Annotated in this window: 53 protein-coding genes and 1 pseudogene (1 of these 54 running past the window's edge); 16 read left to right on the forward strand and 38 right to left on the reverse strand. The window is 60.3% G+C overall.

Annotated features, from left to right (window positions below; genetic code table 11):
* The 10 genes from J4E42_RS15500 to J4E42_RS15545 all read right to left on the reverse strand — a co-directional run.
* Window positions 1-363, reverse strand: the 5' portion of a protein-coding gene (locus J4E42_RS15500) for a methionine ABC transporter ATP-binding protein (protein WP_207285575.1). 759 nt of this gene lie to the left of the window's left edge; only the first 363 of its 1,122 coding nucleotides appear in the window; it begins with the start codon at window positions 361-363; its stop codon lies beyond the left edge, outside the window.
* 2 nt (window positions 364-365) lie between these two features.
* On the reverse strand, window positions 366-1,175 hold the full coding sequence (locus J4E42_RS15505) for a MetQ/NlpA family ABC transporter substrate-binding protein (RefSeq protein WP_008032494.1): 810 nt from the start codon (window positions 1,173-1,175) through the stop codon (window positions 366-368).
* 120 nt (window positions 1,176-1,295) lie between these two features.
* Window positions 1,296-2,654, reverse strand: coding sequence for an LLM class flavin-dependent oxidoreductase (locus J4E42_RS15510; RefSeq protein WP_207285576.1), 1,359 nt, complete (start codon window positions 2,652-2,654; stop codon window positions 1,296-1,298).
* Window positions 2,654-3,847 carry an SfnB family sulfur acquisition oxidoreductase gene (locus tag J4E42_RS15515; protein WP_207285577.1) on the reverse strand — a complete coding sequence of 398 codons (1,194 nt, stop codon included), beginning with the start codon at window positions 3,845-3,847 and terminating at the stop codon, window positions 2,654-2,656. Before J4E42_RS15515 ends, J4E42_RS15510 begins: the two co-directional genes overlap by 1 nt.
* A gap of 23 nt (window positions 3,848-3,870) precedes the next feature.
* The gene (locus J4E42_RS15520) at window positions 3,871-5,112 is read right to left on the reverse strand and encodes an SfnB family sulfur acquisition oxidoreductase (RefSeq protein ID WP_207285578.1); all 1,242 of its coding nucleotides are present in this window, start codon (window positions 5,110-5,112) and stop codon (window positions 3,871-3,873) included.
* Between the two features lie 388 nt (window positions 5,113-5,500).
* A complete protein-coding gene (locus J4E42_RS15525) occupies window positions 5,501-6,265 on the reverse strand; it encodes a hypothetical protein (RefSeq protein WP_207285579.1) in 765 nt (254 codons plus the stop codon).
* Between the two features lie 475 nt (window positions 6,266-6,740).
* Window positions 6,741-7,496 (reverse strand): L-cystine ABC transporter ATP-binding protein TcyN, encoded by a 756-nt coding sequence (gene tcyN, locus J4E42_RS15530; protein ID WP_008032484.1) that lies wholly within the window; start codon window positions 7,494-7,496, stop codon window positions 6,741-6,743.
* Window positions 7,497-7,500: 4 nt separating this feature from the next.
* Complete coding sequence (tcyL, locus tag J4E42_RS15535; protein WP_008032482.1) at window positions 7,501-8,166, reverse strand: cystine ABC transporter permease; 666 nt, start codon at window positions 8,164-8,166, stop codon at window positions 7,501-7,503.
* Window positions 8,166-8,966: a cystine ABC transporter substrate-binding protein gene (gene tcyJ, locus J4E42_RS15540; RefSeq protein WP_008032479.1), complete on the reverse strand. Its 801-nt coding sequence runs from the start codon at window positions 8,964-8,966 to the stop codon at window positions 8,166-8,168. The genes tcyL and tcyJ overlap by 1 nt, the downstream gene beginning before the upstream one ends.
* A gap of 307 nt (window positions 8,967-9,273) precedes the next feature.
* Entirely contained in the window at window positions 9,274-10,266 is a 993-nt protein-coding gene (locus tag J4E42_RS15545; RefSeq protein ID WP_008032477.1) for a D-cysteine desulfhydrase, read from the reverse strand.
* 192 nt (window positions 10,267-10,458) lie between these two features.
* On the opposite strand from J4E42_RS15545, the gene epsC reads away from it, so the two are divergent.
* Window positions 10,459-11,385 carry a serine O-acetyltransferase EpsC gene (epsC, locus tag J4E42_RS15550; RefSeq protein ID WP_008032476.1) on the forward strand — a complete coding sequence of 309 codons (927 nt, stop codon included), beginning with the start codon at window positions 10,459-10,461 and terminating at the stop codon, window positions 11,383-11,385.
* 424 nt (window positions 11,386-11,809) lie between these two features.
* On the forward strand, window positions 11,810-13,765 hold the full coding sequence (betT, locus tag J4E42_RS15555) for a choline transporter BetT (RefSeq protein ID WP_177318889.1): 1,956 nt from the start codon (window positions 11,810-11,812) through the stop codon (window positions 13,763-13,765).
* A 2-nt stretch (window positions 13,766-13,767) separates the two neighbouring features.
* On the opposite strand, the gene J4E42_RS15560 is transcribed toward betT, so the two are convergent.
* Both J4E42_RS15560 and J4E42_RS15565 read right to left on the reverse strand, forming a co-directional pair.
* On the reverse strand, window positions 13,768-14,028 hold the full coding sequence (locus J4E42_RS15560; protein WP_008032471.1) for a hypothetical protein: 261 nt from the start codon (window positions 14,026-14,028) through the stop codon (window positions 13,768-13,770).
* A 149-nt stretch (window positions 14,029-14,177) separates the two neighbouring features.
* Window positions 14,178-14,918, reverse strand: coding sequence for an SDR family oxidoreductase (locus J4E42_RS15565; protein WP_207285580.1), 741 nt, complete (start codon window positions 14,916-14,918; stop codon window positions 14,178-14,180).
* A 127-nt stretch (window positions 14,919-15,045) separates the two neighbouring features.
* Here J4E42_RS15565 and J4E42_RS15570 point away from each other — a divergent pair, with 127 nt between their 5' ends.
* Together J4E42_RS15570 and mgrA are read left to right on the forward strand one after the other, a co-directional pair.
* Window positions 15,046-15,936 carry a LysR family transcriptional regulator gene (locus J4E42_RS15570; protein WP_207285581.1) on the forward strand — a complete coding sequence of 297 codons (891 nt, stop codon included), beginning with the start codon at window positions 15,046-15,048 and terminating at the stop codon, window positions 15,934-15,936.
* A 134-nt stretch (window positions 15,937-16,070) separates the two neighbouring features.
* The gene (gene mgrA / locus J4E42_RS15575; RefSeq protein WP_008032269.1) at window positions 16,071-17,108 is read left to right on the forward strand and encodes an L-glyceraldehyde 3-phosphate reductase; all 1,038 of its coding nucleotides are present in this window, start codon (window positions 16,071-16,073) and stop codon (window positions 17,106-17,108) included.
* A gap of 164 nt (window positions 17,109-17,272) precedes the next feature.
* Here the strand turns inward: mgrA and tauD are convergent, their stop codons facing one another.
* The 7 genes from tauD to J4E42_RS15610 all read right to left on the reverse strand — a co-directional run bounded on the left by tauD (window position 17,273) and on the right by J4E42_RS15610 (window position 25,607).
* Window positions 17,273-18,115: a taurine dioxygenase gene (gene tauD, locus J4E42_RS15580; protein WP_207285582.1), complete on the reverse strand. Its 843-nt coding sequence runs from the start codon at window positions 18,113-18,115 to the stop codon at window positions 17,273-17,275.
* 55 nt (window positions 18,116-18,170) lie between these two features.
* Complete coding sequence (gene tauC, locus J4E42_RS15585; RefSeq protein WP_008040160.1) at window positions 18,171-19,004, reverse strand: taurine ABC transporter permease TauC; 834 nt, start codon at window positions 19,002-19,004, stop codon at window positions 18,171-18,173.
* Window positions 19,001-19,795 (reverse strand): taurine ABC transporter ATP-binding subunit, encoded by a 795-nt coding sequence (gene tauB / locus J4E42_RS15590; protein ID WP_008040159.1) that lies wholly within the window; start codon window positions 19,793-19,795, stop codon window positions 19,001-19,003. The genes tauC and tauB overlap by 4 nt, the downstream gene beginning before the upstream one ends.
* A gap of 16 nt (window positions 19,796-19,811) precedes the next feature.
* Window positions 19,812-20,789, reverse strand: a complete 978-nt coding sequence (tauA, locus tag J4E42_RS15595) for a taurine ABC transporter substrate-binding protein (protein ID WP_008032265.1) — start codon at window positions 20,787-20,789, stop codon at window positions 19,812-19,814.
* 245 nt (window positions 20,790-21,034) lie between these two features.
* Window positions 21,035-22,618 (reverse strand): glutamate--cysteine ligase, encoded by a 1,584-nt coding sequence (gene gshA, locus J4E42_RS15600; protein WP_008040158.1) that lies wholly within the window; start codon window positions 22,616-22,618, stop codon window positions 21,035-21,037.
* Window positions 22,619-22,899: 281 nt separating this feature from the next.
* On the reverse strand, window positions 22,900-23,283 hold the full coding sequence (locus J4E42_RS15605) for a PaaI family thioesterase (protein WP_008019061.1): 384 nt from the start codon (window positions 23,281-23,283) through the stop codon (window positions 22,900-22,902).
* Entirely contained in the window at window positions 23,283-25,607 is a 2,325-nt protein-coding gene (locus J4E42_RS15610) for a Tex family protein (protein WP_207285583.1), read from the reverse strand. Before J4E42_RS15610 ends, J4E42_RS15605 begins: the two co-directional genes overlap by 1 nt.
* 360 nt (window positions 25,608-25,967) lie before the next feature.
* On the opposite strand from J4E42_RS15610, the gene ompR reads away from it, so the two are divergent.
* Both ompR and J4E42_RS15620 read left to right on the forward strand, forming a co-directional pair.
* Window positions 25,968-26,708 (forward strand): two-component system response regulator OmpR, encoded by a 741-nt coding sequence (ompR, locus tag J4E42_RS15615; protein ID WP_008032260.1) that lies wholly within the window; start codon window positions 25,968-25,970, stop codon window positions 26,706-26,708.
* A gap of 103 nt (window positions 26,709-26,811) precedes the next feature.
* Complete coding sequence (locus J4E42_RS15620) at window positions 26,812-28,125, forward strand: ATP-binding protein (protein ID WP_192226739.1); 1,314 nt, start codon at window positions 26,812-26,814, stop codon at window positions 28,123-28,125.
* 142 nt (window positions 28,126-28,267) lie between these two features.
* On the opposite strand, the gene rimK is transcribed toward J4E42_RS15620, so the two are convergent.
* Window positions 28,268-29,173, reverse strand: a complete 906-nt coding sequence (gene rimK / locus J4E42_RS15625) for a 30S ribosomal protein S6--L-glutamate ligase (RefSeq protein ID WP_007949201.1) — start codon at window positions 29,171-29,173, stop codon at window positions 28,268-28,270.
* Window positions 29,170-29,616, reverse strand: coding sequence for an ATP-dependent zinc protease (locus J4E42_RS15630; protein WP_177318178.1), 447 nt, complete (start codon window positions 29,614-29,616; stop codon window positions 29,170-29,172). The genes rimK and J4E42_RS15630 overlap by 4 nt, the downstream gene beginning before the upstream one ends.
* Before the next feature lie 247 nt (window positions 29,617-29,863).
* Between J4E42_RS15630 and J4E42_RS15635 the strand changes: the two genes are divergently transcribed.
* Window positions 29,864-30,271: an RNA-binding S4 domain-containing protein gene (locus tag J4E42_RS15635; protein ID WP_008025063.1), complete on the forward strand. Its 408-nt coding sequence runs from the start codon at window positions 29,864-29,866 to the stop codon at window positions 30,269-30,271.
* Window positions 30,272-30,397: 126 nt separating this feature from the next.
* Here the strand turns inward: J4E42_RS15635 and J4E42_RS29485 are convergent.
* Window positions 30,398-30,626 (reverse strand): annotated as a pseudogene (locus tag J4E42_RS29485) (phosphoesterase); the annotation flags it as partial.
* Between the two features lie 103 nt (window positions 30,627-30,729).
* On the opposite strand from J4E42_RS29485, the gene hslO reads away from it, so the two are divergent.
* A complete protein-coding gene (gene hslO / locus J4E42_RS15640) occupies window positions 30,730-31,632 on the forward strand; it encodes an Hsp33 family molecular chaperone HslO (protein ID WP_207285584.1) in 903 nt (300 codons plus the stop codon).
* Window positions 31,633-31,811: 179 nt separating this feature from the next.
* Window positions 31,812-33,353 carry a phosphoenolpyruvate carboxykinase gene (locus J4E42_RS15645; protein ID WP_008025058.1) on the forward strand — a complete coding sequence of 514 codons (1,542 nt, stop codon included), beginning with the start codon at window positions 31,812-31,814 and terminating at the stop codon, window positions 33,351-33,353.
* 204 nt (window positions 33,354-33,557) lie between these two features.
* On the opposite strand, the gene J4E42_RS15650 is transcribed toward J4E42_RS15645, so the two are convergent.
* The 4 genes from J4E42_RS15650 to J4E42_RS15665 form a co-directional block, all read right to left on the reverse strand.
* Window positions 33,558-34,412: an EamA family transporter gene (locus J4E42_RS15650; RefSeq protein WP_008040147.1), complete on the reverse strand. Its 855-nt coding sequence runs from the start codon at window positions 34,410-34,412 to the stop codon at window positions 33,558-33,560.
* 43 nt (window positions 34,413-34,455) lie between these two features.
* Complete coding sequence (locus tag J4E42_RS15655; protein ID WP_008025055.1) at window positions 34,456-34,809, reverse strand: DUF1493 family protein; 354 nt, start codon at window positions 34,807-34,809, stop codon at window positions 34,456-34,458.
* 221 nt (window positions 34,810-35,030) lie between these two features.
* Entirely contained in the window at window positions 35,031-35,327 is a 297-nt protein-coding gene (locus J4E42_RS15660) for a hypothetical protein (RefSeq protein ID WP_008025053.1), read from the reverse strand.
* 421 nt (window positions 35,328-35,748) lie between these two features.
* Window positions 35,749-36,024, reverse strand: a complete 276-nt coding sequence (locus J4E42_RS15665) for a hypothetical protein (protein ID WP_207285585.1) — start codon at window positions 36,022-36,024, stop codon at window positions 35,749-35,751.
* A 298-nt stretch (window positions 36,025-36,322) separates the two neighbouring features.
* Between J4E42_RS15665 and J4E42_RS15670 the strand changes: the two genes are divergently transcribed.
* The 4 genes from J4E42_RS15670 to J4E42_RS15685 all read left to right on the forward strand — a co-directional run bounded on the left by J4E42_RS15670 (window position 36,323) and on the right by J4E42_RS15685 (window position 41,068).
* A complete protein-coding gene (locus tag J4E42_RS15670) occupies window positions 36,323-36,826 on the forward strand; it encodes a hypothetical protein (protein ID WP_008040133.1) in 504 nt (167 codons plus the stop codon).
* Window positions 36,827-37,113: 287 nt separating this feature from the next.
* A complete protein-coding gene (locus J4E42_RS15675) occupies window positions 37,114-39,048 on the forward strand; it encodes an ATP-dependent DNA helicase RecQ (RefSeq protein WP_207285586.1) in 1,935 nt (644 codons plus the stop codon).
* Between the two features lie 238 nt (window positions 39,049-39,286).
* Window positions 39,287-40,513, forward strand: coding sequence for a 3-hydroxyacyl-CoA dehydrogenase (locus J4E42_RS15680; RefSeq protein WP_207285587.1), 1,227 nt, complete (start codon window positions 39,287-39,289; stop codon window positions 40,511-40,513).
* Window positions 40,514-40,648: 135 nt separating this feature from the next.
* The gene (locus J4E42_RS15685; protein ID WP_207285588.1) at window positions 40,649-41,068 is read left to right on the forward strand and encodes a thioesterase family protein; all 420 of its coding nucleotides are present in this window, start codon (window positions 40,649-40,651) and stop codon (window positions 41,066-41,068) included.
* Window positions 41,069-41,138: 70 nt separating this feature from the next.
* On the opposite strand, the gene J4E42_RS15690 is transcribed toward J4E42_RS15685, so the two are convergent.
* The 4 genes from J4E42_RS15690 to J4E42_RS15705 all read right to left on the reverse strand — a co-directional run bounded on the left by J4E42_RS15690 (window position 41,139) and on the right by J4E42_RS15705 (window position 46,141).
* Window positions 41,139-41,624 (reverse strand): glycine zipper domain-containing protein, encoded by a 486-nt coding sequence (locus tag J4E42_RS15690; protein WP_008025043.1) that lies wholly within the window; start codon window positions 41,622-41,624, stop codon window positions 41,139-41,141.
* Window positions 41,625-41,973: 349 nt separating this feature from the next.
* A complete protein-coding gene (locus tag J4E42_RS15695) occupies window positions 41,974-44,322 on the reverse strand; it encodes an FdhF/YdeP family oxidoreductase (RefSeq protein WP_207285589.1) in 2,349 nt (782 codons plus the stop codon).
* Window positions 44,319-45,158: a formate dehydrogenase accessory sulfurtransferase FdhD gene (fdhD, locus tag J4E42_RS15700; protein ID WP_207285590.1), complete on the reverse strand. Its 840-nt coding sequence runs from the start codon at window positions 45,156-45,158 to the stop codon at window positions 44,319-44,321. Before fdhD ends, J4E42_RS15695 begins: the two co-directional genes overlap by 4 nt.
* A 95-nt stretch (window positions 45,159-45,253) precedes the next feature.
* Window positions 45,254-46,141 (reverse strand): LysR family transcriptional regulator, encoded by an 888-nt coding sequence (locus tag J4E42_RS15705; RefSeq protein ID WP_207285591.1) that lies wholly within the window; start codon window positions 46,139-46,141, stop codon window positions 45,254-45,256.
* Window positions 46,142-46,276: 135 nt separating this feature from the next.
* On the opposite strand from J4E42_RS15705, the gene lysM reads away from it, so the two are divergent.
* Window positions 46,277-46,717, forward strand: coding sequence for a peptidoglycan-binding protein LysM (gene lysM / locus J4E42_RS15710; RefSeq protein WP_207285592.1), 441 nt, complete (start codon window positions 46,277-46,279; stop codon window positions 46,715-46,717).
* Window positions 46,718-46,841: 124 nt separating this feature from the next.
* On the opposite strand, the gene yrfG is transcribed toward lysM, so the two are convergent.
* Window positions 46,842-47,504: a GMP/IMP nucleotidase gene (yrfG, locus tag J4E42_RS15715; protein ID WP_207285593.1), complete on the reverse strand. Its 663-nt coding sequence runs from the start codon at window positions 47,502-47,504 to the stop codon at window positions 46,842-46,844.
* A gap of 90 nt (window positions 47,505-47,594) precedes the next feature.
* Here yrfG and nudE point away from each other — a divergent pair, with 90 nt between their 5' ends.
* Both nudE and cysQ read left to right on the forward strand, forming a co-directional pair.
* Window positions 47,595-48,161: an ADP compounds hydrolase NudE gene (gene nudE, locus J4E42_RS15720; protein WP_008040117.1), complete on the forward strand. Its 567-nt coding sequence runs from the start codon at window positions 47,595-47,597 to the stop codon at window positions 48,159-48,161.
* Window positions 48,158-48,985, forward strand: a complete 828-nt coding sequence (gene cysQ, locus J4E42_RS15725; protein WP_008040116.1) for a 3'(2'),5'-bisphosphate nucleotidase CysQ — start codon at window positions 48,158-48,160, stop codon at window positions 48,983-48,985. The genes nudE and cysQ overlap by 4 nt, the downstream gene beginning before the upstream one ends.
* A gap of 129 nt (window positions 48,986-49,114) precedes the next feature.
* Here the strand turns inward: cysQ and J4E42_RS15730 are convergent, their stop codons facing one another.
* From J4E42_RS15730 to rfbB, 7 genes are read right to left on the reverse strand one after another with little or no spacing between them, the layout of a single operon-like run.
* Window positions 49,115-49,570, reverse strand: coding sequence for a thioesterase domain-containing protein (locus J4E42_RS15730; RefSeq protein WP_207285594.1), 456 nt, complete (start codon window positions 49,568-49,570; stop codon window positions 49,115-49,117).
* A 40-nt stretch (window positions 49,571-49,610) separates the two neighbouring features.
* The gene (locus J4E42_RS15735; RefSeq protein WP_207285595.1) at window positions 49,611-50,996 is read right to left on the reverse strand and encodes a sigma-54 dependent transcriptional regulator; all 1,386 of its coding nucleotides are present in this window, start codon (window positions 50,994-50,996) and stop codon (window positions 49,611-49,613) included.
* Complete coding sequence (locus tag J4E42_RS15740) at window positions 50,993-52,801, reverse strand: ATP-binding protein (protein WP_032832528.1); 1,809 nt, start codon at window positions 52,799-52,801, stop codon at window positions 50,993-50,995. Before J4E42_RS15740 ends, J4E42_RS15735 begins: the two co-directional genes overlap by 4 nt.
* Before the next feature lie 36 nt (window positions 52,802-52,837).
* Complete coding sequence (gene rfbD / locus J4E42_RS15745; protein ID WP_032832527.1) at window positions 52,838-53,707, reverse strand: dTDP-4-dehydrorhamnose reductase; 870 nt, start codon at window positions 53,705-53,707, stop codon at window positions 52,838-52,840.
* An 8-nt stretch (window positions 53,708-53,715) separates the two neighbouring features.
* On the reverse strand, window positions 53,716-54,261 hold the full coding sequence (gene rfbC / locus J4E42_RS15750) for a dTDP-4-dehydrorhamnose 3,5-epimerase (protein WP_008040112.1): 546 nt from the start codon (window positions 54,259-54,261) through the stop codon (window positions 53,716-53,718).
* Complete coding sequence (gene rfbA, locus J4E42_RS15755) at window positions 54,261-55,133, reverse strand: glucose-1-phosphate thymidylyltransferase RfbA (protein WP_008040111.1); 873 nt, start codon at window positions 55,131-55,133, stop codon at window positions 54,261-54,263. The genes rfbC and rfbA overlap by 1 nt, the downstream gene beginning before the upstream one ends.
* The gene (gene rfbB / locus J4E42_RS15760; RefSeq protein ID WP_008040110.1) at window positions 55,130-56,212 is read right to left on the reverse strand and encodes a dTDP-glucose 4,6-dehydratase; all 1,083 of its coding nucleotides are present in this window, start codon (window positions 56,210-56,212) and stop codon (window positions 55,130-55,132) included. The genes rfbA and rfbB overlap by 4 nt, the downstream gene beginning before the upstream one ends.
* Window positions 56,213-56,257: the final 45 nt, after the last annotated feature.

Raw genomic sequence — 56,257 nt, forward strand, 5'->3', positions numbered from 1 at the left:
GTTGAAGTGCTGGAAGATCATGCCGATGCGCCGACGCAGCGCCACCAGGCGGTCCTCGTCGAACTCGCCGATGTCCACCTGATCGATCAGCACACGTCCCGTGCTCGGTTGTTCGAGGCGGTTGATGGTGCGGATCAGCGACGACTTGCCGGCGCCGCTGCGGCCGATGATGCCGAACACTTCACCGCGCTGGATGGCCAGGTCGATGCCGTGCAGCGCCGCCACCGGACCTTGCTGGCCGTTGTAGGTTTTGCCCAGACCGATGAAGCGTACGTGAGCACGATTCAGGTCCGGGTGCAGTTCGGTCTGTTTAGCTTGCTGAGGCTCTGGAATATCCAGTCGCCGTTGGATCGCGGCCGTCATTCTCAGCTTTCCCAACCGGCTTGATAGAGTTTGCCGTGGGCCTTATCCAACGCTGCGCGAACGGCTGGCGAATGCTGGTAGATGTCGACGAATTTGATCAGGCGCGGGTCGGCTTTGTTTTTCGGCTGGATCACGAACTGGATCACGTATTCCTTGTGATCGAGGCCGTCGAACAACAGCGCGGAACCGGCATCGAAGGTCTTCGCCAGGCGGATGTAGGCTGGGTAGCCCTGCACCAGGTCGGCGTCGTCATAGGCGCGCACCAGTTGCACCGCTTCGACTTGCAGGATTTTGATTTTTTTCGGGTTGGCGATGATGTCTTCTTCGGTGGCCTTGTAGCCGACGCCCGGCTTGAGCGTGATCAGGCCGGCCTTGGCCAGCAGTTGCAGGCCGCGACCGCTGTTGATCGGGTCGTTGGCGATGGCGACGCTGGCGCCTTCCGGCAGTTCGTCGAAGCTTTTGTATTTTTTCGAGTAGAGGCCGACGTTGTTGATGATCCCCGGTGCGAACGGCACCAGGTCAAAACCGGCGGCAGCCTTGGCGTTTTCCAGGAACGGCACGTGCTGGAAGTAGTTCACGTCGATGTCGCCGGCGGCGAGGCTGACGTTGGGCGCGATCCAGTCGGTGAACTCGACGAGTTCGACTTTCAGGCCTTGTTTGTTGGCTTCTGCGACGGCGGCTTCCAGCGGGATGGCGAAGGCGGCGGTGGTGCCGACTTTCAGCGGCGCGTCGGCGGCGAAGGTGATGGAGCTGAAGAGGCCGAGGGCCAGGGCCAGTGCTTTGACTGGGTGAGAGAGGTAGTTCTTGGTCATGATGTTTTTTCCAGTCAGTGCATAAATTTGGGGTGTTTGGTCGGGCCTCTTCGCGGGCAAGCCTCGCTCCTACAAAGGCACTGCGATCCCCTGTAGGAGCGAAGCTTGCTCGCGAAGCTTTTAACGGCGAAACGCGGAGCCGGTGTGTTGCTCAGGCAAATGCGCCTCGGCGTGAAACAGCTTCTCCCGCAGGCTGCCGTCGTCATAAGCGGTCTTGTACGACCCACGACGCTGCAACTCGGGAATCACCAGTTCGATGAAATCCACATAGCTTTCCGGCGTGACAATTCGTGTCAGGTTGAAGCCATCCAGCCCGGTCTCGGCGATCCACGATTCCAGCTCATCGGCCACTTGCTCCGGCGAACCCACCACGGTGATGTAGCGGCCACCGAGGGCGTGTTGTTCGAGTAATTTGCGCCGGGTCCAGTCGTTGTTTTGCAGGTTTTTGGTTGCCGATTGAATCGCGTTGCTCTTCACGTACTGGATCGGTTCGTCGATGGCGTACTCGGAAAAATCGATCCCGGTCGATGCCGAGAAATGCGCCACGCCGGCCTCGGCACTGGCGTAGCTCAGGTATTCGGCGTGCTTGGCCCAGGCCAGCTCTTCGGTGGCGCCGACGATCACGTTCAGCCCCATGAACACCTTGATGTCCTCAGGATTGCGCCCTGCCTCGACGGCGCTGGCGCGCACCTTGTCCACCTGAACCTTGGTCGACGGTTTGTTCTGGCCGCTGATGAACACACACTCGGCGTGGCGCCCGGCGAACAGCAAACCGCGATCCGAACTGCCGGCCTGGAACAGCACCGGCGTGCGTTGCGGCGAAGGTTCGCAGAGGTGATAACCCTCGACCTGATAGAACTCGCCCTTGTGTTCGACCTTGTGCACTTTGTCGGGCTGCGCGTAGATCCGCTGCTGCGGATCGTTGAGCACCGCGCCGTTTTCCCAACTGCCTTCCCAGAGTTTGTAGAGCACTTCGAGGTATTCGTCGGCCTGGTCGTAACGACGGTCGTGCTCGACTTGTTCGCTCAGGCCCATGGCTTTGGCGGCGCTGTCGAGGTAGCCGGTGACGATGTTCCAGCCGACCCGGCCGCGACTCAGGTGATCGAGCGTCGACATGCGTCGGGCGAACAGGTACGGCGGTTCGTACGTCAGGTTGGCGGTCAGGCCGAAACCGAGGTTTTTCGTCACCGCCGCCATCGCCGAGACCAGCAGCAGCGGGTCGTTGACCGGCAACTGGATCGATTCTTTCAGCGGTACGTCCACCGAGTTCTGGTAGACGTCGTACACGCCGACGATGTCGGCGATGAACAAGCCGTCGAACAAGCCGCGCTCCAGCAACTGCGCCAGTTCGGTCCAATACTCGATGGTCTTGTATTGAGTCGAGGTGTCCCGTGGGTGCGTCCACAAGCCATGATTGATGTGCCCGATGCAGTTCATGTTGAACGCGTTGAGCAGGATCTTCTTTTTCTCACCGGCCATCAGATGGTCCCTCGCAACGGAGGGTTTTCATCGTTGAGGTAGTAGTTGCCCACGGCGTGATACTTCCAGCGCACCGGGTCGTGCAGCGTGTGCACCCGAGCGTTGCGCCAATGGCGATCCAGTCCGTGTTCGATCAGGGTCGCCTGGCTGCCGGCCAGTTCAAACAGCGTGCTGCCGGCGGCAAGGGAGATTTCGGTGCTGATGGCACGGGCTTCGGCGACGGCAATCGACGCGGCGGCAACGGTCTGTGCGTTGGTGTCGGCTTGAGCCTTGTCGAGGAATTCACCGGAGCGTTCCAGCAGGGCTTCGGCGGCGTGCAGACGAATGCTCAGGTGGCCGAAGCTCTTGATGGTCAGCGGATCTTCGATGGCTTTTTCATGCGTGGCGTCGATCCATGGCCGGGTTTTGGTCCGCACGAAATGCAGCGCGTCTTCATAGGCAGCGCGGGCGATGCCGGTGTCGATGGCGGCGTGAAGAATCTGCGCCAACGGGCCTACCGGGGTCGGGCGTTCGAAGGCGCTTTGAAACGGGATCACGTCTTCGGCGGCCACAAAGACGTCTTCGAACACCACCGAACCGCTGCCGGTGGTGCGCTGGCCGAAACCACTCCAGTCGTCGATGACTGTCAGGCCTTTGCTGTCGCGTGGTACGAATGCGAGTTGCTGCACGCCGTTTTCATCCACCACCGAGGTCGGGATGCGCTGCGCGTAGATCGCGCCTGTTGCGTAGAACTTACGGCCGTTGATGCGATAGCCGTCCCCGTCGCGGGTCAGGCTGGTGACGCGGTCGTGGGCGGTTTTGGTGCCGAGTTCGGCGAGCGCATTGCCGAAACGCTGGCCGGCCAGCACTTCTGCATAGAAACGTTTTTTCTGCTCGGTGCTGCCGTTCACGCGCAGCACTTCGAGGGCGTAAAAATGGTTCTGCGGAATTTGTCCTAGGGAGCCGTCCGCCTGGGCGATCAAGGCGATCACTTTGGCCAGTGTGACTTTGGAAACCCCGGCGCCGCCGTACTCTTTTGGCACGCTGATGCCCCACAGGCCCGAGCGGGAAAACACTTCCAGTTCGGGGTGCGGCAAACGGCGTTCACGGTCGCGCAGGGCGCTGTCGCGTTTGAAGTCTTCGGCCAGGTCACTGGCGACGATCAGGGCTTGCTCATCGCTGGTTATGACCGCGACGTGGTGAGAAATTGTCATGTGTTTCTCCAGGTGTCTGGTCGTTAAATCCAGGAGTGGCGAGCGGGGAGCGTGCCGTTGAGGTGATAGGCGCCGACGGCGTGATACTTCCAGCGCACCGGATCGTGCAGCGTGTGCACGCGGGCGTTGCGCCAGTGGCGGTCGAGGTTGAATTCGGCGAGGGTGGCGCGGCTCCCGGCCAGTTCGAAGAGCTTTTCGCTGGCCTGCAGCGAGATCTCGGTGGTCAGCACCTTGGCTTCGGCCACGGCAATCGAGGCTCGGGCGGCGGACTCGGCGGTGAGCGGCGCGGCGTTGACCTGATCGAGCACCTGCCCGGCTTTGCGCAGCAGCGCTTCGGCGGCGTGCAGTTCGATTTTCAGTTTGCCGATGTCGGCGATCACATAAAGATCATCGCTGGCGCGTTCGACCTTGGCGTCGATCCATGGGCGAGCGCGGGTTTTCACGAATTCGATGGCGTCGTCGATGGCGCCGCGAGCGATGCCGGCGTCGATGGCCGCTTGAATCAGCTGCGAGACGGCGCCCTGGATGTTCGGCTTGTCGTTGATCTTCCAGTTATCCACCACCAGCTCGGCGTCGACCCGCACGTTGTTGAGCAAAATGGTGCCGCTGGCGGTAGTGCGCTGGCCGAAACCGGACCAGTCATCAACGATCCGCAAGCCCGGTGTGCCGCGACGGACGAAGGCCAGTACTTGCTTGCCGTCGTCATTCAGCGCCTTGACTGCCACCCAGTGGGCAAACAGGGCGCCGGTGGAGTAGAACTTCTGCCCGCTGATGACAAATCCGTCGCCGTCGGCGGTGATCCGTGCCTTGAGTTCCAGGGTGTTTTTGGTGCCGCGCTCCGGCCCGGCATTGCCGATACGCCAACCTTCGAGCACGCTTTTGAACAGCTGTTTTTTCTGCGCTTCGGTCGCGCTGCCGAGCACCAGGTTGAGAATGCCGAACTGGTTCTGCGGGATCTGCCCCAGTGCCGGATCGGCTGCGGAAATGATCGCAAAAACATCGGCCAGGGTGACGAACGAAACCTGCGGGCCGCCGTATTCGCGAGGGATGGCAATGCTGCCCAGGCCGCTGCGGGTGAACTGTTCGATTTCCGACCACGGCAGCTTGCGCTGACGGTCGCGTTTAGCCGCTTGTTGGCGGGCGACCTGCGCCAGCTCATGGGCGGCCTTGATTGCTTGTGCGTCGTTGCGCAAAACCTGCGCGGGCAACAACAACGGGGCGATGTCCAGATCACTCTGGACGATTGCATCTGCCAGACTGGACATCAGTGCCGCTCCTTGGCTGCTGCACGCAATGCCCTGGCGATCTGCACTGGGGTGATTGTGTTCCGGACCATACCTACCTCACATCTCATGGAACGCCGCGATGGATGCGGCGAAGTAAAAACAAGAATGTCCGGTGGTCCGGTTTATATACCCTAAGCGTGTATAAAAATTAAATAAACTAACTTTTAGGAATATGGATAGAAGTGTGTCGTGAGCAACTGTACGCAGGGCAACACTTTGTTCTTGTAGCAACAGAAACACCCAGCGATCGGCTTTTGTAGGAGCGAACGGTGCGGCGATCCGACTTGCTCGCGAAGAACGATAACCCGGTGTGTCAGAACCGACGCCTTCGCGAGCAAGCTTCGCTCCTACAAGGGGGGGGCAGATCTCAATTTTTTCGGGGTTCGGCGGCCATAAGTACTTCCCTCTGCGGGATTTTGAGATAGGGATTGGCACAACCAATCTTCAACGTACGCGCCGGCGCCCAGCGAGAGTTATTACCCACGCGGTCGAGGATGCAGTAGGTCACTTCCAGCCGCAGGTCTTCGCCGGCTTCAAGAATGATCGCCGGCGGCACCCAGACCTGAATCGGCTGGCCCACATCGCCGGCCTTGAGCCGTGGCAGGTCCATGCGCACATCGCCCCAGCGCAGGGTGATTTCATCGTCGATGGCCATGTTCAGGTACGGCTCGATGGTCAAGGGAACGCCGCGCTTGATCTGGTTCGGGTTGACGCCCTGACGGCGGATGGTTTCGGGAATGCTCACCGGCGCCAGGCTCTGGATTTCATCGCCGTACAGGGCAGAGGGCTGGCCTCCCGGGCAGTCGAGTTTGACCTGCACGCGGGTTGTCGGTGACAGCGCTGGCCCATGGCCGACCTGCATCAGCCGGTAGTGAATGCGAGAGGAGCCGTTGGCGATGAAGCTTTGCGGCACGCGCAGGCTGACGGATTTGCCGACGTCCAGGGTGTTCAGCACCCTGGAGGCCACGTAGCAGTTGTCCCAGAACAGTTCGATCAAGTCGCCTTCGTCCATGCCGGGATAAGGCGCGACGGCAATCAGCAGGTGAGAAGCCGAGGTGATGTTGATGCCGCTCCGGTGGGATTGCTCCACGGTCGGTGCCGCAAGTTCGGGTTTTTTCGAAATATGTTTCATGGGTTTCTCCTTGAAGTCTTGCAGCGAAGTCCGTTTCTGAAAGAACTGATTGGCCGAGCCACAAATGACTCATTACTTGCGTATGAACAACGATTGAACGTGATGAGTTCGTTTGCCGGAGACTAGATAAGAGTGCGCTGGAATAAGTGTCAATAGAGTTGGTTAGTTAAGTAACGAATCTTTCGTTATTCAGAAAGCTCCTACGCTTTCAGGTCCGGAAGCCGCATCGACTTGTCGAACATACCCACCGAATCAGCGGTTTTTGCGGTGGGAGGCGCCGGTTGTTCGTGTGGCAGTGCGCAAGTGTTTTGTGGATTTTAGGCGAGGATAATCTGTCGCAGGACATATATATGTACCGCGCGCGATTATTGAAAGAGGGATAAATTGTAAGAGTGGTTTGAGTGGCGGTTGAGGGGGGATATGAAATTTCGATGTAACTTCCATCCGTGGAAGTTTATATCGCTGTTATGGCTGCTCAGTGTTGAGCGTTGTTCAGGAACTTGCTGAGAAACTGTTTTGTCCGTTCTTCTTTCGGATGGGCAAACAATTCTTTGGCTTCGCCTTGCTCGACAATCACACCCTTGTCGAAAAACACCACGCGGTTGGCCACGTCGCGGGCAAAGCCCATTTCGTGGGTCACGATGACCATGGTGCGCTTCTCCTCGGCGAGGCTGCGGATGGTCGCCAGCACTTCCCCCACCAGCTCCGGATCGAGTGCCGAGGTGGGTTCGTCGAACAGAATCACTTCCGGTTCCATCGCCAGCGCACGGGCAATCGCCACACGCTGTTGCTGTCCACCGGAAAGGCGTCGCGGGTACGCGTCTTCCTTGCCTGCCAGGCCAACCCTGGCCAGCAGCTTTTTACCCAGGGCAACGGCTTCGGCGTGCGCGATCTTCTTGACGATGATCGGGCCTTCGATGACGTTTTCCAGGGCGGTGCGATGCGGGAACAGGTTGAAGTTCTGGAACACGAAGCCGACGTGCTGACGCAAGCGCCGCACCAGGCTCTGCTGCTGGTTCAACGGGCGGCTGCCATCGATCTCGATGTCACCGACCTTGATCCGGCCGCTGGAGGGTTCTTCGAGAAAATTCAGGCAACGCAGGAACGTGGTTTTCCCCGAGCCGCTCGGCCCGATGATTGCCACTACCTCGCCTTCCTTCACTTCCAGATCAATGCCGTTAAGCACTACTTGACCCTTGAACTGCTTTGTCAGTTTTTCCACGACAATCATGGGGTCAGGACTCCTGGTCGTGCCGATTGACCCGCTCTTCCAACTTGTTCTGCAGGTGCGAGAGCACCGTGGCCAGAACCCAGTAGATCAGCGCGGCGGCAAGATACATGGTGAAAATTTCGAAAGTCCGGGCGGTAATCAGCTGCGCCTGACGGAACAGTTCCGGCACCTGAATGGTGGCGGCCAGCGCCGTGTCCTTGACCAGCGAGATGAAGCTGTTGCCCAGCGGCGGCAATGCCGTGCGCATCGCTTGCGGCAGGATGGCCCGGCGCAATGTCTGCGCGCGGGTCATGCCGATACTCGCGGCGGCTTCCCACTGGCCACGCTCGATGGAGCTGATCGCGGCACGCAGGATTTCGCAGGCGTACGCGGCCATGTTCAGCGAGAAGCCGATCAGGGCCGCCGGCAGCGGATCAAGTTCGATACCCAGTTGCGGCAAGCCGTAATAGATCACGAACAGTTGCACCAGCAACGGCGTGCCGCGAAAGAACGACACGTAGATGCGGGCCAGCCAGCTCACCAGTTTGAAGCGCGACAGGCGCATCAACGCCAGGCCGAACCCCATCACCAGGCCGAAAAACATCCCGCCCAGGCTGAGGATTACCGTGTAGTACGCGCCCTTCAGCAGGAAGGGCGCGGAGTCCAGCGCAAGTTGGAAAGCCTCTCCCATTATTTGGTGACGTCAGCGCTGAAGTATTTTTCCGAAAGCTTTTTCAGCGTACCGTCGGCACGCAGCTTGTCGATGGCCTTGTTCACTGCTGCCAGCAACTCAGGCTCGCCTTTGCGCAGGGCAATACCGGCTTCCTGACGGGAGAACGCTTCGCCGGCGGCGGAAGTGTCCTTGGCCTTCTTGGCGTATTCCAGCGCGGCGAGGCGGTCGATCAGGATGGCGTCGGTGCGGCCGTTACGCAGGTCTGCGAACTTGCTCGGATCATCTTCGTAGGTGCGCACGTCAGCGGTCGGCACGTTGGCTTTAACCCACTGCTCGTAGTTGGTGCCCAGGCCTACGCCGACTTTCTTGCCAGCCAGGTCGGCGGCAGACTTGATGTTCAGCTCGGCAGCTTTTTTGGTCAGCACCAGCGCCTGAATCCCGGAAATGGTGTACGGCTCGGAGAAGTCATACTTCTTCTTGCGCTCTTCGGAGATGGTCACCTGGTTGACCACTGCGTCCAGACGCTTGGATTCCAGCGCCGCGAGGATGCCGTCCCATTTGGTCGGTTGCAGTTTGACCTTCACGCCCAGCTCTTTGGCCAGGGCTTCGGAGAACTCGACTTCGAAGCCGGTCAGTTTGCCGTCGGCGTCAACGAAGCTGAACGGTGGGTAAGTGCCTTCCAGGCCGACGTTGATCACGCCAGCGTCCTTGATTTTTTGCAGTTGCTCACCGGCAACCGCTTGCCCCAGCAGACCGGCGCTCAGCGCCAGGCCCAGCGAACCCACCAGCAGATTTCGACGTAGTGCGGAAAAATTCATGACAAGCCCCTGTGATTTCTTATGAAGACGCTTTTAGGAATGTTGGCAAAATCGGGATTTGGACGACTGCGATATCCTGCCCTAAAGCAGCGTATGCGTCTCGCTGCAAATTCGCCTGCGGCGTGACTATATGATGGCGCTTATAGATAGGAAAATAATAAATATTGCGTTTGTTATTCTTTAAAGGAATATGTGTCGGTTAGACCGCTATCGCCGGCAAGCCGGCTCCTACAGGGGCGTGCACGATTTTTTATTCAACACGAACCCTGTAGGAGCCAGCTTGCTGGCGATAGAGCGCGCAGCGCTCTCAGAACGCCGAATCGTAGGCAAACAACGCCGGCGCCCCACCGGTGTGCAGGAAAATGATCGGCCCCTCATCAAAACGCTGACGCCCAATCCCGTCCAGCAACCCCGCCATCGCCTTGCCGGTATACACCGGGTCCAGCAACAGGCCTTCCTGGCTCGCAACCAGTTTTACCGCCGACAACGTCCCGGCATTCGGCTCGCCATAGCGCGGGCCGAAATATTCGTCCCACAACTCGACTTTGAAGCTCGCTGGCAGGCTGACGCCCAACAGCGCTGCGGTACGCTCGGCGAGGCCTTGAACCTTCGGCCGCTGATCTTCTTCGCTGCGCGAAACCGTCACGCCAATCACTGGCAAATCCGGCAGTGCTTCGCTCAACGCGAGCGCCAGGCCGCTGTGGGTCCCGGCGCTGCCCGATGCCAACACGACTGCGGCGAAGGTCAAGCCGGTGTCCTTGATCTGTTCGGCCAGTTCCAGCCCGGCGCGCACATAACCCAGAGCGCCCAACGCATTGGAGCCTCCAATCGGCACCAGATACGGCTTTTTGCCGTTGCTGCGCAGGCGTGCGGCCAATGCTTCCAGTTGCTCGTCAGCGTTGTCGAGGTTGTCCACCAGCTCGACCTTGGCATCGAACAGGTCAAGCAGCAGCCGATTGCCGTTGCCGACATAGTTGGCGTCTTCGGTGCCCAAAGGATTTTCCAGCAACGCTACGCATCCCAGGCCCAGTTTGGCGGCGAGGGCGGCGGTCTGGCGCACGTGGTTGGATTGCAGCGCGCCGGCGGTGATCAGCGTGTCCGCGCCCTGGGCCAGCGCATCGGCTCCCAGGTATTCGAGTTTGCGCAGCTTGTTGCCGCCCATCGCCAGCGGCGTCAGGTCATCGCGTTTGACGTACACGTCGCGGCCCAGCCAGGCTGACAGGCGTTCGAGTTTTTCCAGAGGGGTCGGGTGGCCGAGCAGATCGAGGCGGTCAAAACGGGCGAGCTGTTGTTTGATCATGGGTCCGTACTGGCGGTGGGAGATGTCAGGACTATAGGCACGCCCAAATGCATGGGCAACCGGCAAGATTACTTATAGCCAAAAGTGCTGAGCACAGCACAATCAGTTCTTAATTCGGTTTCCAGACCTTGCCGTAAAGTAATCGCCGTCAGTGCGGCCAGACAGTCCGGCCGCCCGTGTGGAGTTTTTACCGTGAGCGAGCGTTCCAGCCATTGGCAATTGCAGACCATCGTCAGCCAACTGCGCACGGCGCGCGACGAGTGGCGTGCGCAAAACGGCCGCGCCAGCGGCGAGCAGGGTGGCCGCGAGTTGCCTTCCCGAGCGGCCATGGCGGAGATTCTTGAAGCGTTGTGCGGGGCGTTGTTCCCGATGCGTCTGGGGCCGGTGGACCTGCGTGAAGAGAGTGAAGATTTCTACGTCGGTCACACGCTTGATGTCGCGTTGAATGCATTGCTGGGGCAGGCACGGCTCGAACTGCGTTACGCCGCCCGCCACAGTGCCTCGGCCGACACTGAAGTCGAAGCCAAAACAATCCAGATCATCCAGGACTTCGCACTCGCCCTGCCGGGCCTGCGCAGCCTGTTGGACACCGATGTGCTGGCGGCCTATCACGGTGACCCGGCGGCCCGCAGCGTCGATGAAGTGCTGCTGTGCTATCCGGGGATTCTGGCGGTGATTCACCATCGCCTCGCCCACCATTTGTACCGTGCCGGGCTGCCGCTGCTGGCGCGGATCAGTGCAGAAATCGCGCATTCGGCGACGGGTATCGACATTCACCCGGGCGCGCAGATCGGCCGCAGTTTCTTCATCGATCACGGGACCGGCGTGGTGATCGGCGAGACCGCGATCATTGGCGAGCGTGTGCGGATCTATCAGGCCGTGACCCTGGGCGCCAAACGCTTCCCGGCGGATGAAGACGGCCAGTTGCAGAAGGGCCATCCGCGGCATCCGATTGTTGAAGACGATGTGGTGATTTATGCCGGCGCGACCATTCTGGGGCGGATCACCATCGGCAAGGGTTCGACCATTGGCGGCAATGTCTGGCTGACCCGCAGTGTGCCGGCAGGGGCCAACCTGACGCAGGCGAATTTGCAGCACGATGATGGGACGCAGAAGTAAGGCCCGGGATCTCTAGCAATAATTCTGACGCCATCGCCGGCAAGCCGGCTCCTACAAAGTTTGTGCCGTACTCGGGATTACCGTTCGACATAAAACCCTGTAGGAGCCGGCTTGCCGGCGATCGGTTTCAAGCCGATCCGAGATAACGGCATCCACCCATTTCCCCACTGAACACCCCCCCAAACCCCACGTCATACCCATCCTTGAGCTAGCGTACGAACACGACCGCCGAGCCCTGCGATTAGTCCTTAGCCCCCTATCCATGTTTAACTTGAACGCTCATTCAAGTTAAACCGTCGGTTTGCTGCCCGCTCACAACAGGAGGCTTGCCCTTGCCGAGTCCGTTATTGATTGCCCGGTTTCACCCCCTCGAGGTGCACCTTTCATGAGTGCATCTTCCACCCCCGCCAGCGGCCAGATCCGCATGAATCCGCCGGTGTTTTACTTCGCGGCGACCTTTATTTTTCTGTTCGGCATCGTCGTTATCGCCATGCCTGAACAAGCCGGCGCCTGGCTGTTGCAAGCGCAAAACTGGGCGGCCAATACGGTCGGCTGGTATTACATGCTCGCGATGACGCTGTATCTGGTCTTCGTGGTGGTCACCGCCTTGTCCGGCTACGGCAAGATCAAGCTCGGTGCCGACCACGACGAGCCCGAATTCAGCTACCTGTCCTGGGCCGGCATGCTGTTCGCCGCCGGGATCAGCATCACGCTGTTCTTCTTTTGCGTGTCCGAACCATTGACCCATCTGTTGCAACCGCCGCAAGGCGAGGCCGGCACAGCGGACGCGGCGCGCCAGGCGATGCAGATTCTGTTTCTGCACTGGGGCCTGCACGGCTGGGGCGTGTTTGCCTTCGTCGGCATGGCGCTGGCCTACTTCGCGTACCGGCACAATCTGCCGCTGGCCTTGCGTTCGGCGCTGTACCCACTGATCGGCAAACGCATCAACGGCCCGATCGGTTATGCGGTGGATGGCTTCGGCATCATCGCCACAGTGTTCGGCCTCGGTGCCGACATGGGCTTCGGCGTGTTGCACCTCAACTCGGGCCTGGATTACCTGTTCGGCATCGCTCACACCCAGTGGATTCAGGTCGGCCTGATCACGCTGATGATGGGCGCGGCGATCATCGTCGCAGTGGCCGGCGTCGATAAAGGCGTGCGGGTGATGTCCGACATCAACATGCTGCTGGCCTGTGCGCTGCTGCTGTTCGTGTTGTTCGCCGGCCCTACGCAGCACCTGCTCAATACCCTGATCCAGAACCTCGGCGACTACCTCGGCGCCTTGCCGATGAAAAGTTTCGACCTCTACGCCTACGACAAACCCAGCGACTGGCTGGGCGGCTGGACGGTGTTCTACTGGGCGTGGTGGATCGCGTGGTCGCCATTCGTGGGCCTGTTCATCGCACGGATTTCCCGTGGCCGCACCATCCGCGAATTCGTCTTCGGCGTGCTGTTGATCCCGCTCGGTTTCACCCTGGCGTGGATGTCGATTTTCGGCAACAGCGCCATCGACCAGGTGCTCAATCACGGCATGAGCGCGCTCGGCATGTCGGCCATCGACAACCCATCGATGACTCTCTACTTGCTGCTGGAAACCTACCCGTGGAGCAAAACCGTGATTGCGGTCACGGTGTTCATCAGCTTCGTGTTCTTCGTCACCTCGGCCGATTCCGGCACCGTGGTGCTGTCGACGCTGTCTGCCAAGGGCGGCAACCCGGATGAAGACGGGCCGAAATGGCTGCGGGTGTTCTGGGGCGCGATGACCGCGCTGGTCACCAGTGCGCTGCTGTTCTCGGGCAGCATCGATGCGCTGAAGTCAGCGGTGGTGCTGACTTCGTTGCCGTTCTCGATGATCTTGCTGCTGATGATGTGGGGGTTGCACAAGGCGTTTTACCTGGAGTCGCAAAAGCAGATCGCGCAGCTGCATTCCCTGGCGCCGGTGTCCGGATCGCGGCGCGGCGGTTGGCGTCAGCGTTTGAGTCAGGCTGTGCATTTCCCGTCGCGGGATGAGGTCTATCGCTTCCTCGACACGACGGTGCGCCCGGCGATTGAAGAGGTGTCGGCGGTGTTCGTCGAGAAGGGTTTGAACGTGATCACTCAACCCGATCCGGCAAACGACAGCGTCAGCCTGGAAATCGGTCACGGCGAGCAGCATCCGTTCATCTATCAGGTGCAGATGCGTGGCTACTTCACGCCGTCATTCGCCCGTGGCGGCATGGGTCCCAAGCAACTCAACAATCGCCGTTATTATCGGGCCGAAGTGCACCTGAGCGAGGGCAGTCAGGACTACGATCTGGTGGGCTACACCAAGGATCAGGTCATCAACGACATCCTCGATCAGTACGAGCGGCACCTGCAGTTTTTGCATCTGGTGCGTTGAGCTCAGGCCTCGCTGCTCATCACCATGAACAACACCAGCGCCGCCACCGGAATGCTGAACACGATGCTGCCGACCACCAGCTCCGTGGTCACGGACTGGCCGGCGGTGACCACGCCGATGGCGCCGTTGATCATCGTCAGGGCCAGCCACAACACGATGAAGCTGTAGGTCAGTGTCTGGCGGCTGAAGCCGATGTTCTCGCCGATGAACAGCATCAGCGCCAGGAGGACCAGGCCGAAGGTGATGATGATCGTGGTGTGCATGATGCGTTCCTCCCTTCAGGTGTAGTGCGTCTTTAAGACCGCCTTCGCGGGCAAGCCTCGCTCCTACAGTTTTGTGTCGCTCCTGTAGGAGCGAGCGGTGCGACGATTCGACTTGCCCGCGAAGGCGTCAATCCTGCCTACATAGCAGCTTAAACCAACCCGCCATTCACCCGCAGAATCTGTCCATTGACCCACGCCGAATCCGGGCCGACCAGGAAAGACACGACACGCGAGATGTCTTCCGGCTGCCCCAGGCGCTCCAGCGGCGGCATCTTGGCGAAGGTCTGGATTTGCTCTTCACTCTTGCCGTGCAAAAACAAATCGGTCGCCACCGGGCCAGGGGCGACGGCGTTGACGGTGATGTTGCGACCGCGCATTTCCTTGGCGAACACCTGAGTCAGGGACTCCACCGCGGCTTTGCTGGCGATGTACACGGCGTAACCCGGCAGGTTCATGCCGACGGTGCTGCTGGAGAAATTGACGATCCGGCCACCGCTGTTCAAACGGGTCGCCGCTTCACGCAACGTATTGAAAGTACCGCGAGCGTGAATGTTGAAGTTCTGGTCGAACAGTTCGTCCGTGTGCTGCGCCAGCGGCATCACTTTGAGAATGCCGGCGTTGTTGATCAGCACATCGACTTTGCCCAATTGCGTTTCGGTTTCATCGAACATCCGGCGTACATCGTCGGCATTGGCCACGTCAGCCTTGATCGCTATGGCTTGATGGCCGGCCTGACGCAGTTCAACGACCAGCTTTGAGGCTTCTGTGGCGCTGCTGGCGTAGTTGATGGCGACGGCGAAACCTTCGCTGGCCAGTTGTTTGGCGATCACGGCGCCGATGCCGCGGGAGGCGCCGGTCACGATGGCAACTTTCGAAGTTTGAGTAGTCATGGCGGTGAATCCTTTGTAGGTGTCCGTTTGGGGTGAAGCCAGACTCACATGTTTACTCAGGCTGATAAATGCACGAGAGTTGCCTTGACTGTTCAATAATCGCCAACAATCAAAGGTCGGGAACGCCATGGATCAAGTCAAAGCGATGAAGGTGTTCGTGCGGATCTACGAGCGCAGCAGCTTCACCTTGGCCGCCGAAGACCTGAACCTGCCACGGGCAACCCTGACCCACACGCTGAACCAGTTCGAAGCGTGGCTCGGTACGCGTTTACTGGAGCGCAGTACGCGTAAGGTGCGTCCTACGCTGGATGGCGAGGCGTACTACTTGCGCTGTGTGCAATTGCTGGCGGAACTGGAAGAAGCTGAACTGGCTTTTCGCGGCGTCGCGCCGAAGGGGCGATTGCGGGTGGATTTGCACGGCACGCTGGCCAAGAGTTTTGTCATCCCCGCCTTGCCGCAATTCATGGAGCGCTATCCGGACATCGAACTGTCCATCAGCGAGGCCGACCGCTTTGTCGACCTGATCGCCGAAGGCGTCGACTGTGTGCTGCGCGCCGGCACCCTCGGCGACTCGGCATTGATCGGTAAACGCGTTGCCAACCTGCGCCAGATCACCTGCGCCAGCCCCGCCTACCTGCGCAAATATGGCGAGCCAAAATCCCTCGAGGACCTGAAACATCACCGCGCTGTGAACTACGTCTCGCGCACCACGGCGAAGTTGTTCCCGTTCGAATTCATGGTCGATGGCGAGTTGCAGGAAGTCGCCATCGAGGGCGCGATCTCGGTGTTCGGCGCAGAAATCTACGCCGCCTCGGCCATTGCCGGACTGGGCTTGATCCAGTGCCCGCATTACCGAATGGAAACGCAGATCGCCCAGGGCCTGGTGCAGGAAGTCCTGATCGACACGCCGCCGCCACCGATGCCGGTTTCAGTGTTGTATCCGCACAACCGACACATGTCGCCACGGGTTCGGGTGTTTGTGGATTGGTTGGGGGAGGTGTTTGCCGGGGCGCGTTAGCCCCTCGAATCGAAAATATGTGAAACGTTTCAGCATTTCCTCAAGTCCGAGGTTTATCGACGTTTGTCTGGGCGTATGCTGGGCAACTTGCGAAGCAGTCGATACCAACTTCAAGACAGACAAGAGAGGATTCGATGACCTACACCGCTGCCGAAAACCGCTACGACTCCATCCCTTACCGCCGCGTCGGTCGCAGCGGTCTGGTGTTGCCGGCGTTGTCCCTGGGCCTGTGGCACAACTTCGGCGACAGCACGCCGATCGACACCCAGCGCTCGTTGCTGCGCACGGCGTTCGATCTGGGGATCAACCATTTCGACCTCGCCAATAACTATGGCCCGCCGTACGGCAGCGCCGAGACCAACTTCGGTCGTTTGCTGCGTGAAGACTTCAAGCAGTATCGCGACGAGCTGATCATCTCGAGCAAGGCCGGTTGGGATATGTGGCCCGGTCCTTACGGGCAGGGCGGTGGTTCGCGCAAATACGTGCTGGCCAGCCTTGATCAGAGCCTGCAGCGTCTGGGCCTGGAATACGTGGATATTTTCTACTCCCACCGTTTCGACCCGGACACGCCGCTGGAAGAAACCGCCAGCGCACTGGCTATGGCGGTGCAGCAGGGCAAGGCGTTGTACATCGGCATCTCTTCGTATTCCGGGGTGAAAACCCGTGAGATGGCAGCGCTGTTGCAAGAGTGGAAAGTGCCGTTGCTGATTCACCAGCCGGCCTACAACCTGCTCAATCGCTGGGTGGAAAAGGATCTGCTGGATGTCACCGACGAGCTGGGCACCGGCGTGATTGCGTTCACGCCGTTGGCGCAGGGCCTGTTGACCGACAAATACCTCAACGGCATTCCGAAGGATGCGCGGGTCAATCGTCCGGGCGGCGGTTCGTTGCAGTCCTCGCACCTGTCGGAGGCCAACATCGCCCATGTGCGTGGGCTCAATGAGATTGCCAAGCGTCGCGGCCAGAGCCTGGCGCAACTGGCGTTGGCGTGGACGCTGCGCGACCCTCGGGTGACTTCGGCGCTGATCGGTGCGAGCCGGCCGGAGCAGATTATCGAGAACGTCGGGGCGTTGAAAAATCTGAGCTTCAGTGCGGAAGAGCTGGCGGAGATTGACCGGTTTGCCCAAGAGGGCGGGATCAATCTTTGGGAGAAGCCTTCGACGGCTGAATGAGTGTTCGGCGCCGGGTTATCTGGCGTCTGTCAGTCCGATATCGCGAGCAGGCTCGCTCCCACAGGGGTTGGGGGTTGACCACAATATTTGTGGTCGACCGATCACTTTGTGGGAGCGAGCCTGCTCGCGATAGGGCCGGGGCAGGCAACAAAGAAGTCAGGAACTCACCGAAAAAACGGCACATCCCCCAACACCGTAGCCCGCTGCATCACTCGCCGTGCCGGCCGGTAGTCATCCACCGCGTAATGCTGCGTCACGCGGTTGTCCCAGAACGCGATGTCGTCCTGCTGCCAGCGCCAGCGAATGGTGAATTCCGGCCGCGTGGAATGGGCGAACAGAAACTTCAGAATCGCCTCGCTCTCCGTCTCCGACAGTTCATTGATCTTCGACGTAAACCCTTCACTGACGAACAACGAACGGCGCCCGCTCACCGGGTGCGTACGAATGACCGGGTGCGACAGCGGTGGATTCTTGCGGCGAGCCTCTTCCCACTGAGTCAATGCTTCAGGCGTGTTGCCATAGCGTTCCAACGGAAACGAACGGGTGAAATCGTGCGTCGCCGTCAGCCCTTCCAGCAGACTTTTCATCGGTGCGGACAGCGCCTCATAGGCTGCAATGCCGCTGGCCCACAACGTGTCGCCGCCAAACTCCGGCAACAGTTTTGCGCTGAGCACCGCGCCCATCGCCGGAGTCGGCAGGAAGGTCACGTCGGTGTGCCAGATCGCGTTGTCGCGCACGTCGGTAACGGCGGTGTCGAGGATCAGTACTTCCGGCTGTTCCGGCACATTCGGGTAGATCGGGTGAATGTGCAGGTCGCCGAAGTTGGCGGCGAAACGCGCCTGTTGCTGCGGCGTGATCGGCTGGTCGCGAAAGAACAAAACCTGATGCTTGAGCAGTGCCTGTTCGATGGCATCGCGCTGTTCCAGGTTCAATGGCTGACTGATGTCGATGCCGCTGATTTGCGCGCCGAGGGCGGAGCTGAGGGGGACGATTGTCAGGTTGCTCATTGTGGTTCTCTTCAATCCGGGGTGCCGATCTGTCGGCATGGTCAATGACAAGTCTTTAGTGAGCCTGGCCGTGCCACGGCACCAGTTTGCGTTGCAGCGCACGCAAGCCCATCTCCATGGCGAAGGCGATCAGCGCAATCACCAGAATCCCCAGCACCACCACATCGGTGACCAGGAACTGTGCGGCCGACTGCACCATGAAGCCCAGGCCGCTGGTGGCGGCGATCAGTTCGGCGGCGACCAGCGTTGACCAGCCCACGCCCAGACCGATGCGCACGCCCGTCAAGATGTCCGGCAACGCACTCGGCAAAATCACATGGCGAATCAACTGCGCCCGGGTCGCGCCCAATGACTGCGCGGCGCGCAATTTGGCCGGGTCGACGGTGCGCACGCCAGTCGCGGTGGCGATGGCGATCGGGGCGAAAATCGCCAGGTAAATCAGCAGGACTTTCGACAGTTCACCAATGCCGCACCAGATGACAATCAACGGCAGATAGGCGAGCGGTGGAATCGGGCGGTAGAACTCGATCAGCGGATCGAGAATGCCGCGCGCAATGCGGTTGTGACCGATGGCGATGCCGACCGGCACGGCGGTCAGCACGGCAAAACCAAGGCCCAGACCGATGCGGCTGAGGCTCGCGCCCAAGTGCTGCCACAACGTCGAATCCATGTAGCCGGTGGTCACCAGCAGCCAGCCTTTTTGCAGCACGGCGGACGGTGGCGGCAGGAACAGCGGTTCGATCATTCCTGTGGCGGTAACGGCCCACCACAGGGCAACCAGCGCGACCAGGGTCAGCACGCTGATCCAGCGAGTACTGAGGCTGCGCCGAACAGGAATCACCGTCGAACCCGGTTTCACCGTCACGACCGGAATTTCATAGCTGCTCATGCGCGCTCCTGCCGCGTGGCGGCGCTGCGTTGGGAGAACACTTTGGCGAGTACGTGTTCGCGGGTTTCGATAAAGCGCGGGTCGGATTTGATCGCCCGTGCGGACTCGCCGGCGGCGTAACGCTGACCGAAATCCAGGCTCAGGCGCTCGACGATTTGCCCGGGGTTTGGCGCCAGCAGAATCAGGTCCGTGGCGAGAAACACCGCTTCTTCAATATCGTGGGTAATCAGGAATACGGGTTTGGCGGTGCGCTGCCAGACTTGCAGCAGCAGCTCCTGCATCTGTTCGCGGGTGAAGGCGTCGAGGGCGCCGAAAGGTTCGTCCATCAGCAGTACGCGAGGGTCGGCGGCGAGAGCACGGGCCAGGCCGACACGCTGTTTCTGGCCACCGGACAGTTGCCAGATTCGCCGATTTTCGAAACCGGAAAGGTCCACCAGTGCAAGCATTTCCCGAGCGCGGATTTCTCGTTTGTCCCGGGAGACACCGGCCAGTTCCAGACCGAAACCGACGTTGGCCAGCACGTCTTGCCAAGGCAGCAGCGCGTCGTCCTGAAACACCACGCCGCGTTCGGCGCTCGGGCCTTTGACCGGCACGCCATCGAGGGTGATGCGCCCGGCGCTGGGCTCGACGAAACCGGCAATCAGGTTCAACAGCGAAGTCTTGCCACTGCCGGACGGGCCGAGGGCCACCAGCAATTGCTGGGGCCCAAGGCTCAAGGAAATATCCGCCAATACCGGTTCCGGGCTGCCGGGGTACTGTGCGCTGATGCGCTCCAGCTGTAGCAAGGCCATCGCAATTAACTCCCGATCAGTTGGTGATGAACTTGGCGCTGACGTACGGCGCGTAGTCCGGCAGCACGGCCTCGACCTTGCCTTGTTCTTTCAGGAACACGGCGGTGTCGGTGATGGCTTTGGTGGTCGGCGCGCCGAGGGTGATCACCTGATCAGCCGCCAGCGGATAGACGTTGCCTTGCAGCAGCAGCGGAATGTCGCTGGCCTTGGCACCGGACAGCTTCACCAGCTTGTCGACGTTGGATTGATTGGCGAGCCAGGCTTTAGGGTCTTTGCGGTAATCGGCGTAGGCGTCGAGGGTGACTTTGGCGAACGCGGTGACGATTTCCGGGTGCTTCTCGGCGAAGTCTTTACGCACGATCCAGGCATCGAACGTTGGTGCGCCGAACTTGGCCAGTTCACCGGAGGTGATCAGCACTTTGCCGTTTTCCTTGGCCACACCGAGCGCTGGGTCCCACACGTAGGTGGCGTCGATGTCACCGCGTTTCCATGCGGCGATGATGGCTGGCGGGGCGAGGTTGAGCACGGTGACTTTCGAAGGGTCGATGTTCCAGTGTTTCAACGCGGCGAGCAGGCTGTAGTGGCCGGTGGAAACGAACGGCACGGCGATTTTCTTGCCGATCAGGTCTTGCGGCGTCTTGATCCCGGAGCCGTCGCGGGCAACCAGGGCTTCAGCGGCGCCGATCTGGGTGGCGATGAGGAAGGTTTCAACCGGGACTTTGCGGGTGATTGCAGCCGTCAGAGGGCTGGAACCGAGGTAGCCGATTTGCACGTCGCCGGAAGCGATGGCGGCGATGATGTCGGCACCGTTGTCGAATTTGCGCCAGTCGATCTTGGCGTTGGTGGCTTTTTCGTAGGCGCCGTCGGCCTGGGCGACTTTCGCCGGGTCCACGGTGGTCTGGTAGGCGACCGTCACGTCAGCCGCCTGGGCAAAGAAACTCGCCGCAGCCAAAGACGCGGCCGCCAGGAGGCGAAGAGGGAAATGCAGTTTCATTGGGAAGCTCCTTTTCAGGCGGACCGAGAGTCGGCGTGAAAAAGAGACTAAATGATATAAGAATCCGAAAATAAATAACTTTTTCGAATGAGCTTATGAGCGGAAAATTCTAAGCAAGACCGCGGCGCAGCCTTCGCGGGCAAGCCTCGCTCCTACAGGTTGGGGGTCGAGTCACAACTGGGTGACCGACACAAAACTGTAGGAGCGAGGCTTGCCCGCGAAAAGATTCGAAGGACCTTCAGAGGTTAGTTGCTGATCGCCAAAATGCTCGCCTGATACGAGCCGACAAACACATCGAAATCGCCGACTTCGTTCTGCTCCAGCTCCACTTGCTCCGCCAGCGAGGAGCGTGCGCGCTCTTCAAACGTTGCCTGGTCTTCGCTGCTCAACGGCTCGCTGCGGAAATATTCCGCATGGGCCTGGCTCTGGCGCAGGGAGAACTGGCTGAAGCTTTCCTTGTGTTCGGCCATTGCCGCCAGCACCTGGGCCGATGGCGTCAGGGACGAATCCTTGACCTTGGCCAGTTGCGCGTCCAATGCCTTGCTGTGCGCATCGCCGCCATGGCTCTGATCCAGCAACGCCGCCAGTGGCGCAATCTTCTCCAGCAACTCGCCCGCCCATTCCTTCAGGTCAACCGGTTGACCGTCGCGTTGCAGTTGCAGGCCCGGACGGCGACCTTCCTTGACCACGCTGAGGAAGTTCGATGTCGCGTTGCCGCACGAATTACTGGTCAACAGCGGGCTGTCGTTCAGCGCGCAATACAGCAGGAACGCATCCAGGAACCGCGACTCGGTGAGGTCGATACCCATCGGCAGGAACGGGTTGATGTCCAGGCAGCGCACTTCGACGTACTGAATGCCACGGGCCACCAGCGCCTGGATCGGCCGTTCGCCGGTGTAGGTCACGCGTTTCGGGCGGATGTTGGAGTAGTACTCGTTTTCGATCTGCAGGATGTTGGTGTTGAGCTGAACCCACTCACCGTCCTGGTGCGTGCCGATTTCGACATACGGCGCATACGGTGTGGCCACCGCTTTGCGCAGGCTGTCGGTGTAGCTCGACAGATCGTTGTAGCACGGCGTCAGGCCGGCCTGGGCGTTGCTCTGGTAACCCAGATCGCTCATGCGCAGGCTGGTGGCGTACGGCAGGTACAAGGTGTCCGGGTCCAGCTGTTCCAACTGATGCGTGCGACCGCGCAGGAAACCGGCGTCCAGCGCTGGCGAAGCACCGAACAGGTACATCAGCAGCCAGCTGTAGCGGCGGAAGTTACGGATCAGCGCGATGTAGGCCGACGACTGATAGTCTCGGTCAGTACCGACAAAACCTTCCGCCTGCTTGAGCAGCGGCCAGAGCTTCTCCGGCAGGGAGAAGTTGTAGTGAATCCCGGCGATGCACTGCATGGTCTTGCCGTAGCGCAGGGCCAGGCCCTTGCGGTAGACATACTTGAGCTTGCCGATGTTGGAGGTGCCGTAATAGGCGATCGGAATATCTTCCTCGGCCGGCAACGGGCACGGCATCGATGGACTCCACAGGTACTCGTTGCCGAGCTTGCTGTAGGCAAAACGGTGAATCCTGTCCAGGCTCGCCAGGGTCTCGGCCGGGTCGGGCAGGGCGGGCGTGATGAACTCCAGCAGCGACTCGGAATAGTCGGTGGTGATTTGTTCGTTGGTCAGCGCGGAACCCAATTCTTCCGGGTGCGGCGTTTGCGCCAGGCGACCTTCGCCGGTCACGCGCAGGCATTCACGTTCGATGCCGTGAAGGCACTGTTCGAGCAGAGAGAGGTTAGCGCGCTCGCCGAGCAGAGCCAGGCGGCGGTTGAGAAGTTCGCTCAAGTTGGATTCCTTCACGCGTCAGTCGCCCCAATATGGGGGTGGGCAGGACGGTCTACAAGGGTGAAGTTGAAACTGGCGTTTTCGCCTGGTTTTTGCAACCGCGCAAGCCATGCCGGTCAGTAAAGAACTGCACAATCCCTGTGGGAGCGAGACCGGCTTGCCGGCGATGGCGGATTGTCAGGCGACTCATATGTTGACTGACACATCGCCATCGCCGGCAAGCCGGTCTCGCTCCCACAGGTTTCGTTGCGCTGAAATTAACTCAAAATGATGGCATTCATCTACAGGACAGCGAACGTGCCTTGTGCTTTTGCGACGAGTTTGTCGCCCTGCATCACGTCGGCTTCGACCACCAGCGTGCGGCGGCCCGGGTGGATCACCCGCGCCGTGCACATCACCTCACCGTCGGAAACGGCGCGGATGTAGTTGATCTTGCACTCGATGGTCGCGCTCTGCTGGTCAAAGCCGTGGGTGCTGGAACAGGCCAGCCCCATGGCAATGTCCACCAGGCTGAACAATGCCCCGCCGTGCAGCTTGCCGCCGCGATTGCGCAGTTCGGGTTCCAGCGCCAGGGCGACTTGCGCCACCCCGGTTTCCAGGCTGTGCAAGCGACAGCCCAGCAGCTTGAAAAACGCGCTTTCGGTCAGCCCGGCCGGGATTTCCATCAGCGTTTCTTCAACTGCTTGGCGTTAGCGAACAACGAAGCCATGGCGTTGTTGGACGGGGCCGCTGCCGTGGTTTCCTTGCGCGGTGCAGTGTTCTGGGACTGGCGCGGTGCCGACCCCGGACGCGCACCACGGGCACCGTCGATTTTCTCGCCCGGCGTGTCGCTCATGCGCATCGACAGACCGACGCGTTTGCGCGGGATATCGACTTCCATGACCTTCACTTTCACCACGTCGCCGGCCTTCACCGCTTCGCGCGGATCCTTGATGAACTTCTCCGAAAGCGCAGAGATGTGCACCAAACCGTCCTGATGCACGCCGATATCGACGAATGCACCGAAGTTGGTCACGTTGGTCACGACGCCTTCGAGGATCATGCCCAGTTGCAGGTCCTTGAGGTCTTCGACGCCTTCCTGGAACTCGGCGGTCTTGAACTCAGGACGCGGGTCGCGGCCAGGTTTTTCCAGCTCTTGCAGGATGTCGGTGACCGTCGGCAGACCGAAGGTTTCGTCGGTGTACTTCTTCGGATCAAGACGCTTGAGGAAGCTCGCGTCGCCGATCAGCGAGCGAATATCCCGATCGGTTTCAGCAGCGATGCGTTGCACCAGCGGATAGGCTTCCGGGTGAACCGCAGACGAATCCAGCGGGTTGTCGCCGTTCATCACGCGTAGGAACCCGGCGGCCTGTTCGAAGGTTTTTTCGCCCAGACGCGCCACTTTCTTCAACGCTGCGCGGGTTTTGAACGCGCCGTGCTCGTCACGGTGGCTGACGATGTTCTGCGCCAGGGTCGCGTTGAGGCCGGAGATACGGGCCAGCAGCGCCACGGAAGCGGTGTTCACGTCCACGCCGACGGCGTTCACGCAGTCCTCGACCACCGCGTCCAGGCCGCGCGCCAGTTTCAGCTGCGACACGTCGTGCTGGTACTGGCCGACACCGATGGATTTCGGATCGATTTTAACCAGCTCGGCCAGCGGATCCTGCAAGCGACGGGCGATGGACACCGCGCCACGGATCGACACGTCGAGGTCCGGGAATTCCTTGGAGGCCAGTTCCGACGCCGAGTAAACCGATGCACCGGCTTCGGAGACCATGACTTTGGTCATCTTCATGGCTGGGTATTTTTTGATCAGTTCAGCAGCCAGCTTGTCGGTTTCGCGGCTGGCGGTGCCGTTGCCGATGGCGATCAGGTCCACCGAGTGCTTGGCGCACAGGGCGGCGAGAATCGCCAGGGTCTGGTCCCACTTGTTGTGCGGCACGTGCGGGTAAACCGTGGCGTGATCCAGCAGCTTGCCGGTGGCGTCGACCACGGCGACCTTGCAACCGGTGCGCAGGCCGGGGTCGAGGCCCAGGGTGGCACGCGGGCCGGCCGGAGCCGATAGCAGCAGGTCGTGCAGGTTGTGCGCGAACACGTTGATCGCTTCGGTTTCCGCGCCATCGCGCAGTTCACCCAGCAGGTCGGTTTCGAGGTGGGTGTAGAGCTTGACCTTCCAGGTCCAGCGCACCACTTCGCCCAGCCATTTGTCGGCGGCGCGGTTCTGGTTCTGGATACCGAACTGCTGGCCGATCATGCCTTCGCACGGGTGCATGGTGCCCGGCAGTTCGTCGCCGACTTTCAGCGCGGAGCTGAGAATGCCTTCGTTGCGGCCACGGAAAATCGCCAGCGCGCGGTGCGACGGCATGCTTTTCAGCGGTTCGTCGTGTTCGAAATAGTCGCGGAACTTGGCGCCTTCCTCTTCCTTGCCGGCGATCACGCGGGCACTGAGGGTGGCTTCCTGCTTCAAGTAGTTGCGCAGCTTGTCCAGCAGGCCAGCGTCTTCGGCGAAGCGCTCCATGAGGATGTACTTGGCGCCTTCGAGGGCCGCCTTCACATCGGCCACGCCTTTTTCGGCGTTGATGAAGCGTGCGGCTTCGGTGTCCGGGGCCAGCGAGGGATCGTTGAACAGGCCGTCGGCCAAATCGCCGAGGCCGGCTTCCAGGGCGATCTGGCCCTTGGTGCGGCGCTTCTGCTTGTACGGCAGGTACAAGTCTTCGAGGCGGGTCTTGGTGTCGGCGAGCTTGATGTCGCGTTCAAGTTGCGGGGTCAGCTTGCCTTGCTCTTCGATGCTGGCGAGGATGCTGATGCGCCGTTCGTCGAGTTCTCGCAGGTAGCGCAGACGCTCTTCCAGATGACGCAACTGGATGTCATCGAGGCTGCCGGTCACTTCTTTCCGGTAACGGGCGATGAAGGGAACGGTAGAGCCTTCATCGAGTAGCGCGACGGCCGCTTCGACCTGTTGTGGGCGTACGCCGAGTTCCTCGGCGATGCGGCTGTTGATGCTGTCCATAAAACCACCTGACAAATTGTGAAAGCAGGCTCGCGGGCGCGGGGATAAAGGCTCGGCGAGTCTGGTTGAGCGGCCTGGCCTGCGCCGCTACCTGGATCAACAGGCATCCCGTTGACCCGTGAAATCGAACAATTACTGCCGTGGCGATGAAAATAAAAAGCCGCCGCGACGGTAACGATCAGACGTTGCCTGACACAAAAGGCCGCGCATTATAACCAGCGTTCTGTCATTCGGGGGCATCACAGGCTGTAGGCACAATGCCCGGATTTCTGGCGGTGAAGGAAAAATCTGCTAACAATGCACACGGTGCGTATAACGGCAGCTACGCCATAATGCGCGCCGAGATCAAAGGAGCATCCAATGAGCAGCACTGCAAACATTGCTGAAGGCGAAAAAATTCTTATCGTTGACGACGATCCGGGGCTCAGCAGCCTGCTGGAACGCTTTTTCGTCAGCAAGGGCTACCGCGCCCGCGCCGTACCGAACACCGAACAAATGGACCGCCTGCTGGCGCGTGAAGTGTTCAACCTGGTCGTCCTCGATCTGATGCTGCCCGGCGAAGACGGTCTGACCGCCTGCCGCCGTCTGCGCGGCGCGAACAATCAGATTCCGATCATCATGCTCACCGCCAAGGGCGACGAGCTGAGCCGCATCAAGGGCCTGGAACTGGGCGCCGACGATTACCTGGCCAAGCCATTCAACCCGGATGAGCTGATGGCTCGCGTCAAAGCGGTCCTGCGTCGTCAATCGGCGCCGGTGCCGGGTGCGCCGGGCAGCGAAGACGAAAGCGTGACCTTCGGTGACTACGAACTGTCCCTGGCCACTCGCGAACTGAAACGCGGTGACGAAGTGCACATGCTCACCACCGGTGAGTTCGCGGTACTCAAGGCATTGGTCATGAACGCGCGTCAGCCACTGACTCGCGACAAACTGATGAATCTGGCCCGTGGCCGCGAGTGGGATGCCCTGGAGCGTTCCATCGACGTGCAGATCTCCCGTCTGCGCCGGATGATCGAGCCTGATCCGTCCAAGCCGCGTTACATCCAGACTGTCTGGGGCGTGGGCTACGTGTTCGTTCCGGATGGCGCCGCCACCAAGTGATCGGCGATTTGTAGGAGCGGGTCGAGCGGATGATGTTGTCCGCAGACTCGCGATCCGCAATATGCGAGCATCGCTCGCTCCTGCAAGTGTGTAGCGGTTATTCATGAAAACCCCGGTTTGGTTCCCCCAGAGTTTCTTCTCCCGCACCCTGTGGCTGGTGCTGATTGTCGTCCTGTTTTCCAAAGCGCTGACCCTGGTTTATCTGTTGATGAACGAAGACGTGCTGGTGGATCGTCAATACAGCCACGGCGTCGCCCTGACGCTGCGCGCCTATTGGGCGGCCGATGAAAACAATCGCGACAAGATTGCCGAAGCCGCGACCCTGATCCGGGTGGTGGGCACCGGCGTGCCGGAAGGCGAGCAACACTGGCCTTACAGCGAGATCTATCAGCGGCAGATGCAGGCCGAGCTCGGCGCCGACACCGAGGTGCGATTACGCATGCACTCGCCGCCAGCGCTGTGGGTCCGGGCGCCGAGCCTGGGCGATGGCTGGCTGAAAGTACCGCTGTATCCGCATCCTTTGCGTGGCCAGAAAATCTGGAACGTGCTCGGCTGGTTCCTTGCCATTGGTTTGCTGTCCACCGCCTCGGCGTGGATCTTCGTCAGTCAGCTCAATCAACCCTTGAAGCGCCTGGTCTATGCCGCCCGCCAACTTGGCCAGGGTCGCAGCGTGCGCCTGCCGATCAGCGACACGCCGAGCGAGATGACCGAGGTGTATCGCGCGTTCAACCAGATGGCCGAAGACGTCGAACAGGCTGGCCGCGAGCGCGAGCTGATGCTGGCCGGGGTGTCCCATGACCTGCGAACACCGCTGACTCGTTTGCGCTTGTCACTGGAACTGATGGGTGACCACAGCGATCTGACGGACGACATGGTCCGCGACATCGAGGACATGGACGCGATTCTCGACCAGTTCCTCGCGTTCATCCGCGATGGCCGTGATGAATCGGTGGAAGAGGTGGACTTGAGCGATCTGGTCCGCGAAGTCGCCGCGCCGTTTAACCAGAATGAAGAGAAAGTACGCCTGCGTCTGGAGCCGATTCAGCCGTTTCCGCTGCGTCGCGTGTCCATGAAACGGTTGCTGAACAACCTGATCGGCAATGCGCTGCATCATGCCGGCAGCGGTGTTGAGGTGGCGGCTTATGTGTCCGGGGATGTCAGCGCCCCGTATGTGGTGCTGAGCGTCATGGACCGTGGGGCGGGGATTGATCCGTCGGAGCTGGAGGCGATCTTCAACCCGTTTACCCGTGGGGATCGCGCTCGCGGTGGCAAAGGGACCGGGTTGGGGTTGGCCATCGTGAAGCGGATTGCTTCGATGCATGGTGGAAATGTTGAGCTGCGCAATCGTACTGGCGGTGGGCTGGAAGCGCGGGTTCGGTTGCCGTTGGGGTTGATGTTGCCTCGGGATGCGGTTTAACAACTGAGATCTTCAGTGGGGCTGATGGCCCTTTCGCGGGCAAGTCGAATCGTCGCACCGCTCGCTCCTACAGTGATCACAAATCCATGTAGGAGCGAGGCTTGCCCGCGAAGACGGCATCACTGCCGCCACATATTCAGGATCAGCCCTTACCCTTGGTCCGAGTCATATTCGGCCCACCATTCTTCTCAAGATGCTCAATGATGATCCCCGCCACATTCTTCCCGGTGGTGGTTTCAATCCCTTCCAGCCCCGGCGACGAATTCACTTCCATCACCAACGGCCCGTGATTCGAACGCAGAATATCCACACCCGCCACCGCCAGTCCCATCACCTTCGCAGCGCGTAATGCAGTCATGCGTTCTTCCGGCGTGATCTTGATCAGGCTGGCGCTGCCACCGCGATGCAGGTTGGAACGAAACTCCCCAGGCTTGGCCTGACGCTTCATCGCTGCAATCACCTTGTCGCCGACCACGAAGCAGCGGATGTCCGCACCGCCGGCTTCCTTGATATATTCCTGAACCATGATGTTCTGCTTGAGGCCCATGAACGCCTCGATCACCGATTCCGCCGCCGTTGCGGTTTCGCACAGCACCACGCCGATGCCCTGGGTGCCTTCCAGCACCTTGATCACCAGCGGCGCGCCGTTGACCATGTCGATCAGGTCGGGAATGTCATCCGGAGAGTGGGCAAACCCGGTGACCGGCAAACCGATCCCGCGGCGCGAGAGCAATTGCAGCGAACGCAGTTTGTCCCGCGAGCGGGCAATGGCCACCGATTCGTTAAGCGGGAACACCCCCATCATTTCAAACTGACGCAGTACCGCGCAGCCATAGAACGTTACCGATGCACCGATCCGGGGGATCACCGCATCGAAACCTTCCAGCGGCTTGCCGCGGTAGTGGATCTGCGGTTTGTGGCTGGCAATGTTCATGTAGGCGCGCAGGGTGTCGATCACCACCATTTCATGGCCACGCTCGGTACCGGCTTCGACCAGACGACGAGTGGAATACAGACGCGGGTTCCGCGACAGCACAGCGATCTTCATGCAACACCTGTGGAGGAGGTAGATACCGGGAACACCGGCTTGTCTTGTACATACTTAATGCCCGGATTGACTACCAGTTGGCCATCGATCAGGGCTTTGGAACCGAGAAGCAGGCGATAACGCATGGACTTGCGGCAGGCGAGTGTGAACTCGACGGGCCAGACCCGATCACCGAGGGCCAGGGTGGTGCTGACCACGTAACGCTTCTGCGCCTGGCCGTTGGAGCTCTTGATGGATTTCATCGTCACCAGCGGTGCTTCACAGCGTCGGTGTCGCAACTGCACTACCGTGCCCAGGTGCGCGGTGAAGCGCACCCACTGTTCGCCGTCGCGCTCGAACGGCTCGATGTCAGTGGCATGCAGGCTGGAGGTGCTGGCACCGGTGTCGATTTTTGCCCGCAGGCCCGCAACTCCCAAACCCGGGAGCGCCACCCACTCGCGCAGACCGACAACGGTCAAATGGTCAAATGTCTTCAAAGGTACTCAACCGGTGGATACCGCTGGGGCCGCACGCGGCCGGATTCGCGGTATTCACGCAGAATAATGGTTAAAAGGCGACAGATATCTACAGCCCGGAATTCCACCCCTGCAAGCGAGGTGTGGCGTGCGCATTGTAGTACGGGTCGGTGGAAATCCTGGCACGACAGAAACGGTAGTACAGTTCACCAATATTTCAGAATGAGGAAATTCCATGGCACAAAAAAGCGAAGAGGACGACAAGGTCCGTCTCGATAAGTGGTTGTGGGCCGCGCGTTTTTATAAAACACGTGCCTTGGCGAAAGCGGCGATTGAAAGTGGCAAGGTGCATTGCCGTGGTGAGCGCTGCAAGCCGGGCAAAGAGCCGCGGATCGGCGACGAGTTTCAGATTCGCGCAGGGTTCGAAGAGCGCACGGTGGTGGTCCAGGCGTTATCGATCGTGCGCCGTGGTGCGCCGGAAGCTCAGACCTTGTACGCCGAAACCGAAGCCAGCATCGCCAAGCGCGAAGCGGCTGCGGCGATGCGCAAGGCGGGCTCGCTGGGCGTGAGCACTGACGGCAAACCAAGCAAGAAGCAGCGGCGGGATCTGTTTAAATTTCGTGGGAGCAGCAACGACGAGTGAGGCTGTTGCTTCTGCGTTGTCTGGGCTGACGCTATCGCTGGCTTGCCGGCGATCGAGTGCGCAGCACTCGCCCTCCAACGAAAAAATCGGGCGCTACGCACCATATTTCTCCGACGACTAGCATCCCCCAACCACCGCATCGAACGGTCGCAGACTTGCAATTACCCGAATGCGCAGCCATATCGGGTGAATCGCCAGCGGCGAATCGAGTGGATGGAAAGCCACTCGTCGAAAATCGCACACAGCCTCTGACCTGTAGGCCATAACCAGAAGGCCAGCAGCGCCAGCGGCACAAAGTTGCACAGCGCTACCGGCAGACGTTCCACCTTGCTTGGAACAAAACCGGATTGTTCATAAAATGCCTCCCATGGCTGAACAGTGCGCACCAAAACGGTGCTGCAGAGGCGCGATTTTCTCGTTTGTAACCTTTTTATCATTTACTTCAGATACCCAGACCTATGACCGATCTACCGGATACCGACTACACCCAACGCTTCATCTTCGATGACAGCGACACCCGCGGCGAGCTGGTTTCGTTGGAGCGCAGCTACGCCGAGGTCCTTGCCAAACACTCGTATCCGGAGCCGGTCGCGCAACTGCTTGGCGAACTGATGGCCGCGGCATCGTTGCTGGTCGGCACCTTGAAGTTTGATGGTCTGCTGATTCTTCAGGCGCGGTCCGACGGCCCGATCCCGTTGCTGATGATCGAATGCTCCAGCGAACGTGACATCCGTGGTCTGGCCCGTTACGAGGCCGACCAGATCGCCCCTGACGCCACACTCGCCGACCTGATGCCCAACGGCGTATTGGCGCTGACCGTCGACCCGACCGTGGGCCAGCGTTATCAGGGCATCGTCGACCTGGATGGCGAAACCCTCTCGGAATGCTTCACTAACTACTTCGTGATGTCGCAACAGGTGGGCACACGTTTCTGGCTGTACGCCGATGGCCGTCGCGCCCGTGGCCTGTTGCTGCAGCAACTGCCCGCCGACCGCCTGAAAGACGAAGAAGAACGCGCCGCCAGCTGGCAGCACATCACCGCGCTGGGCAGTACCCTGACCGCCGATGAATTGCTCGGTCTGGACAACGAAACCGTGCTCCATCGTCTCTACCACGAAGAGCAGGTCCGGCTGTTCGATGTGCAGAAATTGCGCTTCCGTTGCAGCTGCTCGCGCGAACGTTCTGCCAATGCTCTGGTCAGTTTGGGTCTGGAAGATGCGCAGAGCCTGGTCGTCGAACACGGTGGCAACATCGAGGTCGACTGTCAGTTCTGCAATGAACGTTACCTGTTCGACGCCGCCGATATTGTTCAATTATTCGCCGGTGCGGGCGTCGACACGCCGTCAGATACCCGTCACTAAAACGGTTCAGCGCAGGTAAATTCACTGGAAAGTGCCGGAATAACGCCGTTACGACGGGAGGGCCCTACTTTTTTTGGGCGTTTCTGGCATAATCCGGCCCACTTTTTTCGCGGTAGTAGTGCACGACTTTCTACTACAAAACGTTTGGAGCACTCGGCCACTGGCCGACGGGGAACCTCATGACGCAAGCCAATAACGCCGTGTACACCGATCTGAGTGTTGATGATCTGGTTAAAGAAGCCCTGAATCGCGGTGAAGGCGAGCTTGCCGATACCGGCGCGCTGGTTGTTCGCACCGGTCACCGTACCGGTCGCTCGCCAGTCGATCGTTTCATCGTTGAAGAGCCGACCACCCAGGCCGCTATCGCCTGGGGCCCGATCAACCGCAAGTTCCCGGCCGACAAGTTCGATGCCCTGTGGGCTCGCGTCGAGGCCTTCAACAACGCGCAAGATCATTTCGTTTCCCACGTGCATGTAGGCGCGGCCGAAGATCACTACCTGGCCGTGAAGATGACCACCCAGACTGCCTGGCAGAACCTGTTCGGTCGTTGCCTGTTCATCAACCCGGCCCAGTACAACCCGGCGGGTCGTGCAGAGTGGCAAGTGCTCAACGTTGCCAACTTCGAGTGCGTGCCAGAGCGTGACGGCACCAACTCCGACGGTTGCGTGATCATCAACTTCGCACAGAAGAAAGTGCTGATCGCCGGCATGCGTTACGCCGGTGAAATGAAGAAAGCCATGTTCTCGGTGCAGAACTTCCTGCTGCCAGCTGCCGACGTGCTGCCGATGCACTGCGCCGCCAACATCGGCGAAGCGGGCGACGTGACCCTGTTCTTTGGCCTGTCCGGCACCGGTAAAACCACCCTGTCGGCCGACGAAAGCCGTTACCTGATCGGTGACGACGAACACGGCTGGGGCGAAGGCGTTGTCTTCAACATCGAAGGCGGTTGCTATGCCAAGTGCATCGACCTGTCCGAGAAGAACGAGCCGGTCATCTGGAAAGCCATCAAGCACGGCGCAGTCCTGGAAAACGTCGTGATCGACGACGCCAAGCACGCCGACTACGCCGATGTCAGCCTGACCCAGAACAGCCGCGCCGCCTACCCGCTGGAGCACGTTGCCAAGCGTTCCGAGAAGAACCTCGGTGGCGAGCCAAACGCTGTGATCTTCCTGACCTGCGACCTGACCGGCGTACTGCCACCAGTGTCGATCCTCAGCGAAGAACAAGCGGCCTACCACTTCCTGTCCGGCTACACCGCACTGGTGGGCTCGACCGAAATGGGTTCCGGCAGCGGCATCAAGTCGACCTTCTCCACCTGCTTCGGCGCACCGTTCTTCCCGCGTCCGGCCGGCGAATACGCAGAACTGCTGATCAAGCGCATCCGCGGCTTCGGCTCCAAGGTCTACCTGGTCAACACCGGCTGGACCGGCGGCGGCTACGGCGTCGGCAAACGCTTCAACATCCCGACCACTCGCGGCGTCATCGCAGCGATCCAGAGTGGCGCGTTGATCGGTGCTGAAACCGAACACCTCGACACCATCAACCTCGACGTGCCACTGGCCGTACCGGGCGTTGAAACTGGCCTGTTGAACCCACGTAACACCTGGGCTGACAAGGCTGCTTACGATGAAGCGGCTAAAGCACTGGCCGGGTTGTTTGTTGAGAACTTCAAGAAGTTCGAAGTGAGCGACGCGATCAAGGCTGCTGGGCCGAAGTTGTAAGATTGGTTTGATGTAATGAAAAAGCCGCCCTTTGGGGCGGCTTTTTTGTGGGTAACGCATTACCTGTAGGAGCCAGCTTGCTGGCGATAAACCCAAGTGCGCCGCGTTTATCCAGACAGCACGCGTTATCGTTAACCACCATCGCCAGCAAGCTGGCTCCTACAGGTATTGGATTCCGTAAGGTGCCTTTTTTGTGGGGACGGCTCAGGTTTTCAGGTGCAAAACGAACGCGCCCACCAACACCAGAACCACGCCAAGCACCTGTAACTTTGCCAGCCTTTCCTTGAAGAATACGTATCCCAGAATCGCCGCGATTCCTCCGGACAGTGTGCTGATCACCGTTACCACCGAAACCGATCCTGCCACCGCGCCCCAGGCGAAAGAAGAAAACCCACCCAGGTTCATCAAGCTGGCGCCGGTCAGCGTCATGCAGTTTTTCAACGGTGGGATTTTCAGTCCGTCCTCGATCCTCAGGACGATAACCACCAGCACGATCAGACCAACCAGATAGGCGAGCCAAAGCATCGTTACCGGACCAAGGACCGGAAGCACAAAGTGGCCTTGCAGCCAGAAACTGGTGCCATAGAAAAGGGCGGCCAACAGTGCGTAGGCGATCGAGCTGCTGGCTTGAGTGGTGTGTGGGATTTTCGAGTCGGAATGAATGCTGGAGAGAATCACCCCGATCACGCACAGAGCAATGCAAAGCAGCTGAATCAGGCTGATCTGCTCACCTCCGGCCCAGGACAGCAACGTCGTCACAACGCCATAAGAAGTTACCAGCGGCGCGACGATAGACGCTTTGCCGAGGGCAAAGGCTTTGGACAACGCGAGGGCACCAGACACCGTCAGCACGGCGGCGACAACGCCGAACAGCCAGACAGTGAGTGACGCCGATATCGATTTGAGGATGAACGCGGGGAAGGCAATCAACAGCAGGCTCATGATGCTGAACCCCAGCGCCTGACCGAAATACACCGCGCGTTTGACGCCCACTGCGCGGGCATTCAACCCCACCAGAAAATCCGTGCCGCCCCACAGTAAGGCGGCGAGTAAACCCATCAGTACGTCCACGCTATGTCCTTATAGGTGTGTGCTGCGGACGTTAGAAGCCTTCCAGCGTCTGAGTGTCCCAGCGTCGGGCCTTGATGGCCTGGTAGAGCATGCCGATGGTAAGCGGGACTTTGTCGCCACGCCCCTTGGCCCTGCGTTTGAGGAAGACATCGTAGCCTTCGGGTTGGAAGTAGCGATAGGCGTCGTAATCGATGAGGTCGATGGCGAACTGTTCTTCCAGTGCTTCCATCAGGTTTTGAGCATCGGCACCGTCGCAGCCCAGGTCGAAGTTGATCGAGGTGGTGAGGCTGATGGTTTTGCGTTCGGGCAGGCCGAGTTCCTCGTGCAGCAGCTGCATGAGCAGGTGCATGGTTTGGTCGTCGGGGAAGTTGGAGGCGAGGTTCATTCGGGGGGGCGTCCGGTTGGGCTTGGGCGGATCTTATTGGTCGTCAGGTGTGGTGGGAAGGGCAGGAGCAGATTGTGACGGATTGTCTTCCCGGTATTTGGCGAGCACTTTCTCTCGCGCAGGAAGTGGAGTGACGAGGTCCTCTGGTGACGTATCGAATCCTGCGAGGCGCAGGCAAGCCGGCTCCCACAAGGGGGCGGCTTACCTATTAGCGCTTAGCGTCAGGCAGGCGCTTTCCAGCCCATCATGCGTTGTTGGGCGACTTTGAGTAGGTCGCAGCCATCCTGGGTCAGGAGGTAGAGCGCGTGGGTGATGTGGGGGATATCTTCTAGATCGCCTTGCTCGAAGCTTTGGCAGTGCAGGGTTCGGAGCAGTTCGCTGGAGGCTCGGATGCGCTGGAGGGCGGCTTCGAGGATGTCTTGCGGGTTGGCTTCTGTGTCGATGATCAGGGGTGGGGAATCGGTGAGGTTGGTTTGGAGTGGGCGGTAGCGATCGGTGAGCGGGTTCCAGGTATTCATTTGAATTTTCTCTTTTATGTAGCTGAAGACCCGCCACTATCGTGACCAAACGATGGGTGGCGGACTGTGTTCAGGTTGGTCAACCAGGGAGAGAAAACCCGGGTACGCAGAAGCGTCCCAAACACAGCCGCCATAAAGCGTGCCGACACAAAAGAAGTCGGCAGCATACAAGGGCATGCATAAGTTTTCTCTCAAATTCAGGTGACCAAACCTGAGTCGCTGAATTGGCAGCGACAGTCCGACTATAGATTCGAGCCACCGGTTGGCGATAGGCGACAAGGTGTCTTGTGTTGTAGGACCGGGAGGAAGCTTTGATAGGGCGTTGCCTACGGAGTTATCCCCAGCCGAAATTTTTAGTCAGGTACACCGCGTTATCGTTCTTCGCGGGCGAGCCTCGCTCCTACAGAAGGGGTGGTGGGCATTAGCCGGCGGTGAGTTTTGGGAGGCGTTGGCGGGCGATTTCGAGGAGTTCGTTGCCGTCCTGGGTCAGCAGGTAGAGGGCGTTGACGATGTTGGGGATGTCGCTTGCGTCTGCCTGTTTGAAGCACAGGCAATACAGGGTTTCGAGCAGGTCGCTGGCGGCGTGGATGCGTTGGCGGGCGGCGTCGAGGATTTCGTGTGGGTCGGCCTCGGTGTCGATGACCAGGACCGGGGTGTCGCTGTAGCTGCTTTTGAGGGGGCGGTAGCGATCTTGCATCGAGGGGCAGTCCTTTGGGAAGTCGGGCAGGCCGACACACTGTTTCAGCCGCGCCGAAAACTATGAAGGGGACGGCGGGCTGCGGCAATACAGCCGCAATCGACAGAGTGTGTAGGGGATTTACTGGTCTTCGGGCATTGGCCCTACGTGATTCCCGAGGTTTTTTTCACCGAAACCCCTACTGGTGAAATTTCCTACGTGTTTATCAGGCGCGGCGCAGTAAACCTCTGTATGGTGCGCGCCAGAATCTGTAGGGCATTTCGAAAATGCCTGGTTAGGCACTTAAAGGGAATTAGGTATGCAGTGGCTACGTATGGCCTCGGTTTTGTTGTTGTGGGCGGGTGTTTGTCGTTTGACGGGCGCGGCCGACGCTGGCAGTTCGATGATGCTGGCCAACATGGCCCGTACCGGTTGGCCGGACGCCCTCACCACGCAGGCGAACATGGACACCGCGTCCCGTGCGGAGGTGTTGATGTTCGGCAAGGCGTTGCTGGCCAGCGAATCGCTGGACGAGCAGGGGCTGAAACAGCGTCTGGGCGTGCAGGCATTGAAGCTCAAGTCTGTGCGACAAGTGCGTGACGGGTTGTGGGATAGGTTGCTGACCACCTACCGCAACGCCAGTCAGAACTGCGACGGCGAACCGTTCTGCCCGCGTGTGCGAAGCGTCGCTGATTTGCGTCAGTTGGCGGCGGCGTTCACCGGCGAAATCAGCCCGGCCCATGCGGTGTGGGCGAGCAAGAGCCAGGTGTTTCATGAGCAGATGTTGAATGAACAGCTGCGGGTTGCGGTGTTGGTGCCCTGAAGGGATCAACCATGATTTTTTGGTGAGGCTGCAGGCCTCATCGCTGGCAAGCCAGCTCCTACAAGGGGCAGGTGCGCCTATAAAATCGCTGTCCGCCGAAGCCCAACTGTAGGAGCTGGCTTGCCAGCGATGGCGATCTACCGGTCGCCATATTCCTCAACCCCCGCAATCCCCTCCGCGCCATCCGCTGTATCATCCCGTATCGTTTTTGCCCCCGACCTTTTCTCGACTCGCTGCGATCACCGGCTAGGCTTTGGGCTTCGCAGCGGTCAACGGAGTGACAGCTTATGCACAACACCCTGGAACAGGTTTTCGGTTATCCACAGTTTCGACCCGGCCAGGAGGCGGTGGTCAGCGCGGTGATGGCCGGGCGCTCGGCGGCGGCGATTTTCCCCACGGGTTCAGGCAAGTCCCTGTGTTACCAGATGTCGGCGGTGTTGCTGCCGCACCTGACGCTGGTGGTCTCGCCGCTGCTCGCGTTGATGCAGGATCAATTGGCGTTTCTGCAGCGCCATGGCATTTCGGCAGGCAGTATCGATTCGGCTCAAAGCCGCGATGACGCCGGTGACGTGATGGCCCGCGCCAAGTCCGGCGAATTGAAGATTCTGATGATTTCCGTGGAGCGCCTGAAGAACGAGCGCTTCCGCAATTTCTTGCAGCAAGTGCCCATCTCGCTGCTGGTGGTGGACGAGGCGCATTGCATCTCGGAGTGGGGTCATAACTTCCGCCCCGACTACCTCAAACTTCCAGATTACCAGCGCCAGTTCAACATCCCTCAGGCGTTGTTGCTGACCGCCACCGCGACCCCGAAAGTGATCGCGGACATGGAGGCGAAATTCGCCATTGCCCCGCATGACGTGGTGACCACCGGTTTCTACCGGCCGAACCTCAACTTGTTGGTGGAACCGGTGCGTGGTCAGGACAAACGCCGACGCTTGGTCGAATGGATGAGCGAGCGTCCCAACCAGCCGAGCATCGTCTACGTCACGCTGCAGAAAACCGCTGAACACATCGCTGAGCACTTGGATCGCAACGGTATTCAGGCCGAGGCCTATCACGCCGGTTTACCCCACGAACAACGCGAAGCCATTCAGAAACGATTCATGGGTGGCCAGTCCAATTGCATCGTCGCCACCATCGCCTTCGGCATGGGCATCGACAAGAGCGACATCCGCAACGTGGTGCATTTCGACCTGCCCAAATCCATCGAAAACTACAGCCAGGAAATTGGTCGCGCCGGGCGTGACGGTCAGCCATCGGACTGCCTGGTACTGGCCAACCGCGACAGCCTCAACGTGCTGGAAAATTTCGTCTACGGCGACACGCCGGAGCTGGAAGGCATCCGTCATGTGCTCGACGAATTGCAAGCCGCCGTGCCCGAGGGGCATTGGGAGTTTCTGCTAGGGCCGTTGGCCGATCAGAGCAACATTCGCCAGTTGCCGCTCAAGACCTTGCTGGTGCAATTGGAGCTGCGCGGGATCATCGCCCCGCGTTACGCCTATTACGCTGAATATCGCTTCAAGTATTTGCTGGAGCCGGAAGACTTGCTGGCCCGCTTCGAGGGCGAGCGCAAGGATTTCGTCGCGGCCATCATCCAGACCTCCAGCCGCGCGCGGACCTGGGCGACGGTGAATTTCGATGCGTTGTACGAGCAGCATCAAGCCGAGCGCAATCGGGTGGTCAAGGCGCTGGATTACTTCCAGGAAAAGGGTTGGGTCGAGCTGGAAAGCAAGCAGATGACCGAGGTCTACAGCCTGCTGCAAACGGCATTCGACATTCAGGCGCTGAGTGCCGAACTGCATGATTGTTTCACTCGGCACGAACGCACCGAGATTGCGCGGATTCACGCCATGCTGGACCTGTTCGCCACTGACCACTGCCTGGGTCATCGCCTGGCCGAATACTTCGGTGACGAAAACTCGCCGCAGCAGTGCGGGCATTGTTCGGTGTGTCACGGACACGTGGCGCGGCTGCCCGCACCGCCGGAGTTGCCGGCGCTTGTGGATAAAAACTTCGAGGCGCTGTGTGGTGGTTTTATCCACAGGCACGAGCAGCACACCGGCGGCATTCCTCCCGCTGAGCGGGTGACACGGTTTCTGTGCGGGATCAGTGTGCCGCTGTTCACCAAGCTCAAGGCTCGGTCGATTCCGGGGTTTGCGGCGCTGGAAGAGTATCCGTATGGCGAAGTACGGACTTGGGTTGAGCAACACCTCTCAGGCTGACCCGTACCCCTGTAGGAGCCGGCTTGCTGGCGATGAGGCCATCAGCCATTGCGGTGACCTTGGGGGCGCCTTCGCGGGCAAGTCGAATCGTCGCACCGCTCGCTCCTACAGGGATGTCAGTGTCTGGCGGACGTGCATCCATCCGCTGAATGTCCCCCATCACAGGAATAAATTTCAAAAAAGCCGGGTGGCTGACTATGGTGGGGTCTGTCTTTGGATCGCCAATAAGAGAACAACTATGAGCCAGACACCGTTCAACATTCAGCGCGCTGCCGTCATCGGTGCGGGCACCATGGGCCGTGGCATTGTCATGTGCCTGGCGAATGCCGGGGTGCCGGTGCAGTGGGTCGATAACAATCCGCAGATGCTTGAGCAGGCACTGGCCACCGTGGCTGAGACCTATGCGCACAACGTGCGGCAGGGAAGGATTGATCAGGCTGAAGCGGATGCGCGCATTGCACGGGTCACGGCGGCTGCCGATTACGCAGCGATCCGCGAGGTCGATCTGGTGATCGAGGCGGTTTACGAAAACCTCGAGCTCAAGCAGAGAATCTTCCGCGAGCTGGATGGCCTGCTCAAGCCCGAAGCCATACTAGCCAGCAACACGTCGGCGCTGGATATCGACGCCATTGCTGCCGCCACCCGCCGCCCGAAACAAGTCCTGGGCCTGCACTTCTTCAGCCCGGCGCACATCATGAAACTGCTGGAAATCGTTCGTGGCGCACAGACTTCACCGGCGGTGCTGGAAGCCGCGCTGGACCTGGGCAAGCGCATGGGCAAGGTCAGTGTGGTATCGGGCAACTGCGAGGGCTTCATTGGCAACCGCATGCTCAAAACCTACGTGCTGGAAGCACGCAAGATGCTGCTTGAAGGCGCTTACCCCTATCAGGTGGATGCGGCGTTGCAGGGGTTCGGTTTCGCCATGGGGCCGTTCCGCATGTACGACGTGGTTGGTATCGACCTCGAATGGCGGGCTCGGGAGCTGGCGGGCAAGGGGCAGGATGCGCCGCAGGTTCAAGTGGATAACCGCCTGTGCGAACTGGGCCGTTTCGGGCAGAAGAGTGGCAACGGCTATTACCACTACGAAGCGGGCAGTCGCCAGGCTGAGCACGATGTGCAGGTGGATGCGCTGGTGCTGGAGGTCAGCGAAGGATTGGGTTTCCAGCGTCGCGAGATCGGGCCTGAGGAGATTCTGGAGCGCTGCTTGCTGGCACTGGTCAACGAGGGGGCGAAGATTCTTCAGGAAGGGATTGCGGCGTCGGCGCATGACATCGATCTGGTTTACCTCAACGGTTATGGTTTTCCGGCGGACAAGGGCGGGCCGATGGCCTGGGCGGATCAGCAGGGGTTGGTGGATATTCATCAGCGGCTACTGCAGCTGGAAACCAAACAGGGTGACCACTGGCAGCCGGCGCGGTTGATTGGGGAGTTGGCGGTGGTGGGCAAGGGGTTTGCTGATCGGTAAGTGGTGTATTGACCGTGGTGGCGCCATCGCTGGCAAGCCAGCTCCTACAAGGTCCTCGCTATCCTGTAGGAGCTGGCTTGCCAGCGATGATAGCGACACGGTCTACTGGCCATCCAACTTCAGGAACCGACGCTGATGCCCCAACGCACCGACTACCCGCACTTCCAGCCCATCACCACGCGCTGGCACGACAACGATGCCTACGGTCACGTCAACAACGTCACCTACTACAGTTTCTTCGACACGGCGGTGAACACCTACCTGATCGAAGTCGGCGGCCTGGATATTCATGACGGCGAAGTCGTGGGTTTTGTGGTGAGTTCGGCTTGCGATTATTTTGCTTCAATCGCTTTCCCCGACCGGATCGAGATCGGTTTGCGCGTGGGCAAGTTGGGCAACAGTTCGGTGCAATACGAATTGGCGGTGTTCAAGGCCGGTGAAGACGAAGCCTGCGCCGCGGGGCGTTTCGTGCATGTGTTTGTGGATCGGGTGTCGAATCAGCCCGTGGCGATTCCTGCCGGGTTGCGCGGTGCGCTGGAGCGATTGGCGGTTTGAGGGGCAAAAAAAATCGCAGCCCTTGGGCTGCGATTTTTTTGAACTACCGGTAAACGAGGCGATTCAAGCCTCAGTCGTGATAGCGATGTTTGTGCTTGCGGTGGCCATAAGCATGGCCGCGGCCCGGATGGTCATCCCGGTAATAGCGACGATCACCATGACCGCGATAGGAACGACGATCATCGTCATCATCATCGCTTTTGTTGCCCATGTAGTTACCCAGCGCGCCACCGGCGCCGCCGCCTGCTGCGGAGCCGATCAGGCTGCCGGTGGTGCCGCCCATGCTGCGGCCGACCACGTTACCGCCTGCTGCGCCCAACGCACCGCCAATGGCCGCTTCGCCACGGCTGCGTTTGTCTGCGCCGACTGCGCTACCACCCGCGCCGCCCAGGGCCGCGCCAATGGTTGAACCTGTGTTGCCGCCTAGCGATTGACCGACGACCGAGCCCAAAACCCCGCCCAATGCGCCGCCCACACCTGCTTCGGTGGTGCCTCCGGCAGAAGCGAAGCCACTGACCAGGCCAAGGGACAACAAGAGAATCGAGGAGAACTTCATTTGAGGAACCTCAAGGGGATGACGGCGCGATCCTGAGGCTGTGTCGTAAGGCTGACAATCGAAATCCGACGAGTAACACGACTTCAGCACATTTCTATAAGTTACTGTTTTTTAGCTGGAACTTAAGTGTTTTTCGCCGGTCTTTAGTTACTTCGGAATGGCCGTTTTTGTGAAAAAACGGCCTTTTTTGTGGGCGATTGGAAAGTGCCGAAGGGAGTTGCTCATGTGTTGTCATGTGGGACGCCTTCGCGGGCAAGCCTCGCTCCTACAGGTTTTGCCGTGACCGTGAGATCACTACTGATCTGTAGGAGCGAGGCTTGCCCGCGAAGAGGCCAGACCTGCTGCCGAGTTAAGCAGACTTCGCCAAAATCAACCCGATCTCACTCGCCGCTTCCAACCGGATCGCCACAAACTTCGACGTCGGCGTATGGCTGCCATCCCCAGTGCTCTCCAGCGGCACCAGCGGATTCACTTCCGGGTAATACGCTGCAGCCTGCCCCGCAGGAATATCAAACGCCAGCAGTGTGAAGCCTTTCACCCGACGCTCACGGCCATCATCCCAGATCGAAACGATGTCAGCCTTCTGCCCCGGTTTGAACCCCAGGCGAATAATATCCGCCTCGTTCACAAACAACACATCACGCTGACCTTTCACGCCGCGATAACGGTCGTCGAGGCCATAAATGGTGGTGTTGTACTGATCGTGGGAACGCATCGACTGCATGATCAGGTCCGGCAACACGCCTGTGGAGCGTGTGCGCTCGTGCACCAGATCCTTGGGCAGGACGTTTGCACGGAAATTCGCCCGGCCCGACGCGGTGTTCCAGCGGCGGGAACCGGCACTGTTGCCGAGGTAGAAGCCGCCCGGATTCTTGATCTTCTCGTTGAAGTCCTTGAAGCCCGGAATCGTATCGGCAATCAGGTCACGAATGCGCGAGTAATCGGCCACCAGCCAGTTCCAGTCCACCGGTTTGCTGCCCAGGGTCGCGGCGGCGATACCGGCGATGATCGCAGGCTCGGAGCGCATCTGGTTCGACAGCGCCTGCAACTGGCCGTTGGAGGCGTGGACCATGCTGAACGAATCTTCCACGGTCACCGCTTGCGGGCCTTCGGTCTGGATATCGATGTCGGTGCGGCCCAGGCACGGCAGGATCAGTGCTTCCTTGCCGTGAGCCAAATGGCTGCGGTTGAGCTTGGTGCTGATCTGTACGGTCAGGTCGCAGTTGCTCAGAGCCTGGAAGGTACGCGTGCTGTCCGGAGTGGCCTGGGCGAAGTTACCGCCCAGAGCGATGAACACTTTTGCACGACCTTCGGCCATGGCGTGGATCGCCTCGACCACGTTATGACCGTTTTCGCGCGGCACTTTGAACTGGAAGCGACGCTCCAGGGAATCGAGGAACGCCACCGGCGGACGCTCGTTGATGCCCATCGTGCGGTCGCCCTGCACGTTACTGTGGCCACGCACCGGGCACAGGCCAGCGCCGGGGCGGCCAATGTTGCCACGCAGCAGCATCAGGTTGGCGATTTCCTGGATGGTCGCGACCGAATGGCGATGTTGGGTGATACCCATCGCCCAGCACATGATCACGTTCTTGCCTTTGGCATACATGCGCGCCGCCTGCTCGATTTCCACGAGGGTCAGGCCGGACTGCTCGACGATCTGCTCCCACGGCGTATCGTCGATAGTGCCCAGGTACTCCAGCACGTTGACACTGTGTTCATTGAGGAAGTCGTGGTCGAACACGGCAGGCTCACCGGCTTTCTGCGCGTCGCGCTCCCATTGCAGCAGGAATTTCGCCATGCCGCGCAGTACCGCCATGTCGCCGCCCAAGGCCGGACGGAAATAGGCGGTGTTGGTCGGTTTGTCGCCGTTGGTGAGCATTTCGATCGGGTGTTGCGGGTGCTGGAAACGTTCCAGGCCGCGTTCTTTGAGCGGATTGATGCACACCACTTGCGCGCCACGTTTCACGGCTTCACGCAGCGGCTCGAGCATCCGTGGGTGGTTGGTGCCGGGGTTCTGGCCCCAGACGAAAATCGCATCGGCGTGTTCGAAGTCGTCGAAGGTCACGGTGCCTTTACCGACACCAACGCTCTGCGCCAACGCGACACCGCTGGCCTCGTGGCACATGTTCGAACAGTCGGGGAAATTATTGGTGCCATAGGCGCGCACGAACAATTGATAGAGGAAAGCCGCTTCATTGCTGGCACGTCCCGAGGTGTAGAACTCGGCTTGATCCGGGCTCGACAAACCGCGCAGATGCTTGGCAATCAGGGTGAAGGCGTCATCCCAGCTGATCGGTTGGTAGCGATCGGTTTCGGCGTTGTAGCGCATCGGCTCGGTCAGGCGCCCCTGATATTCGAGCCAGTAATCGCTTTGTTCCAGCAGCGAGGTGACGCTGTGTTTGACGAAGAATGCCGGGTTGACGGCCCGTTTGGTCGCTTCCCAGTTCACCGCTTTGGCGCCGTTCTCGCAGAACATCACCATGCCCTTTTCCGGCGAATCGCCCCAGGCGCAACCCGGGCAGTCGAAGCCGCCGTTCTGGTTGGTCTTGAGCATGATGCGCAGGTTTTTCAGCGCGTTGTCGCTGGTCAACCAGGCCTGGGCGACGCTGATCAGTGCGCCCCAGCCACCGGCTGGGCCCTTGTAGGGCTTGTAGCGGGGGACGGGTTTCTGGTCGGCTTGACGGTGTTGACTCACGCTTGATTCTCCAAAGCCGGGCTGTAGACCCGCGGCGCATTCTTCTGTGGCAGATGGATAAGGTTCAGGTTGTGACGACGGGCCCATTGCACGGCAAGGCCCGTGGGCGACGACAGGCTGACCAGGGTCTGGATGCCTGCGCGCAGTACTTTCTGGATCAATTCGAGGCTGCAACGACTGGTGACAATCGCCAGGCCGCCAGTGGTCGGGATCTTTTGCCGGATCAGCCCGCCAATCAGCTTGTCGAGCGCGTTGTGCCGGCCAATGTCTTCGCGGCCCAGCAGCAATTCACCTTTGGCGTTCATGAACACCGCCGCATGCACCGCGCCGCAATGCTGGCCGAGTGGCTGGAAAGCGCCGATACGCTGGCGCAAACCGTCGAGCCATTCGGCGGGCGGCAGTGGCGCACCGGGCAACACTTTGAGGTCTGGCAGAGCCTGTTCGACCGCTTCCACGCCGCAGAGCCCGCAACCGCTGGTGCCGGCCAGTTGCCGACGTTGCTGCTTGAGGTTCCAGAAGGCGCGGTTGGCGATGGTCACTTGCGCGTACTGCGCCGACCCCGAACCGCTCAGTTGCAGGTCATAAATGTCGGAGGCGTCTTCGATGATGCCGCTGCCGAGGCTGAAACCGACGATGAAGTCTTCCAGGTCCGTCGGCGTCACCAGCATCACTGCCTGACTGATACCGTTATAGGCAATCGCCAACGCAACTTCCTCGGCGAGCGCGGTGCTGGCCGATTCGGTGTATTGAAAATCGCTGTAACTGTACGTTTGGCTGGCGGCGGGCGCGGGCGTTTCGAGGGCTGGCGCCGCGCAAACAGGACGCTTGGCGTTCATGGGGGCATCACCGACGGTTTAGTCAGCTTTAAGCCTATGCGCGACAAGTTGTCGCGTCTAATCGCTATTACTGATCTGCCGATAGATGGCGTCGATCAAGAGCTTGCCATTGATTGTTGATAAATCGCGAAACAGGCCTCCGCCAACGCCGAGCGCGGTGCGCTGCGCCGCATGATCAGCCCCAGCCGGCCGAGGGTCTGGGCGTTTTCGATCGGTTGCAGGCGCAGATGGTCAGTCAGGTTTTCCAGGCCGCCTTCGAGCGGCATCACGGCGCAACACAACCCGCCATGAACAGCTTGTAACAGTTGATGCACGGCATCGGTTTGCAACAACGGCTGCGGAGTAAGGCCGCGGCTGTGGAAATTGTGGTCGATGGACTGGCGGAAATGCATGCCGCTGGTGAGCATGCCCAGTGGCAGTTCGATCAGCGATTCCCAGCTCAGCGGCGCCTCGCCGAACGTGAAGAAGCGCTGGTCGTAGAGCAGGCCCATGCGGGTTTCGCTGAACGCCAGGGAATCGAAACGTTCGGCGTCCAGACGCTCCAGGTACGACACGCCAAGATCCAGGCGATTGTTCGCCAGTTGTTCGAGGATCTGCTCGGAGCTCAGCGCCGAGAGTTCGAAGCGCAGGTTCGGGTGTTCGCCGTGCAAGCGTTGCATCAGCGGCAGCGGGTCGAAACTCGACAACGGCACCACGCCCAGCCGCAGCGTACCGACCAGGTTACCGCGACAGGCGGCGGCTTCGGCCTGCAAGCCGTCGTAGGCCGCGAGCACCGTGCGCGCCCACGCCAGCACCCGTTCGCCCGGCGCGGTGAAGCCTTCGAAGCGCTGGCCACGGTTGACCAACGGTAACTCGAGTTCTTCTTCAAGGCTGCGCAAGCGCATGGACAGGGTCGGCTGAGTGACGTGACAACGTGCAGCGGCCTGACCGAAATGCCGGGTTTCGTCGAGGGCGATGAGGAATTTCAGCTGCTTGATGTCCATCTTCGCTCCAGGGCGCGGGAAGGTCGGGATTCTAGCGCCTGGGGGCAAGCGGCGTCATTGGTCGGGTAGGAACCGGGTGTTGCAACCTTGGTCTAGGCTTTTGCGTCTGGAACCAAAAACCAAGGAGAGTGCACCATGAGTATTTTTAGCTTTGTGAAGGAAGCAGGCGAAAAGCTTATCGATTTGCTGACGCCGGGTAACGCCAATGCCAGCGAGCAGTTGAAGGAACACATCAGCAAGGTCGGCCTGGGCAATCCGAATGTGCAGGCGACGGTCGATGGCGACAAAGTCACGGTGACCGGTGAGGTGGCGACCCAGGAAGAGAAAGAAAAAATCCTGCTGGCCGTGGGCAATATCGCCGGTGTCGGCAGTGTGGATGATCAGATTGCGGTGACCGGGCCTGCGGTCGTCGCCGCGAAATTTGTCACGGTTGTGAAGGGCGACACCCTTAGCGCGATTTCCTTGCGTGTGTATGGCGATGCCAACAAGTATCAAAAAATCTTCGAAGCCAACAAGCCGATGCTCAAGGATGTGAACAAGATTTATCCGGGGCAGTCGTTGCGGATTCCTGAGTAGGGTTTAAGACCGTGTGATGGCTATCGCCGGCAAGCCAGCTCCTACAGGATTGAGTCGTACGCATTATTTGTGAACGACACAAAACCTGTAGGAGCCGGCTTGCCGGCGATGCAGGCGACTCGGTCTAAAGCCCTGCAATCAGCTCACGATAATCAACCACCGCCGCAAACTCCGCCGTGTCCTTCGGCCCCTTGCGGCTGTCCGGCTCCTTCACCGCCAACAAATGCGCGACCCCAAAATCCCGCGCACTGCGCAGGATCGACAACGTATCGTCGATAAACAGGCTGCGCGCCGGATCAAACCCGATATCCGCCTGCAATGCCTGCCAGAACTGCGGATTCTCTTTGGGAAAACCGTAATCATGCGAGCTGATCAACCGCTCGAAATACGGCGCCAGTTCAATTCGTTCCAGTTTCAGTGACAGCGAATCCCGGTGTGCATTGGTGATCATCACCACCCGCTTGCCGGCCTGCTTGATCGCCGCAAGGAACGTATCCGCGTCCGGGCGCAACGCGATCAGGTGTGCGGTTTCCAGTTTCAGCTCGCGCACCGACAGCTTCAGTTCGGCGCTCCAGAAATCCAGGCAATACCACTGCAACTGACCGGCATGGCGTTCAAACAGCGGCTGCAATTCCATCTCGGCCATGGCCCGGCTCACCCCGTGCAATTCGGCGTAACGCTGGGGCAAGTGTTCCAGCCAGAAATGGTTGTCGAAGTGCAGGTCCAGCAGCGTGCCGTCCATATCGAGCAGAACGGTGTCGATGTCTCGCCAGGGCAGCAGGGACATAAAAAACTTCTCCAGCGGTAAAAGAGATATCCGAGGTCAACAATCAGGATAGGCCGGGTATAGTAACGCGTTCACGCCAAGGAGCTTTTCATGCGCCAGAAACCCACCATCCTCGCCCGCGAGATTGTCGCCACCAGCCGCTTGTTCTGCGTCGAAGAGCTGAAATTGCGCTTTTCCAATGGCGTGGAGCGCACCTATGAGCGGCTGGTCGGCAAAGGCGCCGGGTATGGCGCGGTGATGATCGTGGCGATGCTCGACGCAGATCACGCGGTTCTGGTCGAGGAATATTGCGGCGGCACCGATGAATACGAGATGTCGCTGCCCAAAGGCTTGATCGAGCCGGGTGAAGACGTGCTGGCGGCGGCCGAGCGTGAGCTCAAGGAAGAAGCCGGGTATGGCGCGCGGCAACTGGAACACCTCACCGAGCTGTCCTTGTCGCCGGGTTACATGAGCCAGAAAATTCAGGTGGTGCTGGCCACCGATCTGTACGAAGAGCGGCTTGAAGGCGACGAGCCTGAACCGATGCGCGTGGACAAGATCAACCTGCGAGAGCTGTCGGCCCTGGCCCAGAACCCGAAATTCACCGAGGGCCGTGCCTTGGCGGCGCTGTACCTGACCCGAGATTTGCTGACTCAGCGCGGAGTGTTCCTGCCATGATTTTCCCTCATCCATTGATGGCGCCGGTGATTGAACTGGCATTGAAGGCTGGCGATGCGATCCTGCCGTTCTGGCGCACCGGCACGACCGTGACCGCCAAGGCCGACGATTCACCGGTCACCGCTGCCGACCTGGCCGCTCATCATCTGATTCTGGCCGGGCTGACCGCGCTGGACCCGAGCATCCCGGTGTTGTCCGAAGAAGATGCCAACATCCCGCAGAGCGTGCGCGCCGGCTGGCAGCGCTGGTGGCTGGTCGATCCGTTGGACGGCACCAAGGAGTTCATCTCCGGCAGCGAAGAATTTACCGTCAACATTGCGTTGATCGAGCAGGGGCGCGTGGTGTTTGGCGTGGTGTCGATGCCGACCAATGGGCGTTTCTACGTCGGTGGTGCCGGTCTGGGCGCGTGGCGTGGTGATAAGGACGCCGAGCCGCTGCCGATTCAGGTTCGCACCGTACCCGCCCCGGGCGAGGCCTTCACGGTCGTCGCCAGCCGTCGGCATTCGAGCCCTGAGCAAGAGCGCTTGCTCGCCGGGTTGAGCGACAGCTTGGGTGAGCTGCAACTGGCCAATATCGGCAGTTCGCTGAAGTTTTGTTTGTTGGCGGAAGGGGCGGCGGATTGTTACCCGCGTCTGGCGCCGACTTCGCAGTGGGATACGGCGGCGGCCCAGGGTGTGCTGGAAGGGGCGGGCGGTGAAGTGCTGGAGTTGAGTGGCGTGCCGTTCAGCTATCCGGCGCGGGAGTCTTTGCGGAACGCGTTTTTCCTGGCGCTGCCTGCAAAGGCTGCCTGGCGTGAAAAGTTGCTGGAACTGGCACGCGGCTAAGACCTTTCTTTGTGGGAGCGAGACCGGCTTGCCGGCGATGGCGGCGGGTCAGGCAACTACGATGTTGGCTGGACGGCCGCCATCGCCGGCAAGCCGGTCTCGCTCCCACAGGTTTTGTGGCGTTCCGGTTTACCGGTGCAGGACGTACTGCCCGGCAAACCTCACGGCGTCTTCATCGCTATCGGCATTCACAATCCGCGAATGCAGCGTCAACCGCGCTCTTCCATAGCGCTGATACATCGCCAGAAACTTCTTCCACACCGCCGCACTCGGCGCCTGGCAAATCGCGATCGCGTCCATGGTCACTGGCAGCGGATAGCTGATTTGCCCTTCGTGAATCACGATGTGCCCGTCTTCAATCCCTTCTTCGCGCAAACGCAAATGCAGCCAGCCCCAACCCGCCAGTACCGCGCCGCAGTACAGGCTGCCGCCGAACATGGTGCTCTTGTGATTGACGTTGGCTTCCAGCGGCAAGTGCAGGCGCAGTTGCTGGTCGTGCCAGTCGAGCACTTTGATGCCCATGGCTTGCGTCAGGGGAATGTCGCGGTGGAGGACTGATTCCAGGTGACGACTGTCGCGGTTCATGACGGGGCCTTTTGTTTGAAGAGGACGGTTTGACGGTCGATCAATCGAGTTCGTCGCTCGGGTGGTGGTCGGCGAAATTCAGTCCGTGCTTGCGCAGTTTGTCGTGCAAGGTTTTGCGCGGAATGCCGAGGGCTTCGGCGAGGCTGCGCACCGAGCTGTGAGAGCGCGCCAGTTCGGCGGCAATCAGCGTTTTCTCGAAGTTTTCCACCTGCTCGCTCAAGCCACCGCTGACCGCTTCAACCGTTGTGCCCGCCGTGCCATCCGGCGCGTTGTTGTCCAGCGCCAGTTCGAGGCCCAGGGCAAAACGCTCGGCGGCGTTTTGCAACTCCCGCACGTTGCCCGGCCAGGTGTGACGCAGCAGCAGCGCCCGTTGCCCCGGTTGCAGTTCGTGGGGTGGCAAGCCATGGCGAGCACTGGCTTCATCGGCGAAGTGCTGGAACAGCATCAGCGCATCTTCACCGCGTTCGCGCAGCGGCGGAATGCGCAGCGGGGCGACGTTCAGGCGGTAATACAAGTCGGCGCGGAAGCGGCCCTGGTCGGCGGCCTGGCGCAGGTCTTCCTTGGTCGCGGCGATGATGCGGATGTCCAGCGGGATCAACTGATTGCCGCCCAGACGCTCGACTACACGTTCTTGCAGCAAGCGCAGCAATTTCACCTGCACGTCCAGGCTCATGCTTTCGATTTCATCGAGGAAAACCGTGCCGCCGCTGGCGAATTCGAACTTGCCGATACGGCGCTTCTGCGCACCGGTAAACGCGCCCGGCTCGTGACCGAACAACTCGCTTTCCACCACGGATTCGGCCAGAGCCCCGGCGTTGATCGCCACGAACGGGCCGTTACGCCGGTTCGACAAATCGTGCAGCGCCCGCGCCACGACTTCTTTGCCGGCGCCGGTTTCGCCGAGGATCAGCACATCGGCCTTGGTCGCCGCCAGTGCGCCGATCTGCTCGCGCAGACGCAGCATTGGCGCCGATTGCCCGACCAGCCTTGTGCTCAGTTCATTGCGGTCGCTGAGGGCCAGACGCAAGCTGCGGTTGTCCAGCACCAGTCGGCGCAGGGCCAGCGCGCGGCGCACGCTGTCGAGCAAGGCATCGCTGGCGAAGGGTTTTTCCAGAAAGTCGTAAGCGCCAGCGCGCATGGCTTGCACCGCCAGCGGCACGTCGCCGTGACCGGTGATCAGCAGCACCGGCAGTTCCGGGTCCTGGGCGTGCAGTTCGGTCAGCAGTTCGAGACCGTCCATGCCGGGCATGCGGATATCGCTGACCACCACGCCCGGCCAGTCGCGTTCCAGTTGCCCGGCCAGGCCCTTGGCTTCGGCGAGCGGCAGGATTTTCAGGCCGGCCAGATCCAGCGTCTGGCTCAGGGCCTGGCGCAGATGGGGATCATCGTCGATCAGCACGACCTGGATGCGGTTGTCGATGGTCATGCACTTCGGTCCTCGGACGGTTGCAGGCTCACGCCCGGTGCGCCTGCGCGCAGTTTCAGGGTAATCAGGGCGCCGCCTTCCTTGTGGTTGGCGAACGACAGTTCACCGCCGAAGGCGCGCATCAGGGTTTCGCAAATCGCCAGCCCCAGACCGAGCCCCTGGGTGCGGGTCTTGGTGGTGTAGAAGGGCTCGCTGGCGCGGCCAAGAGCTTCCATGCAAAAGCCGGGGCCGTTGTCGCGAATGTACAGATTGACGCCGTCGGCGGTGGATTGGGCACTCAACCAGAGTTTACGCGGCGGGCCTTTTTCCGTCAGCGCGTCCAGTGCGTTGGCCAGCAGGTTGCCGAGCACCTGGCGCAGACGGGTTTCCCCGGCCTCGACCCACAGCGTGGCGGCGGGCAAATCGCGGATCAGCTCGACTTCCATGCTCCGTCGACGCTTGGCCAACAGCGCCAGCGCGTCGTCGAGCGCCGGTTGCAACGCAACGCTTTCCGGCGCGTGGCGATCACGACGGGCAAAGGCGCGCAGGTGCGCGATGATCGAAGCCATGCGGCCGGTCAGTTCGCTGATCAGTTTGAGGTTGCCGCGCGCATCGTCGGTGCGCTGATGATCGAGCAGCACTTCGGCGTTTTCCGCGTAGCTGCGGATGGCGGCCAGCGGTTGATTCAGTTCATGGCTGATGCTTGCCGACATGGTCCCGAGCGCCGACAACTTGCCTGCCTGCACCAGGTCATCCTGGGCGCGTACCAGTTCCTGCTGGGCGTGTTCGCGCTCCAGCACTTCCTGTTTCAGTCGGCGGTTCAGGCCTTCGAGGTCGCTGGTTCGTTCAGCGACCCGGCCTTCCAGTTCGCGCCGGGCCTTGGCTTCGAAGGCGATCCGTTCAAGGTAGTGGCGGCGCCGTTGCATCATCAGGCCGAGCAGCAGCATCAACACCAGCAGCGTCGCGCCGCCGATGGCGACCACCGTGCGCACCGGGCGATCGATCAAAGTGCGCGGTGCAAGAATGCTGACGCTCCAGCCGGTTTCGTCGATCTGCCGGGTCTGGGTCAACCAGGCGTCGGGATTGAGATTCAACGGTTTCGGGTCACGGGTCGGATAGGGTTGAATCGCGGTGATTGCCTCGCGCTCGCCCTCGCCCAGTGGCCGGGTCGCGCGGAATCGCCACTCTGGCCGCGAGGTGAGGATGACCACGCCGTTGTGGTCGGTGACCAGCAGTTGTTCCGGAGTTTTACCCCAAAGGCTTTCGGTGTGGTCCAGGTCGACCTTGACCACCAGCACGCCGAGGATTTTTTCGCCGTCACGCACGGCCGCCGCAAAGAAGTAACCGCGTTTGGCCGAGGTGGTGCCCAGCCCGAAAAACCGCCCGAGACGCCCGGCCATGGCTTCGCTGAAGTAGGGGCGAAACGAAAAATTCCGGCCGACGAAGCTGTCGTGTTTGTCCCAGTTGGACGCCGCAAGGGTCTTGCCGGTGGTGTCCATCAGGTACATGACTTCGGCACCGGTCTGCGCGCTGATGTTCTTCAGCAGGCGGTTGGCATTGCCTTGGGTCACACCGTCGTCGGGGGCCCCGAGCGTGGCGCGCAGGGCCGGCAGGTCGCCGAGGATCTGCGGCAGCACTTCATAACGGTGCAGGGTGCCCAGCAGGTTGGCGACGTACAAGTCGAGGGTCTGCCGGTTCTGCCCGGCCAGTTCGCTGCGGTAATAACGCTCGGCCAGATGCTCCAGCGGCCACAGCAACGGCGCCAGGCACAGCGCCAGCAGGGCGAGGCTACGCCAACGGGGTCTGCGGGGGAGGGTCGGAGTCATGAGCATCAGGCGCCTGAGGGTACAGGCGCATTATGCCTAGGCTTGCCCGGCAAGACACTCGCGCAGCGCGGTTTGCCAGTCTGGCTGACTGACGCCCCATTCGCGGAGCAAGCGACTGCAATCGAGGCGCGAGTTCAACGGTCGGGCGGCAGGCGTCGGGTAATCGCTGGAAGGGATGGGCAACAGGTGCGCGCAAGGCTTGCCCTGTTTGCGCAGCGCTTCACCAATGGCCTGGGCGAAACCGAACCATGAGGTTTCACCTTGAGCGGTCAGGTGATAAGTGCCCCAGGCGCCCCGCTCACCGGCCTGCCAGCGCTCGATCAGGGCGAGGGTGCTGTTGGCGATCGTGCCGGCCCAGGTGGGCGCGCCGATCTGATCGGCAACGATGCGCAACTCGGGTTTTTCTTGCAGCAGACGCTGCATCGTCAGCAGGAAATTGCTGCCACTGGCCGAGTAGACCCAACTGGTCCGCAGAATCAGATGCATGCCCCCCACCGCCGTGATGGCTTGTTCGCCAGCCAGTTTGCTCTGACCGTAGACCCCCAGCGGCTTGGGCGCGTCGGCTTCGTTGTAAGGCTCGCCCTTGCTGCCATCGAACACATAATCGGTGGAGTAGTGAATCAGCGGGATGCCCAGCGCCAGTGCTTCTTCGGCCAGAATTCCCGGGCCCGTCGCGTTGATGGCGAACGCCAGCTCAGGTTCGCTTTCTGCCCGATCGACCGCCGTGTGAGCGGCGGCGTTAATGATCAGGTCGGGATGAGCGAGCCGGACCTGTTGGCGAATCTGTTCCGGTTGAGCCAGATCGAGTTGATCGCGCCCCAGCACCATGAGTTCATCAGCCGCACTCAAGCGACGCTGCAGTTCGCGGGCGACCTGGCCGTGCTGGCCAATGATGAGAATTCGCAAAGGGATTTTCATGGAAGCAGTTCAGATTCCTGCCAGCTTTTACCGTGTTGGTCCTTTTCTGACAGTTGAGGCGCTTCTTCCAGTTCCCAGTCGATGGCCAGTGTCGGATCGTCCCAGCGAATGCAGCGATCTGACGCCGGGTCGTAATAGTCGGTGGTTTTGTAGAGAAACTCGGCGTACTCGCTGAGTACCAGGAAGCCATGGGCGAAGCCTTCCGGTATCCACAACTGACGATTGTTCTGTGCGGACAAACGCACACTGGCCCAGCGTCCGAAGTTTGGCGAACTGCGGCGGACATCAAGGGCCACATCGAGTACTTCCCCCGCAGTCACCCGAACCAGCTTGCCCTGGGTGTGTTGCACCTGATAGTGCATGCCACGCAGCACGCCTTTTCGCGAACGCGAGTGGTTGTCTTGAACGAACGCTTTCTTGAGGCCGGTGGCGTTTTCAAACTCACGGACATTGAAGCTTTCATAGAAAAACCCACGTTCGTCACCAAAGACCTTCGGCTCGATAATCAGCACACCTGGTAACTGGGTGGGGGTGACTTTCATTACGCTTCTCCGGCAATCGTATAGAGATACTGGCCATAACCGGTCTTGCCGAAATACTTCGCTCGCTCAAGCAAGTGCTCGCGATCGATCCAGCCATTCATGTAGGCAATTTCTTCGAGACAGGCCACTTTCAGTCCCTGGCGGTGTTCGATGGTTTGCACGTATTGCGACGCTTCGAGCAGGCTGTCGTGAGTGCCGGTGTCGAGCCAGGCGAAACCGCGGGTAAAGCGCTCGACCTGAAGTTTGCCGCGTTGCAGATAGGCGTTGTTAACATCGGTGATTTCCAGCTCGCCGCGCGGTGACGGTTTGACGGCCTTGGCAATGCGGATAACGTCATTATCGTAGAAATACAGCCCGGTGACCGCATAGCTGGACTTTGGCTTGAGCGGTTTTTCTTCGATCGAGATGGCGCGGCCTTCTGCGTCGAAGTCGATCACGCCAAAGCGCTCCGGGTCCTTGACCCAATAGCCGAATACCGTCGCGCCGCTGGTTTGCTGCGCCGCTCTTTGCAACTGGCCACCGAAGTGCTGACCGTGGAAGATGTTGTCACCGAGGATCAGGCACACCGGGTCGTCGCCGATGAATTCCTCACCAATCAGAAACGCCTGGGCCAGGCCATCCGGCGTAGGCTGTTCGGCGTAGCTGAAATGGACGCCGAACTGACTGCCGTCACCCAGCAGGTTGCGGTACTGCGGCAGATCCTGCGGGGTGGAAATCACCAGGATTTCCTTGATGCCAGCCAGCATCAACACCGAGATCGGGTAGTAGATCATCGGCTTGTCGTAGATCGGCAACAGCTGTTTGGAAACGCCTAGCGTGATCGGGTGCAGGCGCGTGCCCGACCCTCCAGCCAACACAATTCCTTTCATCATGCGAGTAACTCCTTGATATCGGTGGAGCCTAGTCGTTCACCCTGATAACTGCCATCTTGAACGCGGCGGCACCATTCCAGGTTTTCCAGATACCACTGAACGGTTTTGCGCAGACCGGTTTCGAAGGTTTCTTCCGGCACCCAACCCAGGTCGCGCTCGATTTTGCCGGCATCGATCGCGTAACGCAGATCGTGCCCGGGGCGGTCCTGGACGAAGGTGATCAAGTCGGCATATCGGGTAACACCGGCTGGTTTGACCGGGGCAAGTTCTTCGAGCAGGGCACAGATGCTGCGCACCACGTCGATGTTCGTCTGTTCGTTGTGTCCGCCAATGTTGTACGTCTCGCCGACGACACCTTCGGTGACTACTTTGAGCAACGCTCGTGCGTGATCCTCGACGAACAGCCAGTCGCGGATCTGCAGGCCGTTTCCGTAGACCGGCAGCGGTTTGCCGGCCAGCGCGTTGAGAATCACCAGCGGAATCAGTTTTTCGGGGAAGTGGAACGGGCCATAGTTGTTCGAGCAGTTGGTCAGCAATACCGGCAGCCCGTAGGTGCGCTGCCATGCGCGGACGAGGTGGTCCGAGGCCGCTTTGCTGGCGGAGTACGGCGAGCTTGGCGCGTACGAAGTCGTTTCGGTGAACAGATCATCGACACCGTGCAGGTCGCCGTAGACTTCGTCGGTGGAGATATGGTGGAAGCGGAAGGCGCTTTTTTCCGGCTCGGCCAGCGTGTGCCAGTAGGCGCGAGTGGCCTCCAGCAGGCTGTAGGTGCCGACGATATTGGTTTGAATGAAGTCCGAAGGCCCATCGATGGAGCGGTCGACATGGGACTCAGCCGCCAGGTGCATGATGGCGTGTGGCTGGAAACGTGTCAGTACGGCGCTCACGGTGGCTTGGTCGACAATATCGGCCTGCACGAACTCGTAGCGAGTGTCGGTGGCAATGCTGGTCAGCGATTCGAGATTGCCCGCATAGGTCAGTTTGTCCAGGTTGAGCACTTCATGCTCGGTGTGCCGAATCAGCTGGCGAACCAGGGCAGAGCCGATGAAACCGGCGCCGCCGGTGATAAGAATACGCATGTGGGCCAGCCTTTTTTTCCGTCAGACGATATAGCGAAGATCATA

The sequence above is a fragment of the Pseudomonas sp. FW300-N2A2 genome, from assembly GCF_017351735.1.
GTDB lineage: Bacteria > Pseudomonadota > Gammaproteobacteria > Pseudomonadales > Pseudomonadaceae > Aquipseudomonas > Aquipseudomonas migulae.

Excerpts from the sequence above, each read along its gene's own strand:
- J4E42_RS15505 (WP_008032494.1), bottom strand. The coding sequence starts at position 1,175 with ATGACCAAGAACTACCTCTCTCACCCAGTCAAAGCACTGGCCCTGGCC.
- J4E42_RS15510 (WP_207285576.1), bottom strand. The coding sequence starts at position 2,654 with ATGGCCGGTGAGAAAAAGAAGATCCTGCTCAACGCGTTCAACATGAAC.
- J4E42_RS15515 (WP_207285577.1), bottom strand. The coding sequence starts at position 3,847 with ATGACAATTTCTCACCACGTCGCGGTCATAACCAGCGATGAGCAAGCC.
- J4E42_RS15520 (WP_207285578.1), bottom strand. The coding sequence starts at position 5,112 with ATGTCCAGTCTGGCAGATGCAATCGTCCAGAGTGATCTGGACATCGCC.
- J4E42_RS15525 (WP_207285579.1), bottom strand. The coding sequence starts at position 6,265 with ATGAAACATATTTCGAAAAAACCCGAACTTGCGGCACCGACCGTGGAG.
- tcyN (WP_008032484.1), bottom strand. The coding sequence starts at position 7,496 with ATGATTGTCGTGGAAAAACTGACAAAGCAGTTCAAGGGTCAAGTAGTG.
- tcyL (WP_008032482.1), bottom strand. The coding sequence starts at position 8,166 with ATGGGAGAGGCTTTCCAACTTGCGCTGGACTCCGCGCCCTTCCTGCTG.
- tcyJ (WP_008032479.1), bottom strand. The coding sequence starts at position 8,966 with ATGAATTTTTCCGCACTACGTCGAAATCTGCTGGTGGGTTCGCTGGGC.
- J4E42_RS15545 (WP_008032477.1), bottom strand. The coding sequence starts at position 10,266 with ATGATCAAACAACAGCTCGCCCGTTTTGACCGCCTCGATCTGCTCGGC.
- betT (WP_177318889.1), top strand. The coding sequence starts at position 11,810 with ATGAATCCGCCGGTGTTTTACTTCGCGGCGACCTTTATTTTTCTGTTC.
- J4E42_RS15560 (WP_008032471.1), bottom strand. The coding sequence starts at position 14,028 with ATGCACACCACGATCATCATCACCTTCGGCCTGGTCCTCCTGGCGCTG.
- J4E42_RS15565 (WP_207285580.1), bottom strand. The coding sequence starts at position 14,918 with ATGACTACTCAAACTTCGAAAGTTGCCATCGTGACCGGCGCCTCCCGC.
- J4E42_RS15570 (WP_207285581.1), top strand. The coding sequence starts at position 15,046 with ATGGATCAAGTCAAAGCGATGAAGGTGTTCGTGCGGATCTACGAGCGC.
- mgrA (WP_008032269.1), top strand. The coding sequence starts at position 16,071 with ATGACCTACACCGCTGCCGAAAACCGCTACGACTCCATCCCTTACCGC.
- tauD (WP_207285582.1), bottom strand. The coding sequence starts at position 18,115 with ATGAGCAACCTGACAATCGTCCCCCTCAGCTCCGCCCTCGGCGCGCAA.
- tauC (WP_008040160.1), bottom strand. The coding sequence starts at position 19,004 with ATGAGCAGCTATGAAATTCCGGTCGTGACGGTGAAACCGGGTTCGACG.
- tauB (WP_008040159.1), bottom strand. The coding sequence starts at position 19,795 with ATGGCCTTGCTACAGCTGGAGCGCATCAGCGCACAGTACCCCGGCAGC.
- tauA (WP_008032265.1), bottom strand. The coding sequence starts at position 20,789 with ATGAAACTGCATTTCCCTCTTCGCCTCCTGGCGGCCGCGTCTTTGGCT.
- J4E42_RS15605 (WP_008019061.1), bottom strand. The coding sequence starts at position 23,283 with ATGGAAATCCCGGCCGGGCTGACCGAAAGCGCGTTTTTCAAGCTGCTG.
- J4E42_RS15610 (WP_207285583.1), bottom strand. The coding sequence starts at position 25,607 with ATGGACAGCATCAACAGCCGCATCGCCGAGGAACTCGGCGTACGCCCA.
- ompR (WP_008032260.1), top strand. The coding sequence starts at position 25,968 with ATGAGCAGCACTGCAAACATTGCTGAAGGCGAAAAAATTCTTATCGTT.
- J4E42_RS15620 (WP_192226739.1), top strand. The coding sequence starts at position 26,812 with ATGAAAACCCCGGTTTGGTTCCCCCAGAGTTTCTTCTCCCGCACCCTG.
- rimK (WP_007949201.1), bottom strand. The coding sequence starts at position 29,173 with ATGAAGATCGCTGTGCTGTCGCGGAACCCGCGTCTGTATTCCACTCGT.
- J4E42_RS15635 (WP_008025063.1), top strand. The coding sequence starts at position 29,864 with ATGGCACAAAAAAGCGAAGAGGACGACAAGGTCCGTCTCGATAAGTGG.
- hslO (WP_207285584.1), top strand. The coding sequence starts at position 30,730 with ATGACCGATCTACCGGATACCGACTACACCCAACGCTTCATCTTCGAT.
- J4E42_RS15645 (WP_008025058.1), top strand. The coding sequence starts at position 31,812 with ATGACGCAAGCCAATAACGCCGTGTACACCGATCTGAGTGTTGATGAT.
- J4E42_RS15650 (WP_008040147.1), bottom strand. The coding sequence starts at position 34,412 with ATGGGTTTACTCGCCGCCTTACTGTGGGGCGGCACGGATTTTCTGGTG.
- J4E42_RS15655 (WP_008025055.1), bottom strand. The coding sequence starts at position 34,809 with ATGAACCTCGCCTCCAACTTCCCCGACGACCAAACCATGCACCTGCTC.
- J4E42_RS15660 (WP_008025053.1), bottom strand. The coding sequence starts at position 35,327 with ATGAATACCTGGAACCCGCTCACCGATCGCTACCGCCCACTCCAAACC.
- J4E42_RS15665 (WP_207285585.1), bottom strand. The coding sequence starts at position 36,024 with ATGCAAGATCGCTACCGCCCCCTCAAAAGCAGCTACAGCGACACCCCG.
- J4E42_RS15670 (WP_008040133.1), top strand. The coding sequence starts at position 36,323 with ATGCAGTGGCTACGTATGGCCTCGGTTTTGTTGTTGTGGGCGGGTGTT.
- J4E42_RS15675 (WP_207285586.1), top strand. The coding sequence starts at position 37,114 with ATGCACAACACCCTGGAACAGGTTTTCGGTTATCCACAGTTTCGACCC.
- J4E42_RS15680 (WP_207285587.1), top strand. The coding sequence starts at position 39,287 with ATGAGCCAGACACCGTTCAACATTCAGCGCGCTGCCGTCATCGGTGCG.
- J4E42_RS15685 (WP_207285588.1), top strand. The coding sequence starts at position 40,649 with ATGCCCCAACGCACCGACTACCCGCACTTCCAGCCCATCACCACGCGC.
- J4E42_RS15690 (WP_008025043.1), bottom strand. The coding sequence starts at position 41,624 with ATGAAGTTCTCCTCGATTCTCTTGTTGTCCCTTGGCCTGGTCAGTGGC.
- fdhD (WP_207285590.1), bottom strand. The coding sequence starts at position 45,158 with ATGAACGCCAAGCGTCCTGTTTGCGCGGCGCCAGCCCTCGAAACGCCC.
- J4E42_RS15705 (WP_207285591.1), bottom strand. The coding sequence starts at position 46,141 with ATGGACATCAAGCAGCTGAAATTCCTCATCGCCCTCGACGAAACCCGG.
- lysM (WP_207285592.1), top strand. The coding sequence starts at position 46,277 with ATGAGTATTTTTAGCTTTGTGAAGGAAGCAGGCGAAAAGCTTATCGAT.
- yrfG (WP_207285593.1), bottom strand. The coding sequence starts at position 47,504 with ATGTCCCTGCTGCCCTGGCGAGACATCGACACCGTTCTGCTCGATATG.
- nudE (WP_008040117.1), top strand. The coding sequence starts at position 47,595 with ATGCGCCAGAAACCCACCATCCTCGCCCGCGAGATTGTCGCCACCAGC.
- cysQ (WP_008040116.1), top strand. The coding sequence starts at position 48,158 with ATGATTTTCCCTCATCCATTGATGGCGCCGGTGATTGAACTGGCATTG.
- J4E42_RS15730 (WP_207285594.1), bottom strand. The coding sequence starts at position 49,570 with ATGAACCGCGACAGTCGTCACCTGGAATCAGTCCTCCACCGCGACATT.
- J4E42_RS15735 (WP_207285595.1), bottom strand. The coding sequence starts at position 50,996 with ATGACCATCGACAACCGCATCCAGGTCGTGCTGATCGACGATGATCCC.
- J4E42_RS15740 (WP_032832528.1), bottom strand. The coding sequence starts at position 52,801 with ATGACTCCGACCCTCCCCCGCAGACCCCGTTGGCGTAGCCTCGCCCTG.
- rfbC (WP_008040112.1), bottom strand. The coding sequence starts at position 54,261 with ATGAAAGTCACCCCCACCCAGTTACCAGGTGTGCTGATTATCGAGCCG.
- rfbA (WP_008040111.1), bottom strand. The coding sequence starts at position 55,133 with ATGATGAAAGGAATTGTGTTGGCTGGAGGGTCGGGCACGCGCCTGCAC.
- rfbB (WP_008040110.1), bottom strand. The coding sequence starts at position 56,212 with ATGCGTATTCTTATCACCGGCGGCGCCGGTTTCATCGGCTCTGCCCTG.